Below are 54,854 nucleotides of genomic sequence, written 5' to 3' on the forward strand. Positions count from 1 at the left end.
CCATAGTTGTTTACGGTGCATCCTGACCCAGTTTCGGAGTAGGGATGCATGTCCGTTCAGTCCGCGGCCGCAGATGTCGACGTTGACCTCAGGCAGCTCTTCGCCAGCCTGGCGAGGAACTGGCTGCGCATATTGCTCTTCGTTCTGGTGGTGACCGGTCTGGCGTTTGCGTTCGCTTCGTTCGCGACCAAGCACTACAAGGCCCAGACGCAGGTGGAAATCGCCCCGCGCGAATCCGTCTACACCCGTCCGGCCGGCAGCAACAATGACGGCGACAAGCCGATCCTGGATGAGCAGGGCGTCGCCACCCAGGTCCAGATCATTTCGTCCAACGAAATCCTCAAGCAGGTGGCGCAGAAGCTCGGTCTGGCGCGGCTGCGTGAGTTCGACGAAACGATCAACATGTCGGCGCTCAGCCGCGTGCTGATCCTGCTTGGGTTGAAGAACGACCCGATGGATGTTCCGGCCGATGAACGCGTGTTGAAGAAGATGCGCGAGAAGCTCAACGTCTTCGGCGTTGAAAAGACCCGCATCATCGCCATCGAGTTCTCCTCAGAGGATCCCAAGCTCGCCGCCGCCATTCCCGATGCCATTGCCGCCGCCTATATTGCGGGGCAGGGCGCGGCCAAGAGCGAATCGAACACCGCCGCCGCCGACTTTCTGGCGCCCGAAATCGCCGACCTTTCGAAGCAGGTCAGGGATGCCGAGGCCAAGGTCGCGGCCTACCGCGCGCAGTCCGACCTGCTGATGGGCGGCAACAATGCCACTCTTGCCACCCAGCAGCTGGCCGAACTGTCGACCGAATTGTCGCGGGTGAGGGCCAATCGCGCCGCGGCGGAGGGTACCGCCGACAACGTGCGTAAGGCGCTGCAGAATGGCGGCTCGCTGGATTCACTGCCGGAAGTCCTGTCGTCCGACCTGATCCAGCGGTTGCGGGAGCGGCAGGCCGAGCTGCGCGCCACCATCGCCGACCTGTCGACGACGATGCTCGACAACCATCCGCGTGTCCGCGCCGCCAAATCACAGCTCGCCGATCTCGATGCGCAGATCCGCAGCGAAGCCCAGAAGATCATGAAGGGCCTGGTGATGCAGGCCGATGCCGCCAAGGCGCGCGAAAGCCAGCTCGTCTCCGACGTCAATCAGCTGAAAGCGGCTTCGGCGCAGGCCGGCGAACAGCAGGTCGATCTCGACGCGCTGCAGCGCGACGCTGCCGCCAAGCGCCAGCAGCTCGAGCTCTATCTGACCAACTACCGCGAGGCAGCTTCGCGTCAGGACCGCAACTATGCGCCGGTCGACGCCCGTGTCGCCTCGCCGGCTTCGGTGCCCTCCGAGCCATATTTCCCCAAGGTTGGGCCGATCGTTGGCGCGGCTGCGGCGGCTTCGCTTCTGCTGGCGGCCATATTCACCTTGTTGCGGGAACTCTTCTCGGGTCGCGCCATGCGCCCGGCTCCAGGCGCCCGTTTTGCGCCGATCGACGAAGTGGCCATGCCGGCAACTGCTCGCCAGCAGCCGGACGCCCTTGAGCCATCTGCCCTCCTTGAGCCGGCTGTCGCTAGCACGTTCGCCGATCGTGGCCCCGAGACGCAATGGCCCGAAGCGGTCACGGAACCGGAGATGGTGATGCAGCCGCGGCCCGTTGCCGAGCCTGAGCCTGCCGCCAAGGTTGAGCCAGTCGCCGAGGCCGAATCGGTCGCCGAGGCGGAGCCCGTCGTGGAAGCACAGCGGCCGCGCTCGGTGCTTGGTGAGATCGACATCGAGAAGGCCGCGGAAAGGCTGATCGCCAGCGGGGCCGCCCGCGCCATATTCGTTTCGCCCGAAGGCGACGAGGCAGCCGCGTCGGCGATCCTGGTGGCGCGCGAAGTGTCCGACGCCGGCCTGCGCGTCCTGCTGCTCGACCTCACCGCCTCGGGTGCTGCTTCGCGGCCGATGCTGGACAGCGGCCTTTTCCCGGGGATCACCGATCTGCTCGCCTCGCAGGCGCAGTTCAGCGACGTCATCCATGCCGATCTCTATTCCGATTGCCACGTCATTCCCGTCGGCACCGCCGATCCGGTCCGCGCCATGCGCGCGGCCGACCGGCTGCCGATCATCATGCAGTCGCTGACCACCGCCTACGATCTGGTGGTGGTCGAATGCGGGCCTGCCGACGCGCAAGGCATCAGCCGTCTGGGCGGCGAGGCCACTGAGGTGTTCCTGTCGATGCTCGAACCGGACGACGAGGTCACCAGGGCCGCGGTCAAGCTGATCGAAAGCGGTTATCCCGACCTGACGCTGGTGACGCCGCTGGGCCATGAGCCACCGGGCACACCGGGACGGCGCTCCGCGGCCTGAAAGCCGCCGCCCGGCCTATCCCAGCTCCAGCGTCGTCACGCCGAATACCCTCTTGGCATCGAGTTTCGGTGGCGTGCCTTGGTACATGCGGGTGGTGCTGAAGGTCGGTGAGAAACCGGCCGCCTCGAGCGCAGCGATGAAATCCACCTGGGTGGCCGGCACATCGACGTTCAATTCGCCACCACACGTGCCAGACAGTTCCCCGAACAGTTCGAGTGCGGTCTGCGCGTCGTCGGCAAAGAGCGGGCCGATCTTGAAGCCGCTGCGGCAGGCTCGCGCCACCGCATAGCCGGCCATCCCCCGCGAAGTGATCGCCGCCACGGCATGGTGTGGCGGCTGCAGCCATCGCTGCAGGAAAGACCGCCGGGGCGCGGGAAAGCAGAGCGCATCATAGGCGATGATGTCGGGCACCGGTTGCGCACTCACGATGCGAGACCGCGCGGCGCCGACGGGCAGGGCCGCGGGGCGCCCGCTGTAGCGAATGGTTTCGTAGACCGGCCTGAACCCCTTGCTGCGGTAGTTGGCCTGCTGCTCTTCGACGCCATCGAGGCCGATGGTGCGCCCGGCCAGCCTGTCCATGCCCGCGGCCCACACCGCCTTGCCGTTGCCCTTGCCGCGCATGTCCGGGCGGCTGATGTAGAGGCCGATGAAACCGAAATCCTGTCCGTAGGCCACCGCCGAGATCGCGGCGACCATTTCGTCCCCGACAAAGGCACCGATGAAACCCTCCGGGTCCGCTGCCTGGAACATTGCCGCGTCTTCAAGGCCGGGATTCCAGCCCTCGTCAGCCGCCCAGTCGATGAGATCAGTCAATTCCCCAAGCGACAGCGTGCGGATGATCGGTTTCATGGTGCTCACTCCGCGGCGACAGCTCCGGGCGAGAACGATTTCAGCATACCATTATAGGGCTTGGCCAGCGGGCTGGCATAGGCGCCGCGCTTCGATGTCGAAAGGCCCAGCGCAATCAGTGCTTCGGCCTGCTTGATCGCGGCGCCGACGCCGTCGATGACAGGCAGTCCGAAATCCGCCTGCAACTGGTGCGCAAGGTCTGCCATGCCGGCGCAGCCAAGCACGATGGCTTCGGCACGATCCTCCTCCACGGCCCGGGCGATCTCGTCGCGCAGCTTGCCAACCGCTCCCGATGCCGGATCCTCGAGCGCCAGCACCGGAATGTCGGCGGCCCGCACACGCGCCCGTCCCGCCATGCCGTAGCGCTGCACCAGCCCCTCCACCGGCACGCGCGAGCGTTCGGTGGTGGTCACGACGGTGAAGCGCTGGGCGATGAAGGAGGCGATGCCGAGTGCCGCCTCGCAGATGCCGATGACGGGAATGGCGGCCATGGCGCGCGCGGCGTCGAGGCCGGTGTCGTCGAAACAGGCGATGATCGCCGCCTGCGCACCGCCGCGCTCGCCGGCGGCGATCTCCATCAAAAGGCCCGGCACGGCCAGAGCCTCGTCATAATAGCCTTCGATCGAGGCCGGTCCCGTGGACGAGGTGACGGCGACGATTTCGGTCCCGGCGCCGGCAACGCCGCGCGCGGCCGCCGCGATGGTCTCCGTCATGCTCGCCGTCGTGTTGGGGTTCACCACCAGGATCTGCACGGTCATGCTCTCGCCCGGTGGCGGCCGACATAGAGGATAGCGCCCAGCGTCGCCAGGATCACCAGGAAGGAAAACACCGTCGTCACCGTGCCCAGCGCGTAGAGCACCGGCGTGGTGACATTGGTGGTCATGCCATAAATCTCGAGCGGCAGCGTGTTGAAGGTTCCCGATGTCATGAGCGTGCGGGCGAACTCGTCATAGGAGAGCGTGAAGCCGAACAAGCCGACGCCGATCAGGCTCGGTGCGATCATCGGCAGCACGACATGGACGAAGGTCTGCCAGGAGGTGGCGCCGAGATCGCGCGCGGCCTCCTCGTAAGCCGGCGAGAAGCGGTTGAAGACGGCGAACATGATCAGCACGCCGAACGGCAAGGTCCAGGTCAGATGCGCGCCGAAGGCCGACGTATACCAGGCCGGGCGCAGGCCGACCTGCTGGAAGACCACGCCGATGCCCAGCGAGATGATGATGGAGGGCACGACGAGACTGGCGACCGCCAGATAGAACAGGGCGGTGGCGCCGCGAAACTTCCGGCGGAAGGCAAGGCCCGCCAGCAGCGACACGATGACGGTGACGACCATCACCATCAGGCCCAGCACCAGCGAGCGCTTGAAGCTGCCGCCGAAATCGCCGACCGCCTGGCGTTCGAACAGATTGGCGAACCAGTGCAGCGACACGCCGTTGAGCGGGAAGGTGAGGCCCCCGGTCTCGCCCTGGAAGGACAGGATCAGGATCGCCGACAGCGGGCCGTAGAGGAACAGCACGAACAGCGCGAAGAAGGCCGCCAGCACGTAGAATTCGAGGGTGCGTTTTTCGTGGCTCACGTCAAAGCTCCCGGCGGATATCGACGATGCGCAGGATGCCGGCGACCATCAAGAGCACCAGCACCAGCAGCACCACGGCGTTGGCGGCGGCGGCCGGATATTGCAGCAGCGACATCTGGTTCTTCATCATCAGCGCCACGGAAGCGCTCTGGCCGCCCGACATCACCTGCACGGTGGAAAAATCCGCCATCACCAGCGTGACGACGAAGATGGTGCCGATCGCCATGCCGGGCTTGGCCAGCGGAAGGATGACGTTCCAAAGCACCTGCCAGCCGGAGGCGCCGGCGTCGCGAGCGGCCTCGACCAGCGAGCGGTCGATGCGCATCAGCGTGTTGAAGATCGGCGTCACCATGAACAGCGTGTAGAGGTGCACCATGGCAAGCACGACCGCGAATTCGGAATAGAGCAGCCACTCGATGGGTTTTGGCACCAGGCCCATATGCACCAGCGTCGAGTTGATCAGCCCGTTGCGGCCGAGCACCGGGATCCACGAGATCATGCGGATGATGTTGGAGGTCAGGAACGGCACGGTGCAGACCAGGAACAGCACCATCTGCATGGCCGTGGTGCGGATGTGGAAGGCGAGGAAATAGGCGACCCAGAAGCCGATGAACAAGGTCAGCACCCAGACGATGGCCGCGAACTTGATTGTGTTGAGATAGGTCTTCCAGGTGACCCAGGAGCCCAGCACGTCGGAATAGTTGGTTGTCAGGAAATCCGGATACATGGCGGCGAAGTCGTAATCCCAGAAGGACACGACGACGATCATGATGATGGGCAAAAGCAGGAACGCGCCGAGGATCAGCGCCAGCGGAGCCGACTGCAGATAGGGCGCGACGGCACCGAGAGAAAAGCGGCGGCGTCTCACGGGCTTAGTGGCGGCGATTGCAGGGCGTTCGAGCGCGACTGTCATCAAGGCTCTCGGGTTTGGCGATGCGGCCTGAACCGCGTGCCCTTCTCCCGCTAGCGGGAGAAGGGAAGAGGAGGGGCGCAGCCTTACGCCGCGATGAACTCGTTCCAGCGCTTCACCATGTAGCGGTCCTCGTCCATCACCGAATTCCAGCAAGCGACCTTGCCCATGCGCTCCTCGAACGAGCCGCCATCGCGCACGGCGCCGGCCTTTTCCATGACGGTGCCGTCGGGCGCCTTGATCTCGCCCTTGGCCGGCTTGCCCTCGATCCAGTAGCCCCACTCGTCCTCGGTCATGAACTTCTTGGCCGAGACCATGTTGGCGGAGTAGTAGCCCTGGCGGTTGAGGTAGCCGCCGACCCAGCCCGACGTGTACCAGTTGATGTATTCGTAGGCAGCGTCGAGCTCCGCGCCCTTGAGGTGGGCGGCAAGGCCGAGACCGCCGCCCCATGAGCGATAGCCTTCCTTGAGCGGCTGGAAGCGGCAGGGAATGCCCTTGGAGCGCACCGCGGCTACCGCGGGCGACCACATGGACTGGATGACCACTTCGCCCGACGCCATCAGGTTCACGCTCTCGTCGAAGGACTTCCAGAAGGCACGGAACTGGCCGCCCTGCTTGGCCTTGATCAGGAAGTCGATCGTCTTGTCGATCTCGTCCTTGGTCATGTTGCCCTTGTCGGCATATTTTATGTTGCCCATGGCTTCCATGATCATGGCGGCATCCATGATGCCGATGGAGGGAATGTTGAGGATGGCGGTCTTGCCCTTGAAGGCCGGGTCCATGATGTCGGCCCAGCTGGTGATGTCGCGGCCGACGAGGTCAGGGCGGATGCCCAGCGTGTCGGCATTGTAGATGGTGGGCACCATGGTGAACCAGTTGGTCGGTGCCTTGGCGAAGGTCTTGGAGTCCTGCGCCTCGACATAGCCCACCGTGTGCGGCGCCGTGCCCTGGGCGATCACGCTGTCGGGGGTGAGCTTGCCGGTTTTGAACAGCGGCACCAGCTCGTCGTAATATTTCAGCTTGCTGACATCCATCGGCTGCAGCACGCCGGTGGGGAACACCTTCTTGCAGATCCAGTATTCGATATCGGCGATGTCGTAGCTGTCGGGCTGGGTCACGGCGCGCTGGGCGGCGGCGTCGGAATCGGTCGCCGTCATCTCCAGTGTGATGCCGAGGTCGGCCTTGCACTTGTCGGCGATGGCGTTGAGGTTCGACACGCCGGTGCCGAACTGGCGCAGCGTGATGTTGGACTGCGCCCAGATGGTCGGGAAGCCCGTGATGACGCCCGAGCCGGCGGCGAGGCCGACGGCGGCCGCACCCGTCTTGAGCAGCGAGCGGCGGGAGATGCCAGTCTTGGTTTGTACTGTGTCTGTCATGTCTATTCCCCTGTCTTGTTTTGCTTGGTTGATTTCATGAATGAAGGCGGCCGAGGACGATCGCATCCTCGGCATCCCAGGCGAGCGGTACGGCGTCGCCAATGGCGACGGGTTTGGAGAAGAAGTCGGAATCGTCGATGATGACGGTGAAGTCGTCGATACCTGCACCGGTGGCGGAGAGCTTCACCGTGGCGCCGCGATATTCGATGTTGGCGACGATGCCGGTGAAGCCGAGCCCGGGCGCGGGCGCTTCGCCGATGCGCACATGGTCGGTGCGGATGGCGATGTCGATCGGCGCTCCCGCCTGCTGCGGCTTGCCGCTGGCGGCGAGCGAGCCGCCGCCATTGACGTCGAAGACGACCATGCCGTCCCGGCTGCCGGTAACCCGGCCGGCGATGACATTGTGGTCGCCCATGAAGCGTGCGACGAAGGCCGTGGCCGGCCGCTCGAACACGTCGCGCGGCGGCGCCGCCTGTTCGATGCGGCCGTCATTCATCACCACGATCAGGTCGGCAAGCGCCATCGCCTCCTCCTGGCTGTGAGTGACATGGACGAAGGTGATGCCGAGCGACGTCTGCAATTTCTTCAGCTCGGCGCGCATGCGGATCTTCAGGAACGGATCGAGCGCCGAAAGCGGCTCGTCGAGCAGCAGCGCCTCGGGATCGGTGATCAAGGCGCGCGCGAGCGCGACGCGCTGCTGCTGGCCGCCGGAAAGCTGCGCCGGGCGACGCGTCGCATAGGCCTCCATCTGCATCAGCTTCAGCATGTCGAGCGCCTTGGCGCGGCGCTTGTCTTTGTCGAGGCCCTTCATCTTCAGGCTGAAGGCGACATTGTCGATGAGGTCGAGATGCGGGAACAGCGCATAGGACTGGAACATCATCGCCGTGCCGCGCTTGGCCGGCGGCAGGTCGGTGACGACGGTGTTGCCGAGCCGGATGTCGCCGGACGAGATGCTTTCGTGGCCGGCGATCATACGTAGCGTCGAGGTCTTGCCGCAGCCGGAGGGTCCGAGCAGGCAGCAATAGGTGCCCGCCGGTATCTTCAGGCTGATATCCTCGACGGCAGTCGTCGTTCCATAGACTTTCGAAACGGACACGATGTCGATCTCGGCGGCTTTGGACATTCAGGCTTCCCCGTTTGGTCGCATTAACCAATGCATCATGCGTGCCAATATCGGGGTCACTGGCCAAGCATTTGAATTGTCTAAAAAATCAGGATTCTTGTCTGCTGCCTGCCTGGCAGGCTGCCTTGTGCATTGCACAAATTATGGGCGATTGTTCGCGATCTGCACAAAAATCGTATGCAATCTTTTTTGGCTTTGTGTTCACTTTGCCTCTCGTGCGCAAACGGCGAGTCGCGCTAGAAGGGGGCGGGAACATCATCGCCATGAATATCGCCGATCAGATTTATTCCACCGACAGCGCCAATCAGGATCGCGCGCAGGCGATCCGCGACAATCTGCGCGACGCCATTGTCGACCGCCGGCTGGCGCCGGGCACCAAGCTTTCGGAGGGCGAGGTCGGCACGCTGTTTGATGTGTCGCGCACCGTGGCGCGCGCGGCGCTGCAGATGTTGTCCTTCGAAGGCCTGGTGCGCACGGAGCGTAATCGCGGCGCTTTCGTCGCCAACCCATCGCCCGAGGAAGCGCGCCAGGTGTTCGCCTCGCGCCGGCTGATCGAGCCCGGCATTGCCATTGCCGCCTGCGGGCGCGTCACATCAGCCGACATCACTGCCTTCAGGGCGCAACTCGACGAGGAGGGCCGCTTCATCGCCGAGCGCGGCCCGACCGCGCGGCGTTCCGAGATCAAGGCGTCCGGCGATTTCCATCTGCTGCTTGCTTCGGTCGCCGGCAACGCCATCCTGCAGCGCTTCATGGAGGAACTGGTCGCGCGCTCTTCGCTTGTCATCGCGCTTTACGGGCGGTCTGGCGTGTCAGCCTGCGGGCACAGCGAGCACACGGAAATTGTCGGTGCGCTGGAGAGCAGCGATTGCGAACGGGCCAGCCAGCTGATGCTGCATCACATCGACCATATCGAGGCCGATCTCGATCTGCGCGTCAGGGCGGGACCGGCGCTCAAGGAAGCCCTCAATTTCTGAGAATTAGCTCTCGTCCTCACCAGCCGCGGGCGCTGGCTGTCCAGATGCCTTGCGGCGCAGCATCTTGGTCAGCTTCCAGATCGCCGGGCTGTTCTTGACGAAGGCCTTCAGCCGCGCGCCATGGCGAAGCATCTGCGCCAGCGCGCGGCCCTTCAGCGTCAGCGGGACCAGCACCTCGAAATGCCGGGTTTCGATATCGCACCACTGCCGCTTGTAGGGCTCGTCGCCGACGGAGAAATCGTAGATGGCGAAACCGCTCTCGCAGGCTTCCTGGATGTTGTCGAAGAACAGGAAATCGCCGGGACTGCTGTAGGCGAGATCGTCCTCGGCGATCGCTCCGAACTCGCAGATCAGGCGTTTCCCGGAGCGGCTCGACCCGGTGATGGCGCGCAGCTTGCCGGCGACTTCCAGGCCATGCAGCACGAACGAGGGCGTGTCCTCGGCCAGGGCCTGCGTGAACAGCGCCCGGAAGAAGGCGCGCGTCTGGTCGTCGCCGAAGACATTGGCGATGCCCATCTTGCGGAAGCGGAGCTCCTTCATCTCGAAGAAGGCGTCGAGCAGCCTTTCCACCTTATCCGGGCTGCGCGCCTCGATGCGCCGATGGCTGCCGACGGCCTCGAATTTGCGCGTCTGCGACCGATGTTTCTTGCGTTTGCGCTTGCCGCTGGCGCGCAGCAGCAGTGCATCGAAGCCACCGGCAAGGTTGACAGCCAGCGAAAGATTGGGGCTGGCGAAATGATCGAGCGATGCGAGCGGATTGGCGATGCCGTCGAGATCGGGCAGCAATCGTTCCAGCGCGATGAGATCGATGTCGGGCCGGGCCTTGGCAATGGCCCCGAACACTGAGCCGACGGCCGCGCTCTCCGCCCTGGCAAGCCATTGCGGGTCGGCGGCGGCGAAATTGCCATTCGCATGGCGGCCGCCCATGAAACGGGCGACCCGGAACGGCCCTTGGCTGACAACCTCCAGCGCCAGGGCAAAGACCGGCTTGCCTCCGAGGGTGAGTGTGGCCACGAGCAGATCCGGCTTGACCTGCGCGGCCCAGTTCAGGATCCATGTCGAACCCTGTGCCGGTGCATGGAGCGCCGAGCGGCAGAACCCTGCATAGGCCGCGAGTCCATCGGCTGCGGCAACGGAAACCGATGGCCCGGCGGCATCCTTCGGCAGGGCGCGTGGCGAAGCCTCGGTCGCCGCGAGCCGATTGCCGTCAAATGACGCCATTGCGTCAACCATACCTCAATCCTTAAGGCGTATTGATCCCGATTTGGGGGGCGCTCAGGCGTATTCCGTGCTTGGATCAGCCTAGGCGCAAAAGGTGAATGAATGATCGACGGTGGGGAGGCAATCCGGAAACTGGCGCTCAACGTCGCCCGCTATACCGGCCTCGCACCGCTGGCCAGGCCGTTTGTCGGCGGCATCGGCGCCATCCTGATGTTGCACCGCGTGACGGCGACACCGGAAAAGCCCGACAGCGTCAACCGGCACCTCAACATCGCGCCCAGTTTCCTTGACGCCGTGATCGCCGACATGAAGGCGGACGGCTATGCCTTCGTCTCGATGGACGAAGCGGTCGAACGCATCAAGGCCGGCGGCAAGGGCGGCCGGTTCGCCACCATCACCGCGGATGATGCCTATCGCGACAACATGACCGAGGCCCTGCCGGTGCTGGAAAAGCACGGCGCGCCGATCACCATCTATGTCGCGCCGGGGCTGATCGACGGCACCGCCGATCTGTGGTGGGACGTGGCCGAGGATATCGTCAACGCGTGCGACCGCCTGACTTTGTCGACCTCGAATGGTCCGACGGTGATCGACTGCGCTACCCCCGCCAGGAAAAGCCAGGCCATAACCCGGTTGCACGCCTACCTCGCCACCGAGGTCCGCGAAGAAGATCTGCGCACCGTGCTGCGCGATCTCGCCAGTTCGAATGGCGTCGACGCGGATGCCTCGCGCCTGCGGACGCTGATGAACTGGGATGAGGTCCGCACCGTCGCCGCGCATCCGCTGGTGACCATCGGCGCCCACACGATCAACCACAGCAATCTGAAGCGGCTTTCCGAAACCGACGCTCGGCGCGAGATCGGCGCCGTGAAGGACATGTTGCGAGCAGAGCTTGGCAGGGAGCCACGCCATTTCGCCTATCCCTACGGCTATGCAAGCGCCGTCGGCTGCCGCGAAGTCGGCTTTGCCCGCGACGCCGGCTATGTCTCCGCCGTGACGACCCGCCATGGCGTGCTGCGCGCCGAACATGCCGGCTTCCTGCATGCCTTGCCGCGCATTTCGATCAATGGCCGCTACCAGAGCCTCGCCCATATCCGCACCATGCTGTCGGGCGTGACGACGCCGCTCGCCAATGCCGGTCAGATGGTCGTCACCATCTGACCGGGGTCTGCCGTCAATCCGTCATGCGTGTTGATCCAGCCGCGTATGCCTCTGCGAACCGAGGCAGCCCGTTTCAGCCTTTCGAGCGCGGCTCCAGCATCAACCACTTGATGATGCCCATCGCCGGCAGCACCCAGAGCAGGCCGCTGAACAGGAAGAACAGGAAGTGCACCAGCGCGCCCGATTCCGAAAGACGGGCGACTGCGAAGATCGATGCGACCAGCGCGTAGATGATGACCAGTGCCACCAGCAGGAACATTCCGATCAGCTTTTTCAGGCGAATGGGCATGGCTTGGCCTCGTTGATCGCTATCGCTTAGGCCGAACGTAGGACACGCGCAACCCGCGACATCGGGCGCGACGGCGTGCCGCGCTGCACGGGCTTGCAAGCACGGATGCGATGGTCCACCAATCCGCCACCTCAACCGGACGGGACAAGATCATGGCTGCCCTATCAGCCGCCGCGCCATACGTCGCCCGCAACCGCGACCTGCACAACCGCGCGCTGGTGCGCGGCTGGCTTTATGCCGTGCTTCTGGTGCTGTTTGCGCTGGTGCTGGTCGGCGGCGCCACCCGGCTTACGGAGTCCGGCCTGTCCATCACCGAATGGCAGCCGATCCATGGCGTCATCCCGCCGCTCAACGACGCCGAGTGGCAGGAGGAATTCCAGCGCTACCAGCAGATCCCGCAATACACCGAGCTCAACAAGGGCATGAGCATCGAGGCGTTCAAGTCGATCTTCTGGTGGGAGTGGGCGCATCGTCTCTTGGCGCGCAGCGTCGGCCTGGTCTTTGCCTTGCCGCTGCTTTTCTTCTGGGTGAGCCGCCGCATCGAGCGCGGCCTCGGGCCAAAGCTGGTCGGCATCCTTCTCCTCGGCGCCCTGCAGGGCGCCATCGGTTGGTGGATGGTGGCCTCAGGCCTTGTCGACCGCGTGTCGGTGAGCCAGTACAGGCTGGCGACCCATCTGACGCTGGCGGCGCTGATCTTCACCGCCACCATGGTCGTCGCGCGTGGCCTGGCGCCGCATTCCGAGCCGGCCGCCGATCGCTCGACACAGCGTGTGGCCGGCTTCATCGTGCTCCTGGCGCTGGTCCAGATCTATCTCGGCGGCCTGGTCGCCGGGCTCGACGCCGGCCTGAGCTACAACACCTGGCCGCTGATGGACGGCAAGATCATCCCCGGCGATCTGCTGATCCTCGAACCGGCATGGCGCAACTTCTTCGAGAGCCCGAAGACGGTGCAGTTCATTCATCGACTCGGCGCCTATACGGTCTTCGCCGTCGCACTCTGGCACATGATCTCCACGCGCCGGCGGCTGCCCGGCTCGACCCATGCCCGCCGCGCGACGCTGTTGTTTGTGCTGGTGCTGGTGCAGGCCTCGATCGGCATCGGCACGCTGCTGATGCAGGTACCGCTGCATATGGCACTCACCCACCAGGGCTTTGCGCTGATCGTATTGGGTTTCGCCGCCGCGCACTGGCGCGGCACCAAGGGCGCTTATCGCTTGTCGCAGGATGTCGTGCTCAGGAGTTAATGCGGAGCCTCTCGGCCCGTCCCTGAGGTCAGAAATTCGCTCGCACGGCGCGGATTGCCCCGGCGATCGACAGTTCGCGGTTCTCATCGACCGCATTGTCGTCCTCGTGGTGCCAGGCCGCCGACAGACAGCCATAGGCGATGGCATGGTCCAGTATCGCTGCCGGTGACTGCCCAAGCGTCTTGGCAAAGACTTCGGCCATGTGCGCGATCCGCTGCGGATCGAGGCAGAGCGCGTCGCGGTCGAGCGGGTTGTAGAACATGTTGGCTGCGTCGAAGCCGGGGTCGCCGAGCACGCCCTTCGGATCGATCACCAGCCAGCCGCGCGGCCCGTGCAGGATGTTGTCATGGTGCAGGTCGCCATGCAGCGGCCTGATGTCGTGCGGGTTGGACAGCAGCCGCTCGGCGATGGCGGCTGCCTCGACATAGAGGCTGTCATCACCGGTAGCGCGATCGGTCGCGGCTTTCCCGAACAGGCTGGCGTACCGCTCCCTGAGCGGCTGAAGCTCGGGCGGGTAGGGGTGTTGTGACGGCGAAAACAATTTCGCCATCAGCTCGGCCGCGATTGCGGTTGCGGCGTTGTCTCCCTGCTGGTCGAGAATTCCTGAGAGCAGGGTTTCGCCGGCATATTCGAGCAGCATGCTGTGGCCATCGCGGCCAAGCAGGCGCACCGCGCCTTCGCCGCGCCGCCAGGCGAGGAAATGCTCGCCACGCAATTCGTCGGCGACATCGTCGAAAGGTTTGAGCGCCTTGACGACGGCCGGCGAGCCGTCGTCGCGAACAACCTTCCAGATGCGGCTCGAAAAAGTCTCAGCGATGAGTTCGGGCGCGCTGACTTTCCAGCGCGCCGGGAAGGCTGGTGCGTCCATCAAAGCCCGAGCATCAGGTCCATGTTCTGGACGGCGGCACCCGAGGCGCCCTTGCCGAGATTGTCATAGACCGCCAGCAGCAGCGCCTGCGCGCGCTTGTCGTTGGCAAAGACATAGACCTTCATGCGGTTGGTGCCGTTGTAGATCTCGGGGTCGATCTCCGGCATGCGCTCCAGATGCGCATAGGGCGCCACCTCGACCACGCCGCCCTTGATGGCGGCGAAATGGTCGGCAATGGCGGCATGAAGTTCTGCGCCTGTCGGCACATGCTCGAGGCCGCCGAGTTGCAGCGGCACCACGGTGATCATGCCCTGGGCGAAATTGCCAACCGCCGGCTGCATGATCGGGTCATGCGACAGCTTTGCATAAGCCCGCAGTTCCGGCACATGCTTGTGCTGCAGGGTCAGGCCATAGGGCAGGAACTCCGAGGCGTCCTCGCCCTTGGCGACATAGTCCTCGATCATCGGGCGTCCGCCGCCCGAATAGCCGGAAATGCCGTTGACGGTGATCGGGAAATTGGCCGGCAGCAGGCCCGATGTGACCAGGGGCCTCAGCGTTGCGATCGGTCCCTGCGGCCAGCAGCCAGGATTGGCGACGCGCTTGGCCGAGGCGATCGTCTTGGCTTGCTCCTTGTCCATCTCGGCGAAGCCATAGGCCCAGCCTTCGGCGACACGATGCGCGGTCGACGCATCGATCACCTTCGTGGTGTCGTTGGCGATCAGCGAGACGCTTTCCTTCGCCGCATCGTCCGGCAGGCACAGGATCGCGATATCGGCGGCATTGAGGAATTCGGCGCGCGCCGCCGTTTCCTTGCGCCGCTCCGTCGGGATGGAAATGATCTCCAGGTCGCCGCGCTCGGCAAGCAGCGCCCGGATCTGCAGGCCGGTGGTGCCGTGCTCGCCGTCGATGAAGATTTTCGGTTTCATGACCTGATCAAATTCCCTGATATTCCGAGACTATATGCCGTTACCGTGATTCACCGCGGCACCGTTGTGATTGCCGTTGTTCATCTCTTCCTGCCGTGCCTTTCGTTCAGCCAGCAGGCCGAGATACTGCATGGCGACCATCGAGCCGGCGATCGCCGTTATATCGGCGTGATCATAGGCCGGCGCAACCTCCACGACATCGGCGCCGACAATATCGACCTGGTTGAGCTGGCGCAGCGTCGACAGGATCTTCGCCGAGGACGGCCCGCCAGCCACCGGCGTGCCGGTTCCGGGCGCATAGGCAGGGTCAAGGCAGTCGATGTCGAAGGTGAGGTACGTCTTCTTGCCGCCGGTGCGGTCGACGATGGCGTAGGCGATGTCGGAGGCCCGCATCTCCTCGATTTCGTGGCCGTAGAGGATCTTGATGCCGAACGTGTCGGGGGCGTGCGTCCGGATGCCGATCTGGATCGACCGGTCGGGATCGATGATGCCTTCCTTGACCGCGCGGCCGACGAAGGATCCGTGGTCGATGCGCTTGCCGTCGTCCTCCCACGTGTCCTGATGCGCGTCGAACTGCACCAGGGCAAGCGGTCCGTGGATGGCGGCATGCGCCTTGAGCAGCGGCCAGGTGACGAAATGGTCGCCGCCCAGCGTCAAAAGGAAGGCGCCTGATTTCAGGATCTTCGCCGCTTCGCGTTCGATCGTGCCTGGCGTCTTCTGGTGGTTGCCGGAATCCAGCAGGCAGTCGCCGTAGTCGACCACCGCGAGATGTTCGAACAGATCGCGCGAGAACGGGTACTGCGGGTCATTGTCGAGGATCGCCGAGGCGCGGCGTATAGCCTGCGGCCCGAATCGGGCGCCGGGCCGGTTGGTGACGGCGGCGTCGAAGGGGATGCCCCACACCACCGCGTCCGCGCCTTTCACATCCTTGGTGTATTTGCGCCGCATGAACGACAGCGCGCCGGAGTAGGTCGGCTCAAGGGCGCCGCCCGTTTTGGAGCGGGCGGTGAAGGCATGGTCGATGTTCTTGGTCGCCATTACTGGTCCTCGTTTTCATCGGGGTGCAACAACTACAGAACCGGCATGGAAGATGCCAGTCACAGCTTGGGGAGACGAAACGGCGCCGCCCGGGTGCCACGGCAAGACAGGATCTGTCCCATCATGACGCAGGCCGCGTTTCTTAATCCGTCCGATGCCGTGGTGTCGACCCATGCCGGCACGATAGCGGGCGAGCGCTTTCAGGTTCTCGATTCGTGGCGCGGCATCTGCGCGCTGCTTGTGGCGTTGTTTCATTTCCCGACCGCTTCCGCGATCTCGCAGAGCAGCTTCATCGGTTCGTCCTATCTTTTCGTCGATTTCTTCTTCGTCCTTTCCGGCTTCGTCATCGCCAGCAGCTATGCCGATCGGCTGAATCAGCCGGCAGAGGTCGCTCGATTCGCGCTGGTACGGTTCGGCCGCATCTATCCGCTGCATCTCATAATGCTCGCGGCCTTTGCGGGCTTCGAACTGCTGCGGCTGATGCTGCCGCAACTGCATGGCACCGGCGCTGCCCCTTTCACCGGCGGTTTCGATTTGAAGAGCCTGCTTGCCAATCTGCTCCTGCTGCAAGGGATGGGCTTCGAGGATCATCTGACCTGGAATGCGCCAAGCTGGAGCATTTCGGCGGAGTTCTTCGCCTATCTCCTGTTCGCCGGCGTGGTCTTCATCGCCGGCGCGCGTGCCTGGATATGGCTTGTCGCCGCCGCCGTCACCGCGCCGCTGTTCCTGCTCGGCTTCTCCACGCATCATATGGACGTATCCTACGACTTCGGCTTCATCCGCTGCCTCTACGGCTTCTCGCTCGGCGCCCTGCTGGCCTGGTTTCAGCATGATTCCATTGCAGGAGCGCGACAGCTCTTCGCCACAAGCGGCCCGCGGCTGAGCTGGACCCTTGCCGAAATCGTCATGGTGGCGGTCATCGTCGCTTTCGTCTCTCTGGCGGGCGGCAATGATTTCGGCATCGCCGCGCCCCTGGTGTTTGTGCTGGCGCTGTTTCTTTTCGCCCATGAAGGCGGCTGGATTTCCGCCTCGCTGCGGGCGCCGTTCATGCTGACGCTCGGCGCGCTGTCCTATTCCATCTACATGGTCCACATCTTTGTCCAGGCGCGCCTGATCAACGTTGCCGGGCTCGTCGAGCACAAGCTGGGCCTGGGTCTGGTCGGCGACATCGTATTGCGTGGCTCGCCAGCGACGGGCTTCGGTACCGGCTGGGCTGGAACGACGGCAATCGTCGTCATGCTCGTCGCCACCATCGCCGCATCGTGGATCACCTGGCGTTTCATTGAAATGCCGGCGATGGCATGGTTCCGCCGGCTCTCGAAACGCATCTGACAAACCTTTCGCGAGAAACCGCTAGCCGGCTTCGTTCACCCAGATGTCACGGGCATCGCCTATCCCGGCTTCGATCCGGCAAGGAGCGATTCTCGATGCGGACGATCTGGCTGAGCCTTTTGCTTTGCGCGACCCTTGCTGCCACCTCCGGTCAGGCTTCGGCCGGCGAAAGCCGCGCCAGACAGATTCTCGACCGCTTCGAGCATGCCAACCAGTGGCGCGACCATGTGATGGTGGCCGCCCACCGCGCCGGCAGCATGCAGGCCGGCAAGACGCTCTATGCGGAAAATTCGCTCGCGGCTGTCGAAGGCTCGATCGCCATGGGCGCCGAGATCGTCGAGATCGACATCAGGCGCTCGAAGGACGGTGAGTTCGTCGTCATGCATGACAGCTGGCTCGACCGCACCACGACCTGCAAGGGCGAGGTGGTGAAGTACACGCTGGCCGAACTCAGGGCATGTCGGCTGGTGGTCGAGGGTACCCGCACCGTCTCCAATGAAACGGTCTCGACGCTGCGCGAAATGTTGCTGGCGACCAGGGATCGGATCCTCATCAATCTCGACAACAAGCTCGAAGTCGGCGACCTCCCGGGCATGATCGCGGTGGCACGCGATCTCGGCATGGCCGACCAGGTCATCGTCAAGGAGAACCTCTGGAACCAGAACCGGATTGCCTCGGTGAAGGCGGCGATGGCCGCGATCGACGGCGTCCAGTTCATGCCGATCATCGCCGATGACGCCGTGCATGATGCCGGTTTCGCCGAGACCGTCGACCACGCCTTCTCGCCACGCGCGATCGAGCTGATCAACTGGCGGGCGGGCGCCGAGACGCTGACCGAGACCGGCGGACCGCTGTGCAGCACACGCATGCGAGCGGCGGCGGTGCGGGGCAACTGGCACATCTGGGCCGACACCTACGCCATCGTCAACAAGCCGGGCGGCTTCCTCGCCGGCGGCCGCGGTGACGAACTGGCGGTGCAGGCCAGCCTGCCGCGCGAAGCCTGGGGTTTCTGGGCCGATCGCGGCGCCACCATCATCCAGACCGACGAGCCGAAGGCGGCCATCGACTGGCTGGCGGCCAACGGCTATCGCGTGCCTTATGCCGGGACTGGCGAACGCCTCGAGCCTGCCGCGACCGCCAGCATCAATTGATTTGCGGCCCCTGAAATCTCGGCACATTGTCGCGGGGCGGCGTCTCCCGACGGAACGGTGTCAGTGTGAAACCGTTACGGGTGGGCATGTCCAACACCCTGGTTTTCAACCGCCCCGCCAATATCGGCTATGCCGCCACCGTCGCCGCGACCAGTCTCGGTTTCGTGGTGGTGCAGCTTGATGTTTCGATCGTCAACGTCGCTCTCAATAAGATTGGCTCGGCCCTGTCGATGGGCATTGGCGGCCTGCAATGGGTCGTCGACGCCTACACGCTTGCCTTTGCCTCGCTGCTGCTCGCCGGAGGGGCGCTCGGCGACAGGATCGGCGCCCGCCGCGTGTTCGTCGGCGGCATGGCATTGTTCAGCATCGCATCGCTGGTCTGTGGCCTGGCGTAGAGCCCTTGGATCCTGATCGCCGCCCGCGCTGTGCAGGGCGCTGGTGCCGCCCTGTTGATGCCATGCTCGCTGGCGCTCCTCAACCGCGCCTATGCCTCCGACAAGCCACGCCGGGCGCGCCGTTGGCCTGTGGACTGCGGCGGGCGGCATGGCGCTGTCGGCCGGGCCGGTGCTCGGCGGCTTCATGGTCGCGTCGCTTGGCTGGGCAAGCATCTTCCTGGTCAATCTGCCGATCGGTGCTCTCGCCATCTGGATGGCCTACCGGTTTCTGCAGGAGACGCCGACCAACGCCGATAATCCGCCGATCGACTGGGCCGGCCAGGGCCTTGTCGTGCTGACGCTGTTTTCGCTGACCGGCGCCTTCATCGAAGCCGGCTCGTCCGGCTGGACTTCATTGCCGGTCATCGGCGGACTGGCGGTGGCGGCGGTGGCCGGAAGCCTGTTCCTGCTGGTCGTGAGCCGGACCAAGGCTCCGATGTTTCCTCTCGGCCTCTTTGCCAGCCGTGTGCCGGCGGCGACCAGCCTCGTCGGGCTGGCGGTAAATTTGACGCTTTACGGCACAATCTTCATGCTCAGCCTCTATTTCCAGCAGGAAAGGCATTTTTCGCCCGAAATGACCGGGCTCGCCTTCCTGCCGTTCATGGCGGTGGTCACCGTATCCAATATCGCCGCGGGACGCATCGCTGCCACCTACGGCCCACGATTACCAATGGCGATCGGCCTGCTTATCGGCGCGGCCGGTTTCGGCCTGATGGCGCTGATCCAGGCCGACACCTCTTATCTGTCGCTGCTGTGGCGCCTGCTGTTCCTGCCGGTCGGCATCGGTCTTGCGGTACCCGCCATGACCACGGCGCTGCTGTCCTCCGTGCCGACGGCGATGTCGGGAACAGCCTCGGGCGTGCTCAACACAGTGCGCCAGGCAGGCGTGGCGCTTTCCGGCTCCGCATTGGCGCTGGGCACGATCCAGGGCATGCAGCTTGCTTTCCTTGCCTCGGCGCGCTCGCCGTGGCCGCGATGCCGATCATTTCGCGGGATAGGGAGCGCAACGCAAAAAGGCCGCCCGGAGGCGGCCTTTTCGATTGTCCAAACTGCGGAGCGCTTAGCGCTTCGAGAACTGGAAGGAGCGGCGGGCTTTTGCCTTGCCGTACTTCTTGCGCTCGACGACGCGGCTGTCGCGGGTCAGGAAGCCGCCCTTCTTGAGCACGGCGCGCAGTGCCGGCTCGTAGTAGGTCAGCGCCTTGGAGATGCCGTGACGCACCGCACCGGCCTGGCCGGAGAGGCCGCCGCCGACGACGGTGGCGACGATGTCGTACTGGCCCGAACGGTTGGAGGCGATGATCGGCTGGTTGAGGATCATCTGCAGGACCGGACGCGCGAAATAGGTCGCGAATTCCTTGTCGTTGACGACGATCTTGCCGGAACCCGGCTTCACCCAGACGCGCGCGATGGCGTTCTTGCGCTTGCCGGTGGCATAGGCGCGGCCCGACTTGTCGAGCTTCTGGACGTGGACGGGTGCCGCTGCCTGCGTATTCGTGTTGCCGGTGGCGGCGCCCAGTTCTGCGAGCGAGGAAAGCTCAGCCATCTTATGCGACCTTCTTGTTCTTGGAATTCAGCTTGGCCACGTCGAGGACTTCTGGCTGCTGGGCGACATGCGGATGCTCGGCGCCTGCATAGACGCGCAGGTTCTTCATCTGGCGACGGCCGAGCGGGCCACGCGGGACCATGCGCTCAACGGCCTTCTCGACGACACGCTCGGGGAAACGGCCCTCGAGCAGCTGGCGCGCGGTGCGCTCCTTGATGCCGCCGGGGTGGCCGGTGTGCCAGTAGTAGACCTTGTCGGTGAACTTCTTGCCGGTGAACACCACCTTGTCGGCATTGATGACGATGACGTTGTCGCCGTCGTCGACATGTGGGGTGAAGGTCGGCTTGTGCTTGCCGCGAAGATGATTGGCGATGACAGTGGCAAGACGGCCGACGACGAGACCCTCGGCGTCGATCAGGATCCACTTCTTCACCACATCCGCAGGCTTCTGCGAAAAGGTTGTCATGTTTTCTGCTCTCGGTTTTGACCTTCACGGGGAAGGCGTTTCTTGTTGCTTGGATTGCCGATGAGCACTTGCCCACCGCCAATAACAAAACGGCGGCCTTTGCGGGCCGCTGCTTCGTGAGGGCTTATAGGCGAGGGGAGGGATCGCGTCAAGGCAAGTGGTAAAGCAAATTTCGAAGAAAGATAAGTAAAAACAGACACTTGCTTAAAAGGTATTATTTTACCACATCTGCCGGCGCCCATGTTCCTGGTCCGCCTCAGTGTTTTGCCTCGATTTCCTTGCGAGCTGCGCTGGAAAGGAATGCGGATCGTGTAAGGCCGCGCTCGCGCGCGGCTGCGTCGATCGCCCGCAGGACGCCACGCTCGAAAGTCACATTCGCCCTCACGACCGCGCTGTCATTGTCGATGAGCGGCACCGAGATCAGATAGCCGCCTTCGGCAAGCGCGCTGCGTATATCGGGAAGAGCGACAATCGCTTCGTGGCTGGACGGCTCTGGAACCGGCATGTCCTCCGCCCACAATTGCAAGGCTTCAACCGCATTGGGTACGATGTCCTCGGCCACATCGGCGGCCGAAAAGCAGCCGGGAATGTCGGGAAAGCGAATACCGAACGCGCTGTCGGGGTCTTTGTCGACCAAGGCGAAATAGCTCTTCATGAAGGTCTCCGGCGCAACATTGCCTATCCGATCCAACCAGCCTGCTTGGCGATCGCGCGAGCAGTGCCGGCAGGCAGGTCTTTTTCGGGATGCGGAACAATCAGCACGATCTCGCCCTTCCGGAATTTGTGGTGCGAGCCGCGTATCGAAAATCAGCTCGAACCCATCCTCCTTGAGGTGCTTTATGATCTTACGGCTGTCACGCTCAAGCAAAAGTCACCCTTGCGCATATATATACACATTGCTCGGAAATTCGATCATCACGGCCGCTTCGGCGGGATAGAATAGGTGCCCGTGGCGTGCGCGATGGTGTGTCCTTCGGGCCCGGCGACGATGTCGATGTCGAAGACCATCAGGCTCTTTCCGAGCTTCAGGATGCGGCAATGGCCATCGATCGGCCCGGCCTCGGCCTTGCGCACGAAGTTGATGTCGAGGTTGACCGTCACGGACAGCGCGTCCGGTCCGGCATGGGAGAGCACGCAGACATAGCCGCCAATGTCGGCAAGCGTGAACAGCGACGGACCGGATACCGTGCCGCCCGGGCGCAAATGACGTTCGCCGGCATTGAGCCGCACGGTGCAGCCGCCTGGGAAAACGTCGACAGCCTCGTAATATTTGAACTGCTCGTTGAGTTGCGGATAGACGGTTTCCATCAGTACATTGACTTGTGCTGCGGTCAGCACTGGCTTGAGATTGGTCTGGGCGGGCATGTCGGTCTCTCGCTTTGCTCCCGGCCTGTATGGGCGCAGCCGGGCGTTCCTGGCAACACCCTCAGCCTTCTGGCGCAAGCGATGGGTGTTGGACGAAACCCGATCCGATATTAGATAGTCTGCCAACGCCGAGCGGAATCGTGGAGACTTAGCCATGGCCGAAATCCTTGCCATCAAGCCTGCCGTTGCCGAGGGCCCGGTCACGGCCAGGCTGGACAAGGGCGTGCTGCGGCTCACGCTCGCCAATCCGCCCGCCAACGCTTTGTCGCTTGGAGTAATGGCGACATTGACGGCGGAGCTCGACCGCGCCAAGGCCGACAAGGCGGTTCGCGTCATCATCTTGTCGGCGGCGGGGAAAGTGTTCTGCGCGGGCCATGATCTCAAGGAAATGACGGCGCGCCGCACCGACGCCGATCGCGGCAAGGCCTTCTTCGAAGAGACGTTTGCCGCTTGCGCCCAGTTGATGCAGACAATCGTGCGCCATCCCTTGCCCGTCATCGCCGAAGTCGACGGCCTGGCGACTGCCGCCGGCCTGCAGCTGGTCGCCAGTTGCGACCTGGCGATCGCCTCGCATGAGGCGACCTTCTGCACGCCGGGCGTCAATATCGGCCTGTTCTGCTCGACGCCGATGGTGGCGCTGTCGCGCAACGTCTCACGCAAGCAGGCGATGGAAATGCTTCTGACCGGCGAGACGATCGACGCGGCAACCGCCAAGGAGTTCGGCCTGGTCAACCGTGTCGTGCCGCGCGAATACCTGAATCAGATCGTCACCAAATACGCGCAAACCATTGCTTCCAAATCATCTTTGGTGGTCAAGACCGGCAAGGAGGCCTTTTATGCCCAGGCCGAAATGGGGTTGGCGGACGCCTATGCCTATACCGGGCGCGTCATGGTCGAGAACATGCTGGCGCGCGACGCGGAAGAAGGCATCGGCGCCTTCATCGGCAAGCGCAAGCCGGAATGGACGGACGAGTAGCCGTGGAACCACGCATCTCCATCGTCACGATTGCAACGGATGATCTCGACCGCGCCGTGCGCTTCTACGAAGCCATGGGGCTGAAACGGCATGCCGCGATCACTGACGGCGTCGCCTTCTTCCAGATGGGCGGCGCCATTCTGGGCCTCTTTCCGCGCGCCAGTGCCGAGGAGGATTCCGGCATCACGTTCGCCAAGGGGCCTTCCGCCGTCTATCTCGCCTACAACACCCGCTCCGACGCCGAAGTCGACGAGGTACTCGCCATGGCGGAAAAGGCCGGCGGCCGCATCGTCAAGCCGGCCGGCCGCGCCTTCTGGGGCGGCTGGTACGGCTATTTCGCCGATGCGGACGGCCATGTCTGGGAAGTGGCGCACAATCCGGCCTTTCCGATCGCCGAAGACGGCACGATTTCGTTGCCTGCTTGATGGCCTACCGCAAACAGCTGACGCGGCTCAAGGCACCGTACCTCAAGCGCATCCTGCTCGACCCCGGGCGCGTGGCGGATTGGGAAAAATACCCCTGGAACCTGCCGTTGTTTCGCGGCCACGAATTTGAACTCGAATTCACGACGCCGATCACCATCATCGTCGGCGAGAACGGCACCGGCAAATCCACGCTTCTCGAGGCGATTGGCGCGCTGGCCGGCTATGACGAGGCCGGCGGCGGCAAGGGCTACAGGCCAGTCGACCATTCCATCGCCATCGACAAGAGTGGCGCCGCGCTGGCAGACACGTTCCGTGGCCACTGGCTGCCGAAGGTAACCGCCGGCTGGTTCTTTCGCGCCGAATCCTTCTATTCCGTCGCTCGTTATCTCGACCAGGCGGCACTCGAAGATCCCTTTGGGCCGCCGCCGCCGGACTTTCTGTCCTGGTCGCATGGCGAGGGCTTTATCCGCTTCTTCGAGGAGCGCTGCCGCAGGCAAGGCATTTATATCCTCGACGAGCCGGAAAGCGCTCTGTCGCCGTCGCGCCAGATCGAACTGCTGAAGATGCTGCGGCGCATGGACCAGTCGGGCACCGCGCAGGTGATCATGGCGACGCACTCGCCATTGTTGATGGCCTGTCCTGGCGCGCGGCTGTTCCGCATCAGCCGATTCGGGCTCGAGCCCGCCGACTTTCGTGACACGGACCACTTCCGCATGTTGCGCGATTTCAGCAACGACCCGGATGGTTTTCTCGCCGGGGCGTTGTATGAGGACGAGGCATGAATCACGATAGCTACGACAACACCTACATCGCCGGCATCCTCAATTCGGTGAGGACCATCGCCTTGGTCGGCGCGTCGGCCAATGACGTCAGGCCGAGCTATTTTGTCCTGAAATACCTGCTGGCCAAGGGCTTTTCGGTGTTTCCGGTCAATCCTGGCCAGGCCGGCAAGGAAATCCTCGGCCGCATGACCTATGCCAGGCTGGCCGATATTCCGGAGCCGATCGATATGGTCGACATCTTCCGCGCCGCGACCGCGGTGCCAGGCATTGTCGACGAGGTCTTGCGGCTCGATCCCTTGCCGAAAGTCATCTGGATGCAGCTCGGCGTGCGTCATGACGAGGCGGCCGCGCGCGCCGAGGCGGCCGGCATCAAGGTGGTGATGAACCGCTGCCCCAAGATCGAATACGGCAAGCTCTCCGGCGAGATCGGCTGGACCGGTGTCAATTCCGGGGTGCTGTCGTCCAAGAAGCCGCTGATGCGCCAGGGTTTCCAGAGTTTCGGCGTGCGCCAGAAATAGGCCGCGAGCGAGAAGCGCAAAAATATTCCGGCTAGCGCTGTATTATCCTGCGGTTTGATCGAAGATCCTACGCCGAAGGGTATTTTCTTCTTTGCATTCCGAGCCGGGCTTCGCCAAGAATGCCCGGCGATTTTCAGAAGGTTCTCGAGGGAGGTTTTAAGTGACCCGTACGCCCGGTTTCAACACGCTCGCCGTCCATGCCGGCGCCAAGCCCGATCCAGCCACCGGCGCGCGCGCCACGCCGATCTACCAGACGACCTCCTTCGTCTTCGACGATGCCGACCACGCCGCGTCCCTGTTCGGGCTGAAGGCCTTCGGCAACATCTACACCCGCATCATGAACCCGACGCAGGCCGTGCTTGAAGAGCGCGTTGCGGCACTCGAGGGCGGCACGGCCGCCCTTGCGGTCGCGTCCGGCCACGCCGCGCAGGTCATCGTGTTCCACAATCTGATGCAGCCGGGTGACAATTTCGTCGCCGCGACAAGGCTATATGGCGGCTCGATCAACCAGTTCGGCCATGCCTTCAAGAATTACGGCTGGGAAGTCCGTTGGGCCGACACCAACGACGTCTCGACCTTCGAGAGCCAGATCGACGACAGGACCAAGGCGATCTTCATCGAAAGCCTGGCCAATCCAGGCGGTACTTTCGTCGACATCGAAAAGATCGGCGACATCGCCCGCAAGCACGGCCTGCCGCTGATCGTCGACAACACGCTGGCATCGCCCTATCTGATCCGGCCGATCGAGCACGGCGCCGACATCGTCGTCCACTCGCTGACCAAGTTCATCGGCGGCCACGGCAATTCGATCGGCGGCGTCATCGTCGACGGCGGCACCTTCGACTGGTCGAAATCGGGCAAATATCCGATGCTGTCGGAACCGCGCCCCGAATATGGCGGCCTCGTCCTGCACGAAACCTTCGGCAATTTCGCCTTCGCCATCGCCGCGCGCGTGCTCGGCCTGCGCGACCTCGGCCCGGCGATCTCGCCCTTCAACGCCTTCCTTATCCTGACTGGCCTGGAAACCTTGCCGCTGCGCATGCAGCGTCATTGCGACAATGCGGTCACGGTCGCCGGCTGGCTGTCCAACCACCCCAAGGTCGCCTGGGTGAACTACCCCGGCCTTCCCAGCGACAAGAACAACGCGCTGCAGAAGAAATACTCGCCGCTGGGCGCGGGCGCCGTGTTCACCTTCGGCCTCAAGGGCGGCTACGAGGCCGGCGTCAAATTCGTCGAGGCGCTGGAACTGTTTTCGCATCTGGCCAATGTGGGCGACACCAAGTCGCTGGTCATCCATCCGGCGTCGACCACGCACCGCCAGCTTTCCGACGAGCAGAAGGTCAAGGCCGGCGCCGGCCCGGACACAGTGCGGCTTTCGATCGGCATCGAGGATGTCACCGATATCGTCGCCGACCTCGAACAGGCACTCGCCAAGGTCTGATTGCCGATGGCCGCTTTCCTTTCCGTCGACACCAAGAGCGTCGAACCTGAATCCGGCGCGCCCGCGCCGGATCGCCTGATCTCGGGCGATCCGAAATTCCGCACCTGGAATGTCGAGGAGCGGGAAGGCGGCCTCTATGCCGGCATCTGGGAATCCACCCCGGGCAAATGGCGCATCGTCTATGACGAATGGGAATTCTGCCACATCATGTCCGGCATTTCGGTGATCGCGGAGGACGGTGGGCAAGCGCACACCGTCAAGGCCGGTGACAGTTTCGTGCTGAGGCCGGGCTTCAAGGGCAGCTGGGAAGTGCTTGAAACGACCCGCAAGGAGTATGTGATCAAGCTGTAGCCGGCCGATCGGACGACACGGCCAAATACCGCAACCGGAAAGTCCGCACCGCGTCATCATCTGGCGGCGCTCGCATCGCTCGGCAGTTCATAAAGGCTGGCATGATTCGCGCGCCCGCAGGGTGCGGACCACACGTCCTTTCTTGTGATGGTTTTGAGAGGGCCTGGCTCAACGGCGGCAAATATTCGGCACGCACGCAAAGTTGACTGCAGTTTAGTGCGCTCTTATAGAAAATTCGACACGCGAGAATGACTGCCGGTGAACTTCTGCCCTAGGCGGAGACACGAAGTAGAGATCGCTGACAGCTTGCACGCCTTTGGGGGTCACAGTGAAGTGTTTGGTGATCAATCTTGACCGGTCCGCCGACCGGCTCGCTGGCGTAACGGCGGAATTCTCCCGCATTGGAATTCCTTTCGAACGCGTCGCGGGGGTGGATGCGGCCATCGGCGCACCTATCGTCGCGCCCCCGCTAACCGAGGCGGAAGTCTGCTGCTTCTTCAGCCACCGTCTGTGCTGGCAAATCATCGCGGACGGCCCTGATCGATATGGCGCTGTCTTCGAGGATGACGTTGTTTTCAGTCATGACGCCGGGTCCTTGCTGGCTGATGGGAGTTGGATCCCACCAGACGCCGACATCATCAAACTCGAAACATTCTTCAACCGGGTGAGGCTCGGTAGCCAGCACGTTGCCGTTGCGGCGGGCTACTCAGCAAGGCGGCTCCTCGGACAACATCTGGGATCGTGCGGCTACGTAGTTTCAAAAAGTGCGGCAAAGTGGCTGCTCAGCAAGACCAAGCTCCCCAAGGCAGCGGTCGACGTCGCTCTCTTTGCCCCAAATCAGACGACGGCAGCGCGCAACACGACCTACCAGCTGATGCCCGCGCTCTGCGCCCAGGTCCAGTTCGTTTCGGAGAACCGCGGCCCTGCGACCTTGATCCAGTTCGCGCCGCAGCCGCCCAGAAACAAGCGCATTATTGACAGAATCCAGGCAGAGGCTACTCGCGCCCTAGCCCAGCTTCGAAACAGAAACTCTTTCGCCACGGAGAAGGTCGACGCCGTGCCGCTGCGTTTTCCGCTGGCGATGGAGGCCAACACAGACCCCAATCCGGTCCAGGCATTGCCATAAGGGCCTCTAAGGTTCTCGTCAAACGAGCATCGATTGCGCTTCGGTCACTGATTGCGGCGACCTATTTCGCCGGAAACTGGCTGAGGCAGGCTTCGGAAGACTTGTCGTGCGCCGTCAGCAGATCGGCGTCCTGGGCTTCGATATCGGCGTCCGATATCTCGTCGCGATAATACTGCGCCAGGAGGTCGAGCCCCTGCTGGCTGACGCCATAGGTCGGGACCTCCCGAGCCAGGCAGCCGCAAAGCGCGAGCGCGCGATCGGGCGAGCCGGTCTTGTGGTTGGTCAGGATGAAATCCTGCGCCGGGCAGGCGTCGAGAAAGCCGTTGAAGTTCAGCTTCTGCTGCGGTCGATCGCCATGATCGAAATAGGCTGGCGGCCATTGGCTTTTGCCGCTCGCGACATCGCAGCCCGTGGCGACGTCCTGGGCGCCTTTCGACAGGTTGAGCCAGGCATCCTCCTTGTCGCCCAGGGGGTAGTCGAAATCTTCGCCGACAAGCGAGGCCGTATACGCGTCAAGGTCGGCCTGGGTGAGGCCGACCGTCTGAAATCGGTTGAACTGGCATTGGCAAGCGGCACGCATTTGCTCTGTTTCGCTTTGTGAAGCCTCTTGGCTCAGCTTGTTTTTCTGGCAGGCCGCCACGAAAGCTTCGCCATCAAGCGTCGAAGCCGGAAAGGTCGAGGCGTCGACATAGCGCTTTCCGTCCCAGCCGATTGTCATCGTGTCGGACTGGATGTCGAAGAAGCCGTTCCGTTTGAAAGGGCTGAGCGCGATCTTGTCCTGCGGCACCAGTCGTGCGCCCGGAATGTCGCCGAGAACCTCCTGGTAGCCGTCTCCTTCCAGGACGAACAGGAAGTTGCCGCAATTGACGCCGTCGCAGCCCGGCGCATAGCGGTAGGCGAAGATCTCAGGCAAACCGTCGAGATTGAGATCGACCTCGATGGCGAAGGATGCCAGCGGCAGGCCCTTCGATCCGGTCTGCCGCTCCAGAAGGCCCATCGCCATCTTCTGGGCGATGGCCTTGCTGTTCTCCCAGGGGATGTTCTCCGGCTGCTGCTGGGCGCGCGCCGCGGTTCCCAGGCAGGCGGATAGCAACGCCAATACGAACGCCGCCGCCGGTCTCCAAAACAGTCTCATCGCGCAGCCCCAGGCCCGCGATCGTTCAGAAGCCGACAGCGAGCGTTTCCAGCCCATGGAAGTGGTAAGTGTCGCGGAAGCGCGGGGTTTCGGCAAGATGCTGCCGCGGGCGCCGCTCGAACAAAGTCTTCAGCGACACCTGCAGTTCGAGCCGGGCCAGCGGCGCGCCGATGCAGAAATGGATCCCGGCGCCGAAGGACACGTTCTTCTGGTCGGTGCGATCCGGCCGGAAGGCCCGCGGTTCGGCAAAGGCGCGCGGATCGTGATTGGCCATGCCGAGCAAGAGCCCGATGGTCTGGCCGGGCTGCACGACGATGCCGGGCGCGATCTCGATTTCCTGGTAGGCATAGCGCGTGAACATGTGCAGGGGCGCGTCGAAGCGCAGGCATTCCTCGACGGTTGCGGCGGTTGCTTCCGCCGACGTGAAGAAGCGGCTGGGATCGCCGCCTTGCGCCAGGATCGAGCGCACCGCGTTGCCGGTCTGATGCACGGTCGCTTCATGGCCGGCATTGAGCAGCAGGATGGCCGAGGACACCATTTCGTCCTCGGACAATCTCTGGCCGTCTTCCTGCGCCGATATCAGCAGCGACAAGAGGTCGTCGCCGGGATTCTTGCGCCGCTCGGCGACGTAGCCGCGCAGGAAATCGGCAAATTCGCTAGCGGCGCGGTTGGCCGTCTCCTCGGTCTCGCGCGTGCGCCCATGAATGTACATGGCGACCATCTGATGAGACCAGTCGAGCAGTTGCGGCCCCATCTCGACCGGCACGCCGAGCATTTCGGCGATGATGGTGATCGGCAGGGGAGAAGCGAAGGCAGGCAAAAGGTCGACCGGCCCGGTCGGATCAAAGCGGTCGATCAGTTCGTTGGCGAGCGCCTCGACCCGTGGCCGCAGCCGCTCGACCTGGCGCGAGACGAAGGCGCGGTTGACCAGCGTTCTCAGCCGCGTGTGCACCGGCGGTTCCAGCTCGAGCATGGAGTTGGCTTCAATGCCGTCGAACGCCCTGAGATGGCTTCGGTCCTGGCCGACGCCACGGCTGTCGGGAATGCCGGCCGGGTTCTGGCGGCCGAAGCGGCGGTCGCGCAGCAGCCGGTTGACATCGTCGAAGCCGCCAAAGCACCAGAAGCCGAATTCCTCCCAGAAGAAGGCATTGGAGACGCCATGCAGGAAGGCGTAAGCCTCATACGGGTTCAGGAAGAAAGCCGGCTCGTGCGGGTCGAGCCGCAGCCGGCGAGCGGCTGGATCAAAGCCAAGATAGGGGAGCGTCGAATTGGTCATGCCAGACCCATAGCGCGGCTTGCCAGCCTCATTCCAGACCGTATGTTGGCGTCCGCACTCCAATGAATTGAGCCAGCCGGCGCGGCTGCGGAAGGCCTGAACGGATGAACGTGATCGTTGTCGGCGCGGGGATTGCCGGTCTCTCCACGGCGTGGTCGCTGGTCAAGGCCGGCCACAGCGTGTCGATCGTCGAGCAGGGGCCGATCCCCAACCCGCTGGCCGCGTCCGGCGACCATCACCGCATCATCCGTCGCGCCTACCGTGCCGGAACCGGCTACGGCCGGCTGATCACCGAGGCCTATGAGGCCTGGGACGAGATGTGGACCGATCTCGGCGAAAGCCATCTCGATGCGCGTGGTTTCGTCTGCATTTCGCGCGAAGCGGGCGACGAGGCCGAGGAATATCGCGAGGGCCTGGAGGAGGGCAATTTCCCTTTTGAATTGCTGGAACCGGACGCAGCCGTCGAACGCTGGCCGTTTTTGCAAGCCGGCACGTTCCGCTATGCCTATTATTCACCGGAAGGCGGCGCGCTCCACTGCCGCAAGATCGCTTCCGGCCTTGCCGCCTGGCTGCGCGCCAACGGCGCCAATGTCTACGAACACAGCAGGGTGACCGCGATCGACTCCGAAACCGGCCGCGTCATGCTCGAAAGCGGCGAAACCATGCAGGCCGACCGCATCGTCGTCACGGCTGGCGCCTGGGTGCTGAAGCTGTTTCCGGACCTGGACGGCGAGCTGAAGACCTATCGGACAGCCCTTGCCTATGTCGAACCGCCGGCCGACCTGAAGGCGGCCTGGGAGGCGGCACCGGTCGTCCTCGACGTCGGCGGCGCTGTTGATGGCTACGTAATCCCGCCCTCCGGCGGCGCCGGCATGAAATTTGGCTCAGGTCTGCACCGGGTGCCGACCAGCGACGCCGACTGGAACCGTCAGCCGGTGCCAGGCGAGGGCGAGGCGATCCGCAACCTGTTTTCGCCACCGGTTGCCCGTATTCAGGAATACAACGTGACTGAGGTGGTCACCTGCGCCTACACCTTCACCGCCGACGAAAAGTTCATGGCGCACGAGAGGGGCCGGTGCCTGATCGTCTCGGCCTGCTCCGGCCACGGCTACAAGTTCGGTGCGGCAGTCGGCCGGCGCGTTGCTGCGGCTATCGGCGATAGCGATGTCGCCGACTTGAAGCGTTGGCTGCGGGCGGAGGAGGCCTAATCCTGGCAGTGCCTCGGAATCTGCACGCGCCGCCAGCCCGACGACCCTTCGCGGACCAGAACGCGCCGCGCGACCGTCTGGTAGGAGGCGGGAACGTCGATGATGCGCCTTTGCTCCGGCTGCACCAGCACTTCCTCGGCGATCTGGTCGTATTGCGCCGGGATGACGACGCGCCGCGTGCGTTCAGGCTGGATCACCACGGTCTCGGCGACGCGTTCGTAGCGCGCCTTGTGCCAGACTTTGCATAGGACCCTGCGGCCATGGATGACGCGCCATTCCCAGGAATAGCCGCCGCCATCGACCCTCACCGTGTGGTAGACGGTGCGGGTGATGGCAGGCACGACCTCGTAGGTCACCTGTGCGGGAACGGTCATCACCACGCGTTCGCGGGTGCCGTAGATGGGCGGGGTGTAGTCGACCTGCTGGCCGGGCGGACTGACCATCACGTCTTCATAGACCGTGTCGTAGACGTCAGGCGTGTGGACCGGTTCGTAGCATTCCACGGCGCGGCCGCCGGCCGCCGTCTGCGACGTCGTGCCGAGCATGGCCAGCGCGGCAATGGCGAAGGATGCGCTTCTCCTGAACATGATACTCCCCCTGTTTGAACTGTAGGCACGAGTTCAACGTTGAATTGTACGGGAAGCCGCCGCTTAGAAAAGCGGTTTTGCCGCATTTCCTTAAGTGACGCGGTTAAGAAACTGCTACGTTGCGGACCGGTACCGCCTGCTCCGGACCGGCGCAGGCGTCAGCGATGCGAATCCTTGGCCGTAAAGCTTGATTCGACTTACCCAGATGGCTAGGACGGGTCGGCCTTGCACAAGGATGAGCCGGCATCCTATCTACGGAACAACGATCCAGAACCGATTCTGCCCGATCTGCCAGCATTCCCGGCGCCGGAATCCCACCGCGAGATAAGAGATAACTGATGAAGAACCCCGTCGAAACCTACATGAACCTCGTTCCGATGGTGGTCGAACAGACCAATCGCGGCGAGCGGGCCTACGACATCTTCTCGCGCCTCCTCAAGGAGCGCATCATTTTCATCACCGGTCCGGTCGAGGACGGCATGGCGACGCTGGTCTGCGCGCAGCTGCTGTTCCTGGAAGCCGAGAATCCGAAGAAGGAAATCAACCTCTACATCAATTCGCCGGGCGGCGTGGTCACTTCGGGCATGGCGATCTACGACACCATGCAGTTCATCAAGCCGGCCGTATCGACGCTCTGCATCGGCCAGGCGGCCTCCATGGGCTCGCTGCTCCTGACCGCCGGCCACAAGGACATGCGTTTCGCCACGCCGAACGCCCGCATCATGGTTCACCAGCCTTCCGGCGGCTTCCAGGGCCAGGCCTCCGACATCGAGCGCCACGCCATGGACATCGTCAAGCTGAAGCGCCGTCTCAACGAGGTCTATGTCAAGCATACCGGCAAGAGCTACGAGGAGATCGAACGCACGCTCGACCGCGACCATTTCATGACCGCCGACGAGGCCAAGGATTTCGGCCTCATCGACAAGGTCATTTCGTCGCGCGAGCCGGCTGAAGGCTCCGTGGCATAAGGGCCTGGTGGCAGTTGGATGGCACCATCACGCGCTTTTGGCGCGTCTTGCGGCATTTCGGCCACAATTGGCTGTTCCCTCGACGGTCGGGATTGCCTACGTTAAGGCTATGTTGATTTTCGACGGCTTAGCTTTGTGTGGGGTTGCTGCGAATCATTGCCACGTTTTCTGATTTGTGTTTCGTACGGAATACGTTGCGGGAGCCGGGACACTGGCGGCGGCGGATTCCCGCGATAAATAGAGTATGCGCCCTTTCAGCCAGACCATCGGCGGGCGGCGATGAAAGGACAGGAAAATGAGCAAGGTCGGCAACAACAGCGGTGACTCGAAGAACACGCTTTATTGCTCGTTTTGCGGCAAGAGCCAGCATGAGGTGCGCAAGCTGATCGCCGGTCCGACGGTCTTCATCTGCGACGAATGCGTCGAACTGTGCATGGACATCATCCGCGAGGAGAACAAAACCTCGATGGTGAAGTCGCGCGAGGGCGTGCCGACACCGCAGGAAATCCTCAAGGTTCTCGACGACTATGTCATCGGCCAGCCCTACGCCAAGCGCGTGCTGTCGGTGGCGGTCCACAACCACTACAAGCGCCTCGCGCATGCCGGTAAGAACAACGATGTCGAGTTGGCCAAGTCCAACATCCTGCTGATCGGCCCGACCGGTTGCGGCAAGACGCTGCTCGCGCAGACGCTCGCCCGCATCATCGACGTGCCCTTCACCATGGCTGACGCCACGACGCTGACCGAAGCCGGTTATGTCGGCGAGGACGTCGAGAACATCATCCTCAAGCTGCTGCAGTCGGCCGACTACAATGTCGAGCGGGCCCAGCGCGGCATCGTCTACATCGACGAGATCGACAAGATTTCGCGCAAGTCCGACAATCCCTCGATCACCCGCGACGTGTCGGGCGAGGGCGTGCAGCAGGCGCTGCTGAAGATCATGGAAGGCACGGTCGCCTCCGTGCCGCCGCAGGGCGGCCGCAAGCATCCGCAGCAGGAATTCCTGCAGGTCGACACCGCCAACATCCTGTTCATCTGCGGCGGCGCCTTTGCCGGGCTGGACAAGATCATCTCGGATCGCGGCAGAAAAACCTCGATCGGTTTCGGCGCCACGGTCGCCTCGCCGGAGGATCGCCGCACCGGCGACATCTTCCGCCAGGTCGAGCCCGAGGATCTGCTGAAGTTCGGCCTCATCCCGGAATTCGTCGGTCGTCTGCCCGTCCTGGCGACGCTGGAGGACCTCGACGAGCCGGCGCTGATCCAGATCCTGACCGAGCCGAAGAACGCGCTGGTCAAGCAGTACCAGCGGCTGTTCGAGATGGAAAATGTCGACCTGACCTTCCACGAGAACGCCCTGTCGGCCATCGCCAAGCGCGCCATCGAGCGCAAGACCGGCGCGCGCGGCCTGCGCTCGATCATGGAAGCGATCCTGCTCGACACCATGTTCGAACTGCCCGCGCTCGAAGGCGTGCGCGAAGTGGTGATTTCGGAGGAAGTGGTGACCGGCAGTGCCCGGCCGCTCTACATCTATTCCGAACAGAAGGAAAAGAAGGGCAACGTCAGCGCCTGACATGGCAACTGAACCCATATTTTTGTGGAACGGCGCCCTCGCGGCGCCGTTTTGCTGTGAAGGGCACGCGACCTTGGCGATGGAATGGATTGCGGACGATGTTAACTCTTGATCTTTGCCCCGCTTGCATCCACCTAACACGAGAAGGCCGAGGTGCCCGATTTCTGTGCTGTAAAACTCCCGTCACAAACGGTGGTAGGCGGAACGATCCCCGGTCGTTAATATGAGATTCGCGGTTGGCCTGATGGCGACCGCGACATGAAAGGTTGGACAATGGCCAAAATATCCAAGGCTCCCAGCGACGGCGTCTTCGCAGTCCTCCCACTGCGCGACATCGTGGTGTTCCCGCACATGATCGTTCCGCTCTTTGTCGGGCGCGAAAAGTCGATCAAGGCGCTGGAAGAGGTGATGGGTCAGGAAAAGCAGATCCTGCTTGCCACCCAGATGAATGCCGCCGATGACGATCCCGAGCCCGATGCGATCTTCGACATCGGCACGCTCGCCAATGTGCTGCAACTGCTGAAGCTGCCCGACGGCACCGTCAAGGTCCTGGTGGAGGGCGCTTCGCGTGCCAAGATCGTTTCGTTCACCGACCGTCCCGATTTCCACGAAGCCCGCGCCACGGCGCTGGTCGAGCCGGAAGAGGAAGAGGTCGAGGTCGAGGCGCTGGCCCGCTCGGTCGTCACCGACTTCGAGAACTACGTCAAGCTGAACAAGAAGATCTCGCCTGAAGTGGTGGGTGCCGCCAGCCAGATCGACGACTATTCCAAGCTCGCCGACACGGTTGCCTCGCATCTCGCCATCAAGATCCCTGAAAAGCAGGAAATGCTGGCCACGCTATCGGTCAAGGAGCGGCTGGAAAAGGCGATGGGCTTCATGGAAGCCGAAATCTCCGTCCTGCAGGTGGAGAAGCGCATCCGCTCGCGCGTCAAGCGCCAGATGGAGAAGACGCAGCGCGAATACTACCTCAACGAGCAGATGAAGGCGATCCAGAAGGAGCTCGGCGAGGGCGAGGACGGCCGCGACGAGGCCGCCGAGATCGAGGCGCGCATCAAGAAGACCAAGCTGTCCAAGGAGGCCCGCGAAAAGGCGGAAGCCGAATTGAAGAAGCTGAGGACGATGTCGCCGATGTCGGCTGAATCGACCGTCGTGCGCAACTACCTCGATTGGCTGCTGTCGATCCCGTGGGGCAAGAACTCCAAGGTCAAGCAGGACCTGGCCTACGCCCAGAACGTGCTCGACACCGATCACTTCGGCCTCGACAAGGTCAAGGACCGCATCGTCGAGTATCTGGCCGTGCAGAGCCGTCAGAAGAAGCTGAAGGGGCCGATCCTGTGCCTCGTCGGCCCTCCCGGCGTCGGCAAGACCTCGCTCGGCAAGTCGATCGCCAAGGCGACCGGTCGCGAATTCATCCGCATGGCGCTCGGCGGCGTGCGTGACGAAGCCGAGATCCGTGGCCATCGGCGCACCTATATCGGCTCGATGCCCGGCAAGGTCATCCAGTCGATGAAGAAGGCGAAGAAGTCCAACCCGCTCTTCCTGCTCGACGAGATCGACAAGATGGGCCAGGACTTCCGCGGCGATCCGTCGTCGGCCCTGCTCGAGGTGCTCGATCCCGAGCAGAATTCGACGTTCATGGACCATTACCTCGAGGTCGAATACGACCTGTCGAGCGTGATGTTCGTGACGACCGCCAATACGCTGAACATCCCTGCGCCCTTGATGGACCGCATGGAGATCATCCGTATCGCCGGCTACACCGAGGACGAAAAGATCGAAATCGCCAAGCGGCACCTGATGCCGAAGGTGATCCGCGATCACGCGTTGCAGCCGAAGGAGTTCTCCGTCGGCGAGGATGCGATCCGCGCCATCATCCAGACCTACACCCGTGAAGCGGGCGTCAGAAGCCTGGAGCGCGAGCTGATGAAGCTCGGGCGCAAGGCCGTGACCGAGATCCTGAAGACGAAGAAGAAGACGGTGAGCATCACGGCGGCGAACCTCGCCGATTACCTCGGTGTCCAGCGCTATCGCTTCGGCCAGGTCGAGGCCGACGATCAGGTCGGTGTCGTCACCGGTCTTGCCTGGACGGAAGTCGGCGGCGAGCTGCTGACGGTCGAAGGTGTCATGATGCCCGGCAAGGGTCGTATGACGGTGACCGGCAACCTGCGCGACGTGATGAAGGAATCGATCTCGGCGGCGGCTTCCTATGTCCGCTCGCGCGCTCTCGATTTCGGCATCGAGCCGCCGCTGTTCGACAAGCGCGACATCCACGTGCACTTGCCGGAAGGCGCGACGCCGAAGGATGGTCCGTCCGCTGGTGCGGCCATGGCCACTGCCATTGTGTCGGTGCTGACGGGCATTCCGGTCCGGGCCGATGTGGCGATGACTGGCGAGATAACGCTTCGCGGCCGCATCTTGCCGATCGGCGGCCTCAAGGAGAAGCTGCTCGCCGCGCTGCGCGGCGGCATCAAGAAGGTGCTGATCCCGGAAGACAACGCCAAGGATCTGGCGGAGATTCCGGACAATGTGAAGAATGGCATGGAAATCATTCCGGTCTCACGTGTCGGCGAGGTGTTGCGCCACGCGCTGGTGCGTATGCCGGAGCCGATCGAATGGGTCGAACCGGTCAATCCGCCGGCCTCGACCGACAGTGCCGACGATGCTGGAAAGTCGCTCGCACATTAGATTTTTTCTAAGGTTGCAGTGCACAAACGGAAAGCCGGGCCTCGAGCCCGGCTTTTTCATGTGAAAAACCCCGGATTTCCGGGCTTTTTTCCACTTTTTCCGGGCTTTTCGACTTGGTTGCGGCAACGCTTCTTTCTAAAGTCCGTTTCCTGCCGGATGAGTCGTTAGTTCCGGTGTTCTCATGGAAGGGAATTTTTATGAACAAGAACGAACTGGTGTCCGCTGTCGCCGACGCCGCGAGCATTTCGAAGGGTGACGCGCAGTCGGCGGTCGATGCGGTATTTTCCGTCATCACCGGCGAACTGAAGAAGGGCGGCGATGTCCGGCTTGTCGGCTTTGGCAATTTCACCGTGTCAAAGCGTGCGGCCTCGACCGGCCGCAACCCGCAGACCGGCGCCGAAGTGAAGATCCCGGCGCGCACCGTGCCGAAGTTCTCGGCCGGCAAAGGCCTGAAGGACGCAGTCAACTAAGCGTTTTTTCTTTTCAGAGACCAGAAAAGCCGGGCTTGCCCGGCTTTTCATTTTTGTGTCCGACGCCGGTACACGCGACCAGAAAAGCCGGGCTTGCCCGGCTTTTCATTTTTTGGGCCAGAATTGGAGGCGGCAGCGCTCTTATGCGGTCGGCGCGTCGTCGCGCATCAAACCTTCCTTCTTGAGGTCGGCCCACAGCGCTGCCGGTAGTTTCGCGTCGAGCAGCGCCCGGTTGCTTTCGACTTCGCTCGGCCGCTGGCCTCCGGGGATCACCGAGACGACCGAGGGATGCAGCAGCGGAAACTGCAGCGCCGCCTCGATCAGCTTGACACCATGGCGTTTGCAGACGGCCTCGATGCCGGCGACCCGCTCGAGAATGTCCTTCGGCGCCTCGGAATAGTTGTAGTAGGCGCCGGGCTTCGGTCCTGTCGCCAGGATGCCGGAATTGTAGGGGCCGCCAAGGACGATACCGATGCCGCGCTTCTGGCAGAGCGGCAGGAAGGATGCCAGCGCCTCCTGTTCCAGCAGCGTGTAGCGCCCGGCAAGCAGGAACAGGTCGAAATCGCCGCGCTCGGCCAGCGTCTGGGCAACCTGCCATTCGTTGATGCCGCCGCCGAACGCCTTGATCGCGCCCTGGTCGCGAAGCGACAGCAGCCCGTAGTAGCCCGAGCGCATGAATTCCTCGATGCGCCGGTCGGACGCCTCCTTGCTGCCATGGGTGAAGATGTCGACATCGTGCACGAACAGTATGTCGATCCGGTCGACGCCAAGCCGCTCGAGCGAGGCCTCGAACGAACGCATGACGCCGTCATAGCTGTAATCGTAGACCTCTTGGCGCGACGGCGTGTCGAAGAACTTGCCGATGCCGGTGCGCTGCTCCGGCGGGCAGGCACGCATGAGGCGGCCGACCTTGCTCGACAGCACATAGTCATCGCGCTTCTTGCCGCGCAGGAAGGGGTTGAGGCGTGTTTCCGACAGGCCAAGCCCGTAGAGCGGCGCGGTGTCGTAGTAGCGGCAGCCGGTCGCCCAGGCGGCGTCGAGCGTGGCCTTGGCGTCCTCGTCCGAAACGGCGCGGTAGAGATTGCCAAGCGGTGCCGTGCCGAAGCCGAGCTCCGTAAAGGTGAGGCCGCCATTGCCGATGCGGTCGAAATGCCGTGTCTTCATGTCTTGCAGTTTTCCCGGGGTTGATCTGTCTGAGCTGATTTGTCTGACATGACACTATCATGCCTGTGACGAGGCAAAAGCACCGCGCGGCGTTGGACACGCATTTTCGCGGTTGCTAGCATGAATGAAATCAGGCTGTTCGTGAAAGATCCGAGGACGATTTCGAGGGTGGGTTTGTCGTGAGCGACCGGAGCGAAAATCTGTTCAAGACCGCGCTCGACGAACTCGGCGGCGCGCTGGCGCGCATGGATGACAGCCAGATCGACGCCGCCTGCAAGATGCTGGCGGAAGCCAGGCAGATCGTCGTCTATGGCTGCGGCCGCGAGGCTTTGCAGGTCAAGGGTTTCGCCATGCGGCTCTATCATCTCGGCCTGCCGGTCTCGGTGGTCGGCGACATGACGACGCCGCCCTTGGGGCCGGGTGACGTCTTCCTGGCCAGTTCCGGACCGGGAGAGACCTCGACCGTGCTGACCTTGATGCGCGTCGCGCGCGATGCCGGAGCGACCAATCTGCTGCTGACCGCCCAGGCTGGCGGCAGCGCGGCGGGGTTGGCCGATGCCACGCTGCTCATTCCGGCCCAGACCATGGCCAATGACCAGGGGCCGCAGAGGACTTCGGTCCTGCCGATGGGCTCGGTGTTCGAAGGCGCACTGTTCCTGCTGTTCGAGGTGATGGTGCTGAAGCTCCAATCCCTGATCGGTGCTTCGCCCGAAGCCATGCGCGCCCGCCACACCAATATGGAATAGATCATGCGTTATGAACTGATGCTGCCGCACCAGATACGCAAGGCCATCGCCGAGAATTGGCCGGTCGCCCTGCCGCTCGGCGTGCTTGAATATCACGGCGAGCACATGGCCGTCGGCATGGATACGCTGGCCGTCATCAAGACATTGGAATTGTTCGAGAAGGAGAGGGACGTCGTCATCCTGCCGCCCTTCTACTACGGAGCCGCGAGTTACGCGGTGGCGCCGCCGGAAGGTTCGGGATCGGTGCAGGTCGGCGGCAATCAGCTGGCGCCGTTCGGCGAGGAGCTGTTCTACAGCCTACTGCGCATCGGTTTCCGCAACATCCACGCCATCATCCACCACCAGACCGAGAATTTCGCCGCCGGCATGCCGACCGATCTCGCCTTCAAGACCGCCGGCCGCCAGGCGATCTTCCGTTTCCTCGAGAAGCAGCGCGGCGAGGGCTGGTGGGGCTCGAAGGACATGGCCGACTATTATGCCGGACACGCCGCCGGTGAAAACTTCTTCAACTGGGTGCAGGTGCATCCGCTGATGCCGGCCGCCATGAACGGCCAGTATCCGTTCGACCATGCCGGCATCGGCGAGACATCACTGATGCTGGCGCTATGCCCGGAGGCGGTCGATGCCGCCCGCTTCGCCGACAATACCGGCTGGTATACGGCGAGCGCCAAGGATGCATCGGCGGAACTTGGCAACAAGGGCGTCGCCATGATCATGGACCACCTGCGCACTACCCTGAAGGCCTAAAGGTTGTTTTTCAGCCGCTCCGCCCGGTAGTCGGCAATCGACTTGTCCGGGTCGCTCTTCGTGGCAACGGCCCAGATGAACGTGCCGGCGCCGGCTATCGCCAGGATGACATAGAGGGCTACGCCAAGCGCGAGGTGGTTGGCGTAGAAGCCCACCAGGGCCATGAGCAGGCCGCCGCACAGCATGGCCAGCACGAAGCCGGCGATGACGGCTCGACCTTGCCAGGCGATCGGCATGACGCCCTTGCCATAGCGGTCGTAGCCCTTGTAGCCGACACGGATGTTGCGTGCGAACCAGTATTGGTTCGTCACTTCACGGCCCCCGCCGTCATGCCCATGATGAGATAGCGTTCCAGCGCGATGCCGATCACCGCCAGCGGCGCGATCGCGGCGGTGGCAAGGGCTGCCATCGACCACCAATTGATGCCTTGCGAGCCGGTCTGGCTCGCCACCATGACAGGAATGGTCTTGGCATCGGTCGAGGTCAGAAGGGCGGCGAAGAAATACTCGTTCCAGCACAGCACCATCGCCAGGATGAAGGCGGCAACCATGCCCGGCAACGCGATCGGCATGACGATGCGGAAAAACGCGCCCCAGATCGACAGGCCATCGACGAGGGCTGCTTCTTCCAGCTCGACCGGGATCGAGTTGAACTGGTCGCGCATAATCCAGATGACGATCGGCAGCACCATCAGCGTATAGAGCAGGATCAGTCCGATGCGTGTGTCGAGCAGGCCGACTTCGCGGTAGAGCACCAGGAAGGGCAAAGCGAGCACCACGGGTGGCAGGATCAGCTGCGACAGGAAGAAGAAGGAGATATCCTCGTTCTTGAACCAGGCGAACTTGTAGCGGTAACGCGTGAGGCCGTAGGCGGCGAGGCTGCCGATGATGATGGCGAGGCTCGACGCGCCGACCGAGGTGATGACCGAGTTCATGAAGCGCTTGAAGAACTCGTCACGCACCGTGGAGGTCTGGAAGATCGAATCCGGCGAGAGCCCGAGCGAACGCCAGCCCTTCCAGTCCGGCTGGAAGTCGACGAAGGGGATCAGATGGCCTTGGGTGACGTCGACCGCCGATTTGAACGAGGTCGTTATCGTCCAGTAGATCGGAAACAGGCAGATCAAGGCCCAGAACACCAGTGCGCCATAGATGAAGACGCGGCTGGTGATGAAGCTCGCCGGAGAGCGGATTTCGGAGACGGTGTATTCGGTGGTCTGAACGCTCATGATCCGGCCACTCAATTGACGTTGCGCACGAAGCGGTTGGCAAGCTTCAACAGCCAGGTAACGAACACGACGATGATGACCAGATAGGCCATCGCCAGCATGGTGCCGTAGCCGACATTGGAGCGGTCGCGGTATTCGCGGTAGATGAAGCTCGACACGGAATCGGTGGCGCCGCCAGGCCCGCCCGAGGTCACCGTGATGATGATGTCGGCCAGCTTCAGCTTGAAGATGATGCGCAGGATCACCGCCGTCACCGAAACCGGCAACATCAGCGGGAAGGTGACCTGCCAGAAGGTCTGCCAGGTGGTCGCGCCGTCGACCCGCGCGGCCTCCAGCACCTCGCGCGACATCGCCTGCAGGCCGGCGAGCAGCATGATCATCATGAACGGGATGAAGGTCCAGGCATCCAGTATCATGATCGAGATGCGGGCGATGATTGGATCGGAGAAGAAGGCGGGATTGTCCCAGCCGAGATGGCGCGCCAGCGTTGCCGCCGGTCCGAACCGGTACTCCATCAGCGATTTGCCGATCATCCAGGACACCGCGACCGGGGACAGCATCAGCGGCATCAGGAAGACGACGCGGAAGAATTTGCGCGCCCGGATCTGCGCGTTGAGCAGCAGCGCCAACCCGAAGGCGATGACATATTCGACCAGCACGGCGAGCACGTAGAGCACCATGTTGAACAGCGCATTGCGATAGTAGGGATCGCTCAGCATCTGCCAGAAATTGTCGAGCCCGTTGAACCTGCGGCCGCTGAAGGAGGAGAGGTTCCAGTCGGTGAGCGCGATGTAGAAGCCGAACAGCGTCGGGAAGATCACCATGGCGATGGTGAACAGCAGCGCCGGCAGCAGGAACAGCGCGCGCTGGCCATCCTCGCCGCGTGTCAGCACCTGGCCGATGCCGAGTGCCACGCCCCACAGCACATAGGCGTAGACCACGGGACGCCATGTCTCGAAGCCGATCGTGTCGACCTCGCTCTTGTAGAGGATCTGGACAAGGATCGTTGCCAGCAGGCCAAGCGTTGCAGCGGCCATCACCGTCCAACCCAGGCGTTTGCGGCCTGGCGGTATCAGGTCGGATGGGACGGCGTTTGCCGGCCAATCATTGGTGGGCAAAATCTGGTCAGCCACGCGCCTTATCCGGTTGCAGTACGCACTTCGCGACCGGCGGTGCCGGCCAAGACAGGATCCGGCGGCTTTCGTCGCCGGACCCCAGGTTCAGGCTGCGATCAGGCCAGGCCGAGCGAGGCCTTGTAGAGCTTGATCTGCTTTTCGCGACCGATCTGGTCGGTGAGCTTTTCCCAGGCGGCGGCGATGGCATCGGCGCCTTCCTGTGCCTTCATCTTGCCGGCGAAGGTGTTGGCCAGAATGTCCTCGGCGGCGCTGTAGTACTGGAAGATGCCGGGGATGCGTGGCTCGATCGCCGCGTTCGGATGGTTGTAGCTGTCGCCTTCCGACTTCAGATACGAGGTGATGAAGGCCTCGTCGTAGCCGGCCGCCACCCATTCCGGAATGTCGAAGTGGGAATTGCGGTAGGGCTGGAAGCCGGACGGATACATCGCCGTCCAGATCGACAGGTCCTTGCCGCCGAGATGAGCGGCGGCGGACCATGCCGCCTTTTTCTTCTTCTCGTCCTTGTCGACGCGGGCCATGACGTAGACGCCCCAGCCCAGATAGGCGCAGTTCGGCGAATAGTTCGGCCCGCTGGCGAGCTTCTCCCATTTGCCGGTCTTGGAATTGTAGACGTCGTCCGAACCCGGCAGGATGGAGAAGCCGGTGACATCGCCGATGACCGACGAATCGTTGGTCTTGACGTTGGAGCCGATGTCGCCCCACCAGGGGATCATCGAACCGGTGCCGGCCAGGAACTGCTGGAAGCCGGTGGTGTTCGGGTCGGCGTTGATCTGGTCCGCCGGTTCCGACGGCAGCGCGTCGATCACGTCCTGGATGGCGCGCACCCAGGCCGGATTGTTGATGCGCGGCTTCATCGTGTCGGCGTCGAACAGCCAGGCCTTGTCGTCGGGATGCTTGGCATAGGCGGTGGCGCGGCTGCCGAGGAAATAGAAGCCGAAACCGCCCCATGGCTTGGGCGCGTCGAGATAGCCGTAAACGTCTTGGCCCTTGAATTTCTTGCCCTTGAGGAACTTGGTGACGGCCTGCACCTGCTGCCAGGTCTTCGGCACGCCCCATTCGCCTTCGCCGCCGCCGTCCTTCCACTGCTTGGCAAGCTCGGCATCGGCGAACACGTCGGTGCGGTAGTTGAAATTGTGCGTGTCGCCGTCGATGGTGACGCGATACTGCTTGCCGTCCCAGGTGCCGACCGGTGGCTTCAGATAGTTGACCAGATCGTCGAAATCGATCTGCTTCTTGACCCAGTCGGGCATCTCCGAGGTCAGGCCCTTGCCGCAGACATCGCCTTCGAAGGGCGCGCCCATCTCGATGATGTCGAAGTCGACGGTGCCGGTGGCGATCGACTGCTGCAGGCGGGCATTGTAGTCGGCTTGCGCCAGGTCGATCCAGCTGATCTTGGCGCCGGTATAGGCCTCCCACGGCTTCAGGAAGCCGCGGAACAGCACATTGTGCAGGTTCTGGTTGTTGAGGCCCATGAATGTCAGCTCGACGCCGGCGAATTCGCCTTCCTTGACGTTGGCCTTGGTTGCCTCGAGGCAGAGTTCGCCGACCTTCTGGAAATCGGCATCGGTCGGCTGACCTTTGCCAACGCCGGGAATCTGCAGGATCTTCGAGCGCAGTTCGCTTGCGGCGGAGGCCGGACGCGTCAAGGCGCCGAGCCCGGCGCCGGATGCCGCCGCGATCGCGGCCATGCTGGCCGCACCCTTCAAGACGTCGCGCCGCGTGGCGCCGGCACGGACCAGCCTATCGTAAAGACCTGTTCTCATCGACTATTCCTCCCAGAATCAGTGTGAATGGCTGTGGCCACCTGTCGGACGCTGAAGCACGACGTGCTACCGGCTCGGATACGATTTAGGCAGGACCCCACCCTGCGTGGATTGAAGTTCCGATTGCGGTTCGGTGCCGACATTTGGACCAGCGCCCGCCACTATTCTCGCAACCAAACGCCGTGTCAACGAGGACGGTTTTTATCTATAAGAGACCGACTTGCCCTGACAGGGCGCGTTGGTTAGCTTCTGCGCCTACGGCCAGTTGGAGCCGGTGGGGGAGAGATGGCTCAAGTCGCAATCAGCAAGGTGGCCAAGGCGTTTGGAACCGTCAAGGTTCTGCACGAAGTCAGCGTCGACATCGCTGACGGACAGTTCGTGGTGCTGGTCGGCCCCTCGGGTTGCGGCAAGTCCACGCTGCTCAGGATGGTGGCCGGGCTGGAGACCGTTTCCGGCGGCACGATCGCCATCGGCGACCGCGTCGTCAACCATTTGCCGCCGGCAAAACGCGACATCGCCATGGTGTTCCAGAATTACGCGCTCTATCCGCACAAGACGGTCGAGCAGAACATGGCCTTTGCCCTCAAGCTGCGGAAGACCGATCCGGCCGTGGTCGCCGAGCGGGTCAAGCGCGCCGCCGACATCCTCGACCTCAACCCCTATCTGAAACGCTATCCCCGGCAGCTCTCCGGCGGCCAGCGCCAACGTGTGGCGATGGGCCGCGCCATCGTACGCAATCCACAGGTATTCCTGTTCGACGAGCCGCTCTCGAACCTCGACGCCAAGCTGCGCGTCCAGATGCGCACCGAGATCAAGGAACTGCACCAGCGGCTGAAGACCACCACGATCTACGTCACCCACGACCAGATCGAGGCCATGACCATGGCCGACAAGATCGTCGTCATGCGCGATGGCCGCATCGAGCAGGTCGGCGCGCCGCTGGAGCTGTTCGACCGGCCAGCCAATCTGTTCGTCGCCGGTTTCATCGGCTCGCCGTCGATGAACCTGCTCAAGGGTGTTGTGCGCAAGGGCGACAAGCCCGGCGTCGACATATCAGGCACATTGTTTCCGATTGCCGACAATGCCGCGCAGGACGGGCAGGCCGTTGTCTATGGCGTGCGCCCGGAGCATCTGGAAATCCATCCCGATGGCGTGCCGGCGAAGATTTCGGTGGTCGAACCGACTGGCTCGGAAACGCTGGTGTTCCTGCGCTTTGGCGACCGCGAGATGGTGGCGCTGTTTCGCGAGCGCCACGACTTCAAGCCCGGCGATACGCTGACCCTGAAGCCCAGGCTCGACCAGATTCATCTTTTCGATGCCGAGACCGGCAAACGTCTCTGATCTCAAACGGACTTCACGAGGACTATCATGCTCAAAGGCATTAATCCGCTGCTCAATGCCGACGTGCTGCAGGCATTGCGGGCGATGGGCCATGGCGATGACCTGATCATCGCCGACACCAACTTCCCCTCCGATTCGGTGGCGCGCCAGACGGCGCTTGGCCGGCTGCTGCGCATCGATGCATCGGCCGCCGAGGTGGTCAAGGCAGTGCTGTCGCTCTATCCGCTGGATACGTTCGTCGACGACGCGGCCGCGCGCATGGAAATCGTCGGCAAGCCGGACGAGATCCCGCCCGTCCAGAAGGAAGTGCAAAAGGAAATCGACGCCGCCGAGGGCAAGTCGTGGCCGATGCTGCCGGTCGAGCGCTACGCCTTCTACGAGCGCGCCAAGCAGGCCTATTGCGTCATCCAGACGGGCGAACGCCGTTTTTACGGCTGCTTCGCCTTCCGCAAGGGCGTCATACCGCCGGATGCGGAGTAGGGACATGGCAGCCGCAAAGCCTGTCGTCATATTGGGCGTCTTCGTCGCCGATACCGCCTATCGCGCCGATCGCCAGCCGCGCATGGGCGAGACGATCCTCGGCAATTCGTTCAAGCTGGGCCCGGGCGGCAAAGGGTCGAACCAGGCGGTGGCCGCCGGCAAGCTCGGCGCCGACACCACCTTCCTGACCCGGCTTGGCGTCGATGCCTTCGCCGACATGGCCAAGCGGACCTGGCAGGACGCCGGCGTGAAAAGCGCCGTCATCGACACGCCGGACAGCTATACGGGCGCCGCCTACATCTTCGTAGAGGAGGGCAGCGGCAACAACGCCATCATCGTCAGCCCGGGTGCGGCCATGCTGATCTCGCCGGCAGATATAGAGGCCAATGCCGCCCTGATTCGTGGCGCCGGCGTCTTCGTAACCCAGCTCGAACAGCCAATCGACGCGGCGCTCAGGGCGCTGGAGATCGCGCGCGAGGCAGGGGTCACGACCATCCTCAATCCCGCCCCCGCGGCAAAGCTTCCCGACCGTATCTATACGCTCTGCGACTATCTCACGCCGAACGAGACCGAGACGGAGGAATTGACCGGACTGAAGGTCTCTTCGGTCGATGAGGCGCGCACCGCCGCCGGCAAGTTGCTCGAAAAGGGCGTCGGCACGGTTATCGTCACGCTCGGCGACAAGGGCGCGCTGCTGCACTCGAAGGGACGCTCCGAGCATGTCCCGGCCATCAGCGCCGGGCCGGTGGTCGAAACCACCGGCGCGGGCGATGCCTTCAACGGCGGCTTCGCCGCAGCGCTGTCGCGAGGCGTTGAGCCGCTGCAAGCGGTGCGCTTCGCCTGTGCCGTCGCCGGCATTTCGGTGACACGGCCCGGCACCGCGCCGTCGATGCCGACGCTGCAAGAGGTCGAGGCACTGCTGGCGAAGGGTTGAGACAATTGAGGCTCGCGGGGCTGCGGGCCTTAAGGGAAAGCGCATAGCGCTTTCCCTTGGGAGTTGCGCCAAAGCAAAGAATTAGGCAGTTCGCCGTTCCGTTGACCGGCGAACTGCCCTGGACGTCTGTCGGCGACGGCCCGATCGGCTACTGCCTGACGTAGCAGCGCTTCCCGGTGTTGGGGGCGGGATCATCCTCAAACGAATCGTTGTCGCATTGGACGCCGTTGCGGAACACGTCCTGCGTGAACTGGCCGCGTGCCCCGTATCTTACCACCTTGCGGCCATAGAAATCGCAGAACTCGCCTTCTTCGGCACAGGCTACCCATCTCTCGCGGCGGGGTTCGTCGTAATTGTCATTCGACTGGTCCCGGCCCCGCATCACGATGAAACACGACTTTGCCTGGCCGGGCGCCGGATCGCCAAAAACGCGATTTGAACAGGGCACCGCGTCTCGGTCGATAAAGCGCGAGGTCGTGCGGCCCCGGGCGCCGTAGACCACTTCGGCGGGATACGGCAGACGGCAGATGCCGCCCTCGCGCGCGCATTGCTGCAGCCGGTCGGCCGACGCGGTCGCCGGGAAGAGAGCGGTGGCGACCGTCGTCGCGCCGCCCAGGTAGATGAGCGTGAATAATGTGCGCATAGGAATGTTTGGTGCGATTGACACGATAAGTCCTCCATGCCGTTCAGGCAGCCTAATAATGCAGCTCCGCTACCTGCGAAATGAATCCAGCGCTTTGTGGGCAAATCCGCAAGTGGGATTCGCAACGTCAAACGCGGCTCAAGCCCGAGTCGTTCCAGGAACTCCTTCTCAGCCTATTGGAGTGGCGTCCCGTTTGCCAGATTGCCGCGCGGGCGTGGCTGTACTTTTGAAGCCGACTGCGAAAGCAGTCGGCTTCACGATTCGCGCGGCGGCGAATGATCATCAACAGAAATAGGGCGCAAGAGCACGCGCCTTGGCACTTCATTCTGAAAGTGAATTCTGACAATTCATGTCGGCATTTCCCTGTTCCAAGGACTGGGATCCTTGAGGGAAATGGCGCGAGTGACGGGGCTCGAACCCGCGACCTCCGGCGTGACAGGCCGGCACTCTAACCAACTGAGCTACACCCGCGCATTGACGAGCACGTGTCAGCCGTGTTCGTCGTTGGGGCGCTGGATAAGGGGTTCGCCACCGGGTGTCAAGCGCACCAAACCATCATAACAACAAACTGGAGAAGGTTTTTTGACAGCCGGCGTTTTGTTCGCAAATCGGGCCCGCGGACAGGGCGTCACCTGTTCATTTGGCCTTGCGAAGCCGGTCCCGACCGCTTAAAGGTCCGCGCCGGAGCGGGCGATTAGCTCAGTTGGTAGAGCGCTTCGTTTACACCGAAGATGTCGGCGGTTCGAGCCCGTCATCGCCCACCATTCCAGCGTCGTCTTGAAAATACGATTTGGGCCTTCCGGGAGGCAGGACGATGAACGCCTGTTGCTTCCGAGCACGGGAACCTAGATCCGTTTGAAATCGGCAAGCCCCAAGCGTATCCGCTGGCCCTCCGCGAAGGCGAGAGCGAAAGACTCCAGGTCGAATGATCGGGTTAGTTCCTCGTCGCCGTCGACCACGCGGACGAACCATTCTCCGCAGGCTTCGATCACTTCAACGCAAGGGCAAACCTTGCCGTCTGGCATCACGCTATCCATCGCAAGCTCCATAGAAAGCAATGACGAAACACAGATTCTAGGACTCGTCCGGATGCGTTTTCAATATCAAATGTATGTCGGTACGATCACAGCCCTCCCAAGCCTGCCATCTCTCGCAAACAAGCCTTTCGCACTTTCCGACTTTGCCGATGGGAACGTTAGCAGGGCTTCGAAGTTTCTTGACCGCTAATGCGACCTTGCGCGGAGGGTGGCAAATGAAGACGACAGTTGGACCGGATACCATCGACGTGGCCAAGGCGGTCGAAACGTTGCTCACGGAGCATGACGGTCCTGCCTCTCTGTCGATGGCCGAATTTATCGAAGTGCTTCGTCAAAGAACGGGAACGGACCGTTCTGACGCGGATTTGAAAGCCCTCGTCGCGAAGAAGGCGGCTGTGCTTGGTATCGTTATGGCTTGAGGACGGCCAAGTTCGGCTGCGCAGCTTGCACCCGGATGCTGTTGGCATATCGGCGCCTGCAAATGAGCCATTTCGGCGCCTTGTTTGCGCGGTGCAACCCAAGGCTGCCCGCAAGACTGAACAAGGCCGGCGCTACATCTTGTTCCGCCGCTTTTCGATAGCATAGGATGTCCAGCGGCAGCACATACCCGCGATCGATGTTGCGGCGCCACCAAACAGGCATACGGCAAGCACCGGGTCATGCGAGGCGCTTTTCCAGCTGACCACCGCCAGCAATAGGACGCTTACCGTCGAGACCACATAGCCGATACCTTTGAGCGTATGCGGCGAAACCTTGGCCATCACACCCTCCCTTCACTCCAACGTTGAACATTTGTATCCGCGCCGGGTTCCGTTCGACGGTTGGCCATGCGGGAATCTTTTGCCTGTTCGCGCGCGATGGCTTTCGGCGCAATCGCAAGTGATGACCGTTGTCTTCCGCGATCACACCATAGGCTAACAGGGTCACGCGGTTCACAATACAATTGCAAGCGGTCGATTCCTCCGGGATGTAGCCACTCCAAAAGCCCGCCGCGGGTCGCTCCCGTGGCGGGTTTTTCGTTGGTCAGGAGGTGCTGGCCACAAGGTGCGAGCTTCCCTCAGCGATCAAGGCGGCACCATCCGGAAATCCTTGCCCTCGGGCAGCAATTGCCCGCCATCGACGACAATGGTCGTACCGGTGATGTAGCTGGCGTCGTCCGAGGCGAGGAACAGGAAAGCATTGGCGACATCGCGCGGGCTGCCGAGCCGGCCGAGCGGGATGGAATCCTCCATGTTCCTGATATAGGCGGCGCCGCGATGCTCCTGGATGGCTTCGGTCAGGATGTTGCCGGGCTCGACGCCGTTGACGGTGATGCCGTAGCCGGAGAATTCCAGCGCTGCTGCCCGGATGAAGCCGTTGATGCCTGCCTTTGTCGCCGAATAATGGCCGTGGCCGGGGCTTGTGACATGCGGTCCGGTGATGGAGGAGGTGTAGAGCATCCGTCCGGAACGCTGCGCCTTCATCGGCACCAGGGCTGCGCGGGTGGCATTGAAGGTGCCGCGCAGGTTGACGGCCATGACGCGATCCCAGTCGTCGGTGCTGGTGTTCTCGATCAATTGCCAGGGATAGATGCCGGCATTCTGCACCACGATGTCGAGGCGGCCGTGATGCTTCAGCGCCAATGCCACCGCGGCCTCGGCGTCGCGCATTTGCGAAATGTCGGTGGCGATGAACGGGACGCCGAGTTCAGCCGCGGTCGCTTGCCCGGCCTCGATCTCGCTGTCGGCGAGCACGAGCCGTGCTCCTTCCTCGGCAAAGCGCAGTGCGATGCCCTTGCCGATGCCGCGCGCGCTGCCGATGATTAGCGCTACCTTGTCTTTCAGTCGTGCGGTCATGCGAGCCGTCCTGTCATGCCAGTCTTTGGCGAATGGTTTGCTTGAATGCGTCGAGGAGCACGGCCGCAAGCACCAGCAGTCCGTGGATGACCTGGGTGAAATTGGCCGGCAGCCCCATCAGGTTGATCGCCGTGTTGATGGCCGAGAGCAGAAGCACGCCGGCATAGACGCCGGGCAGGGTGCCGACACCGCCCTTCAGACTGACACCGCCGATGACGACCGCGGCAAAGGCGTTGAACAGCAGGCCGACGCCGAGATTTGCGGTGGCGCCCGAGGTGCGGATCGCCAGCAGCCAGCCGGCAAGGCCGGCAATGGCGCCGGCAAGCACGAAGGCGATGATCAGGTTGCGGTTGACCCGGATGCCGGCACGGAAGGTCGCCGTTTCGTTGCCGCCGATCATCACCAGGTGCCGGCCAAACGGTGTCTTGGCCATGATCAGCGAGAAGACGACGAAACAGGCGATGGCGATCCAGGCGGTGAGCGGCAGGCCGATCAGCCGCTGGATGCCGAACCAGCGGATCGCCGGCGCGAGATCCTGCGCCGAGCGGCCGCCCGAAATCACCAGCACCAGGCCGCGCACCCAGATGTAGGACGCCAGCGTGATGATGAAGGCGCTCATCCTGACCTTGACGACCAGAAACCCGTTGAAGGCGCCAATCAGGCCGCCCACGGCCAGCGCCAGCAGCAGCGACACCGGAACCATCAGCCATTCCGGATGCAGTTGAACGCCAAGGCCGATGCCCGATGAGCAGAACAGGATGCCGACCGCCATGGCGCTAAGTGCGGCCACCGATTCGACCGACAGATCCATATGGCCGGCGATGATGACCAGCGCCAGGCCGATCGACATGACGCCGAGCACGCTGGATGCCTCGATGATGTTGGCGAAGATGCCGAGCTGGAAATAGTTCGGGATGAAGATGGAAAAGACCACCAGCACGAAGACCAGCATGAACCAGACGAGGTTGTCGAGGACGAACTCCAGGGCTTGGCGGGTGCGGGGGTTCATGGACTGATCCGGCTGGCGCATGACCCTGAGAACGGTTCTCGCAAGGCTCATGCGCGGATTGGAATTGCGGAGGATTGGCTCCGGGCCGAGGAGGCCCGGAGCGGTTCAGGCGGCGTGCCCTATTCGACGGATTTGACGGTATCCGTCGGCGCCTTCTGGTTGCCCCAGAAGGCCGGATTGTCGACGTTTTCCTTGGTGATGGCGGCACCCGGGATCTTGATGTTCGGGCCCCAGGCTTCCTTGGTGACGGTCGACTTCAGGCCGAGCACGTCATAGTCGCCGGGCTTGATCTCCTGCTTCTTGACGATCTTGTCCATGAACATGGCGACGGCGGCGGCCTGCGCGTAGAGCGGCTGCTCGACTTCGACATTGAGCCAGCCCTTGCGGATCAGGTCGAGGCCGACCGGAGCGCCGTTCGAGCTCATCAGCATGACGTCGCCCGGCTTCTTGCCGGCGGCCTCGAGCGAGGCGACGGCGGCGACCGAGAGATGCGCGGCATGGCTGAAGATCAGGTCGATGTCGGGGTTTGCCAGCATCTGGTCGGCGACGATGGTGCCGGCATTGCTGGCTTCCCATTGCATGGCTGGAAGCGAGATGATCTTGACGTCCGGGAACGCCTTCATCTTCTCCTCGAAACCCTTCTGGATGTCGAGCGTGTAGGGATCGCCGGGATCGCCGAGCACCTGCAGTACCTTGCCCTTCACAGAGCCGTTCTTGGCTTTCAGGAGTTTTTCGGCCTGGTCGGCTGCGATATGGCCGATCTCGACGGTACCCGCCACCGAGGTGAAGTCGGAAGGCGTCGAGGTGATCTGGCGGTCGAACTCGACGACGGGGATACCAGCTGCTCGCGCGGCCTCGATCGATGGCTTCAGCGCGTTGAAATCGACCGCCGCCAGGATGATCGCCGCCGGCTTCAGTGCGATGACGTCGTTCATCTGCGACTGCTGCGCGTCAGTCTTGTTGTCGGCGTTCAGCGTCTTTATGTCGTAACCGACCTGCTTCAGGAACAGCTCCAGCGCGGTGACCGAGCCGGTCTGGAACTCATCGAGCAATGTCGGCACCATGTAGTAGACGGTCCCCTTGGACTGGGCGAATGCCGGCGTGAGCGTGGCAAAGGCCAGTGCCAGGATACCGAAGACAGCAAGAAGTATTCGCTTCATGTCGTTCGCTCCTCTAGCGCCGGACCCCTCTTTTGCCCCTCAGCCCGCCGGTCCGGCACCGGAAAGCGTCTCCCCGGTGATCATTTTGATCACCGCATCGGGACTTGTTTTGTTGCGCGCGACATCGCCCGCCACGACGCCTTGCCGGATCACCACGATCCGGTCGGCGACCTGAAAAGCCTGCTGCATGATGTGGGTGATGATGACGACACCGATCCCCTGGCTCGCCACCTGGCGGATCATGTCGAGACCGCGCCGCGTCTGTTCGACGCCAAGGGCGGCGAACGGCTCATCGAGCAGCACCAGCTTGCCGCCCCAGTGAACGAAGCGGTTGAGTTCGATGGCTTGCCGCTGGCCGCCCGAGAGATGCTCGACATTGGTGCGCAGCGACGGAATGCGGGTGCCGGCGCTGGCGAGCGCCTTGCCGACGACGGCTTCCATGGCGCGCTCGTCGAGCACGGGAATGCCGAGCACCTTCCTGGTGATCTCGCGGCCCATGAAGAAATTCGCCACCACGTCGACATTGGTGCAGAGCGACAGGTCCTGGTAGACGGTTTCGATGCCCGCCGCCTTGGCCTCGGCCGGCGACCTCGCCAGGAACTCCTTGCCCTCGAACAGCATGCGGCCCGAGGTCGGCTCCAACCCACCAGCAATGATCTTGACCAGCGTCGATTTGCCGGCGCCGTTGTCGCCCAGCAACGCCACGACCTCGCCCTTGCCGATGGAGAAGCTGATCCCCTTCAGCGCTTCGATCGCGCCATAATTCTTGGTGACGTTGTCGAGGACCAGCAGCGGCTCGCTCATGCCGCGATCTCCTTGGCCGTCAGAGGATCTCGGCCGCGTTCGCGCTCGGCGGCGAACATCTGGCCGAAGCGCGGCGACAGTACCCCGGAAACCGCGAGGGCGGCGGCGCCGCGCAGCACCGAATGTTGCCCGCCGCGCGCGACCATCAGCCGGGGCGCGATGCGGTCCTTGCGCGCCGAGACTGAGTTGTGCAGGCCGCCGGTCGAACCGGCCAGCCGTTCGAGCAGGTCGATGGACGCCAGCCCGCCGAGGATGACCGTTTCGGGGTCGAACAGGTTTTCGATGACGGCGACGGCATTGTGAAAGATTGGCGAGACTTCCGTGACCCAATCGGCCTCTGTGCCATTCCAGCGCCGGAGCGCCTCGAGCGAGAGGTATCTTTCGAGGCAACCCCGGTTGCCGCAGGGACAGGCCTCGCCGCCCGGAACGACAGGGATGTGGCCGACCTCGCCGGCATTCCCCCACGCGCCGCGCTGCACGCTGCCGTCATGAACCATGACGCCGCCAAGGCCGACGCCGAAATAGAGGTAGTAGTAGTCGGAGAATTGAGCGCCGAGGCCGTAGAGCCGCTCGCCCATGGCCGCCGCCACCATATCGGTTTCGAAGAAGGCCGGCAGTCCGGTCGAGGCCGCCAGCCGCTCGCGCAGCGCCACATCCTTCCAGCCGGCCATGGTCGTCGGGCCGACGAAACTCATGGATTCGACGCCGAACGGTCCGGGCAGGGCAAGGCCGACCCCAAGCACCCGTCCGCCGGCCCGCAATCCGGTCAATTCAATCACCATCGCGCCGATCAGCTCGAAGGCATGGTCGGGCGTCGCGTTAGGGGCCTCGCGGTAAGTGCTCTCGATCACGTCGCCGCTCAGATTGATCAAGGCGGCATCGATGCCGAGCGGGGTGATGTGGATGCCGACGGCATAGCCGCCCTCGGGATTGATGCGCAGCGTCGCTGGCGGCAGGCCGCGCCCCTTGGGCTCCTCGCGCATGGAGAGGACGTAGCCCTGTTCTTCCAGTTCGCGAACGATGGTCGAGACGGTCTGGACGGTCAGCCCAACGCGGCTGGCGATCTCGCCGCGGGCGATCGGCCCATGCAGGCGGATGGACTCAAGCACGATGCGCCGGTTGTACGGCCGCCCGAACT

57 protein-coding genes, 2 tRNA genes and 2 pseudogenes (1 of these 61 only partly in view) are annotated in these 54,854 nt (G+C 63.2%); 27 read left to right on the top strand and 34 right to left on the bottom strand.

Going from position 1 to position 54,854, the window contains the following annotated elements; genetic code table 11:
- Positions 1–48 precede the first annotated feature (48 nt).
- Positions 49–2,331, top strand: a complete 2,283-nt coding sequence (locus QQK95_RS32760) for a GumC family protein (RefSeq protein ID WP_284278700.1) — start codon at positions 49–51, stop codon at positions 2,329–2,331.
- A 15-nt stretch (positions 2,332–2,346) separates the two neighbouring features.
- Here the strand turns inward: QQK95_RS32760 and QQK95_RS32765 are convergent, their stop codons facing one another.
- The 6 genes from QQK95_RS32765 to QQK95_RS32790 form a co-directional block, all read right to left on the bottom strand.
- Positions 2,347–3,180 (bottom strand): GNAT family N-acetyltransferase, encoded by an 834-nt coding sequence (locus tag QQK95_RS32765; RefSeq protein WP_284278701.1) that lies wholly within the window; start codon positions 3,178–3,180, stop codon positions 2,347–2,349.
- A 5-nt stretch (positions 3,181–3,185) separates the two neighbouring features.
- Positions 3,186–3,938 carry an aspartate/glutamate racemase family protein gene (locus QQK95_RS32770; protein WP_284278702.1) on the bottom strand — a complete coding sequence of 251 codons (753 nt, stop codon included), beginning with the start codon at positions 3,936–3,938 and terminating at the stop codon, positions 3,186–3,188.
- Positions 3,935–4,753, bottom strand: a complete 819-nt coding sequence (locus QQK95_RS32775; protein ID WP_284278703.1) for an ABC transporter permease — start codon at positions 4,751–4,753, stop codon at positions 3,935–3,937. The genes QQK95_RS32770 and QQK95_RS32775 overlap by 4 nt, the downstream gene beginning before the upstream one ends.
- A 1-nt stretch (position 4,754) precedes the next feature.
- Positions 4,755–5,666 carry an ABC transporter permease gene (locus QQK95_RS32780; protein ID WP_284278704.1) on the bottom strand — a complete coding sequence of 304 codons (912 nt, stop codon included), beginning with the start codon at positions 5,664–5,666 and terminating at the stop codon, positions 4,755–4,757.
- Positions 5,667–5,749: 83 nt separating this feature from the next.
- Positions 5,750–7,039 (bottom strand): ABC transporter substrate-binding protein, encoded by a 1,290-nt coding sequence (locus tag QQK95_RS32785; RefSeq protein ID WP_284278705.1) that lies wholly within the window; start codon positions 7,037–7,039, stop codon positions 5,750–5,752.
- 34 nt (positions 7,040–7,073) lie between these two features.
- Positions 7,074–8,162 (bottom strand): ABC transporter ATP-binding protein, encoded by a 1,089-nt coding sequence (locus tag QQK95_RS32790; protein ID WP_284278706.1) that lies wholly within the window; start codon positions 8,160–8,162, stop codon positions 7,074–7,076.
- A gap of 263 nt (positions 8,163–8,425) precedes the next feature.
- Between QQK95_RS32790 and QQK95_RS32795 the strand changes: the two genes are divergently transcribed.
- On the top strand, positions 8,426–9,136 hold the full coding sequence (locus QQK95_RS32795) for a GntR family transcriptional regulator (protein ID WP_284278707.1): 711 nt from the start codon (positions 8,426–8,428) through the stop codon (positions 9,134–9,136).
- Positions 9,137–9,139: 3 nt separating this feature from the next.
- Here the strand turns inward: QQK95_RS32795 and QQK95_RS32800 are convergent, their stop codons facing one another.
- On the bottom strand, positions 9,140–10,369 hold the full coding sequence (locus QQK95_RS32800) for a GNAT family N-acetyltransferase (protein WP_284278709.1): 1,230 nt from the start codon (positions 10,367–10,369) through the stop codon (positions 9,140–9,142).
- Between the two features lie 90 nt (positions 10,370–10,459).
- On the opposite strand from QQK95_RS32800, the gene QQK95_RS32805 reads away from it, so the two are divergent.
- Positions 10,460–11,518: a polysaccharide deacetylase family protein gene (locus tag QQK95_RS32805; RefSeq protein WP_284278710.1), complete on the top strand. Its 1,059-nt coding sequence runs from the start codon at positions 10,460–10,462 to the stop codon at positions 11,516–11,518.
- A 73-nt stretch (positions 11,519–11,591) separates the two neighbouring features.
- Here QQK95_RS32805 and QQK95_RS32810 read toward each other — a convergent pair whose 3' ends face one another.
- Complete coding sequence (locus QQK95_RS32810; protein ID WP_115139454.1) at positions 11,592–11,807, bottom strand: DUF2842 domain-containing protein; 216 nt, start codon at positions 11,805–11,807, stop codon at positions 11,592–11,594.
- 152 nt (positions 11,808–11,959) lie between these two features.
- Here QQK95_RS32810 and QQK95_RS32815 point away from each other — a divergent pair, with 152 nt between their 5' ends.
- A complete protein-coding gene (locus QQK95_RS32815; RefSeq protein WP_284278714.1) occupies positions 11,960–13,051 on the top strand; it encodes a COX15/CtaA family protein in 1,092 nt (363 codons plus the stop codon).
- A gap of 28 nt (positions 13,052–13,079) precedes the next feature.
- Here the strand turns inward: QQK95_RS32815 and QQK95_RS32820 are convergent, their stop codons facing one another.
- Genes QQK95_RS32820 through speB form a run of 3 tightly spaced genes read right to left on the bottom strand, consistent with a single transcriptional unit; the run spans position 13,080 to position 15,883 of the window.
- Positions 13,080–13,919: an aminoglycoside phosphotransferase family protein gene (locus QQK95_RS32820; protein WP_409371725.1), complete on the bottom strand. Its 840-nt coding sequence runs from the start codon at positions 13,917–13,919 to the stop codon at positions 13,080–13,082.
- Positions 13,919–14,845 carry an N-acetyl-gamma-glutamyl-phosphate reductase gene (argC, locus tag QQK95_RS32825; protein ID WP_284278717.1) on the bottom strand — a complete coding sequence of 309 codons (927 nt, stop codon included), beginning with the start codon at positions 14,843–14,845 and terminating at the stop codon, positions 13,919–13,921. The genes QQK95_RS32820 and argC overlap by 1 nt, the downstream gene beginning before the upstream one ends.
- Positions 14,846–14,875: 30 nt before the next feature.
- On the bottom strand, positions 14,876–15,883 hold the full coding sequence (gene speB, locus QQK95_RS32830; RefSeq protein ID WP_010915634.1) for an agmatinase: 1,008 nt from the start codon (positions 15,881–15,883) through the stop codon (positions 14,876–14,878).
- 123 nt (positions 15,884–16,006) lie between these two features.
- Between speB and QQK95_RS32835 the strand changes: the two genes are divergently transcribed.
- The 4 genes and pseudogenes from QQK95_RS32835 to QQK95_RS33570 all read left to right on the top strand — a co-directional run.
- Positions 16,007–17,215, top strand: a complete 1,209-nt coding sequence (locus tag QQK95_RS32835; RefSeq protein WP_284278719.1) for an acyltransferase family protein — start codon at positions 16,007–16,009, stop codon at positions 17,213–17,215.
- A gap of 95 nt (positions 17,216–17,310) precedes the next feature.
- A complete protein-coding gene (locus QQK95_RS32840) occupies positions 17,311–18,366 on the top strand; it encodes a glycerophosphodiester phosphodiesterase family protein (protein ID WP_284278721.1) in 1,056 nt (351 codons plus the stop codon).
- Positions 18,367–18,452: 86 nt separating this feature from the next.
- Complete coding sequence (locus tag QQK95_RS32845; protein WP_284278722.1) at positions 18,453–18,761, top strand: MFS transporter; 309 nt, start codon at positions 18,453–18,455, stop codon at positions 18,759–18,761.
- A gap of 148 nt (positions 18,762–18,909) precedes the next feature.
- A pseudogene (locus QQK95_RS33570) lies at positions 18,910–19,638 on the top strand (MFS transporter); the annotation flags it as partial.
- 222 nt (positions 19,639–19,860) lie between these two features.
- Here QQK95_RS33570 and rpsI read toward each other — a convergent pair.
- The 6 genes and pseudogenes from rpsI to QQK95_RS32885 all read right to left on the bottom strand — a co-directional run bounded on the left by rpsI (position 19,861) and on the right by QQK95_RS32885 (position 22,174).
- On the bottom strand, positions 19,861–20,343 hold the full coding sequence (gene rpsI / locus QQK95_RS32860; RefSeq protein WP_010915637.1) for a 30S ribosomal protein S9: 483 nt from the start codon (positions 20,341–20,343) through the stop codon (positions 19,861–19,863).
- A gap of 1 nt (position 20,344) precedes the next feature.
- Positions 20,345–20,809, bottom strand: a complete 465-nt coding sequence (gene rplM / locus QQK95_RS32865) for a 50S ribosomal protein L13 (protein WP_010915638.1) — start codon at positions 20,807–20,809, stop codon at positions 20,345–20,347.
- Positions 20,806–21,051, bottom strand: a complete 246-nt coding sequence (locus tag QQK95_RS32870; RefSeq protein WP_284278728.1) for a hypothetical protein — start codon at positions 21,049–21,051, stop codon at positions 20,806–20,808. Before QQK95_RS32870 ends, rplM begins: the two co-directional genes overlap by 4 nt.
- Positions 21,052–21,065: 14 nt before the next feature.
- Positions 21,066–21,464 (bottom strand): type II toxin-antitoxin system HicB family antitoxin, encoded by a 399-nt coding sequence (locus QQK95_RS32875; protein WP_284278729.1) that lies wholly within the window; start codon positions 21,462–21,464, stop codon positions 21,066–21,068.
- 23 nt (positions 21,465–21,487) lie between these two features.
- Positions 21,488–21,677, bottom strand: a pseudogene (locus QQK95_RS32880) (type II toxin-antitoxin system HicA family toxin).
- 47 nt (positions 21,678–21,724) lie between these two features.
- Entirely contained in the window at positions 21,725–22,174 is a 450-nt protein-coding gene (locus QQK95_RS32885; protein ID WP_284278730.1) for a PaaI family thioesterase, read from the bottom strand.
- A 154-nt stretch (positions 22,175–22,328) separates the two neighbouring features.
- On the opposite strand from QQK95_RS32885, the gene QQK95_RS32890 reads away from it, so the two are divergent.
- From QQK95_RS32890 to QQK95_RS32920, 7 genes are all read left to right on the top strand, one after another.
- The gene (locus QQK95_RS32890; RefSeq protein ID WP_284278731.1) at positions 22,329–23,150 is read left to right on the top strand and encodes an enoyl-CoA hydratase; all 822 of its coding nucleotides are present in this window, start codon (positions 22,329–22,331) and stop codon (positions 23,148–23,150) included.
- Between the two features lie 2 nt (positions 23,151–23,152).
- On the top strand, positions 23,153–23,575 hold the full coding sequence (locus tag QQK95_RS32895) for a VOC family protein (RefSeq protein ID WP_284278732.1): 423 nt from the start codon (positions 23,153–23,155) through the stop codon (positions 23,573–23,575).
- Complete coding sequence (locus QQK95_RS32900) at positions 23,575–24,357, top strand: AAA family ATPase (protein ID WP_284278733.1); 783 nt, start codon at positions 23,575–23,577, stop codon at positions 24,355–24,357. Before QQK95_RS32895 ends, QQK95_RS32900 begins: the two co-directional genes overlap by 1 nt.
- Complete coding sequence (locus QQK95_RS32905; RefSeq protein WP_284278734.1) at positions 24,354–24,875, top strand: CoA-binding protein; 522 nt, start codon at positions 24,354–24,356, stop codon at positions 24,873–24,875. The genes QQK95_RS32900 and QQK95_RS32905 overlap by 4 nt, the downstream gene beginning before the upstream one ends.
- A gap of 160 nt (positions 24,876–25,035) precedes the next feature.
- The gene (locus QQK95_RS32910; protein WP_284278736.1) at positions 25,036–26,316 is read left to right on the top strand and encodes an O-acetylhomoserine aminocarboxypropyltransferase; all 1,281 of its coding nucleotides are present in this window, start codon (positions 25,036–25,038) and stop codon (positions 26,314–26,316) included.
- 6 nt (positions 26,317–26,322) lie between these two features.
- Positions 26,323–26,667 carry a cupin domain-containing protein gene (locus tag QQK95_RS32915; RefSeq protein ID WP_284278737.1) on the top strand — a complete coding sequence of 115 codons (345 nt, stop codon included), beginning with the start codon at positions 26,323–26,325 and terminating at the stop codon, positions 26,665–26,667.
- Positions 26,668–27,007: 340 nt separating this feature from the next.
- Positions 27,008–27,793: a glycosyltransferase family 25 protein gene (locus QQK95_RS32920; protein ID WP_284278738.1), complete on the top strand. Its 786-nt coding sequence runs from the start codon at positions 27,008–27,010 to the stop codon at positions 27,791–27,793.
- Positions 27,794–27,854: 61 nt separating this feature from the next.
- Here the strand turns inward: QQK95_RS32920 and QQK95_RS32925 are convergent, their stop codons facing one another.
- Entirely contained in the window at positions 27,855–28,928 is a 1,074-nt protein-coding gene (locus QQK95_RS32925) for a hypothetical protein (protein WP_284278739.1), read from the bottom strand.
- A gap of 25 nt (positions 28,929–28,953) precedes the next feature.
- A complete protein-coding gene (locus QQK95_RS32930) occupies positions 28,954–30,204 on the bottom strand; it encodes a cytochrome P450 (protein ID WP_284278740.1) in 1,251 nt (416 codons plus the stop codon).
- A 104-nt stretch (positions 30,205–30,308) separates the two neighbouring features.
- Between QQK95_RS32930 and QQK95_RS32935 the strand changes: the two genes are divergently transcribed.
- Complete coding sequence (locus tag QQK95_RS32935) at positions 30,309–31,412, top strand: NAD(P)/FAD-dependent oxidoreductase (protein WP_284278741.1); 1,104 nt, start codon at positions 30,309–30,311, stop codon at positions 31,410–31,412.
- On the opposite strand, the gene QQK95_RS32940 is transcribed toward QQK95_RS32935, so the two are convergent.
- Positions 31,409–31,999 (bottom strand): hypothetical protein, encoded by a 591-nt coding sequence (locus QQK95_RS32940; protein WP_284278742.1) that lies wholly within the window; start codon positions 31,997–31,999, stop codon positions 31,409–31,411. The genes QQK95_RS32935 and QQK95_RS32940 overlap by 4 nt on opposite strands.
- A 338-nt stretch (positions 32,000–32,337) precedes the next feature.
- Between QQK95_RS32940 and clpP the strand changes: the two genes are divergently transcribed.
- The 4 genes from clpP to QQK95_RS32960 all read left to right on the top strand — a co-directional run bounded on the left by clpP (position 32,338) and on the right by QQK95_RS32960 (position 37,692).
- On the top strand, positions 32,338–32,967 hold the full coding sequence (clpP, locus tag QQK95_RS32945) for an ATP-dependent Clp endopeptidase proteolytic subunit ClpP (protein WP_284278743.1): 630 nt from the start codon (positions 32,338–32,340) through the stop codon (positions 32,965–32,967).
- Positions 32,968–33,262: 295 nt separating this feature from the next.
- Positions 33,263–34,537 carry an ATP-dependent Clp protease ATP-binding subunit ClpX gene (clpX, locus tag QQK95_RS32950; RefSeq protein ID WP_010915651.1) on the top strand — a complete coding sequence of 425 codons (1,275 nt, stop codon included), beginning with the start codon at positions 33,263–33,265 and terminating at the stop codon, positions 34,535–34,537.
- Between the two features lie 273 nt (positions 34,538–34,810).
- Positions 34,811–37,222 (top strand): endopeptidase La, encoded by a 2,412-nt coding sequence (gene lon / locus QQK95_RS32955; protein WP_284278811.1) that lies wholly within the window; start codon positions 34,811–34,813, stop codon positions 37,220–37,222.
- 197 nt (positions 37,223–37,419) lie between these two features.
- Positions 37,420–37,692, top strand: coding sequence for an HU family DNA-binding protein (locus tag QQK95_RS32960; protein WP_006201846.1), 273 nt, complete (start codon positions 37,420–37,422; stop codon positions 37,690–37,692).
- A gap of 141 nt (positions 37,693–37,833) precedes the next feature.
- On the opposite strand, the gene QQK95_RS32965 is transcribed toward QQK95_RS32960, so the two are convergent.
- The gene (locus QQK95_RS32965) at positions 37,834–38,856 is read right to left on the bottom strand and encodes an aldo/keto reductase (RefSeq protein WP_284278744.1); all 1,023 of its coding nucleotides are present in this window, start codon (positions 38,854–38,856) and stop codon (positions 37,834–37,836) included.
- A gap of 179 nt (positions 38,857–39,035) precedes the next feature.
- On the opposite strand from QQK95_RS32965, the gene QQK95_RS32970 reads away from it, so the two are divergent.
- Both QQK95_RS32970 and QQK95_RS32975 read left to right on the top strand, forming a co-directional pair.
- Positions 39,036–39,602, top strand: coding sequence for an SIS domain-containing protein (locus tag QQK95_RS32970; RefSeq protein ID WP_284278745.1), 567 nt, complete (start codon positions 39,036–39,038; stop codon positions 39,600–39,602).
- Between the two features lie 3 nt (positions 39,603–39,605).
- A complete protein-coding gene (locus tag QQK95_RS32975; RefSeq protein WP_284278746.1) occupies positions 39,606–40,349 on the top strand; it encodes a creatininase family protein in 744 nt (247 codons plus the stop codon).
- On the opposite strand, the gene QQK95_RS32980 is transcribed toward QQK95_RS32975, so the two are convergent.
- The 4 genes from QQK95_RS32980 to QQK95_RS32995 all read right to left on the bottom strand — a co-directional run bounded on the left by QQK95_RS32980 (position 40,346) and on the right by QQK95_RS32995 (position 44,473).
- Positions 40,346–40,660: a hypothetical protein gene (locus QQK95_RS32980; RefSeq protein ID WP_284278748.1), complete on the bottom strand. Its 315-nt coding sequence runs from the start codon at positions 40,658–40,660 to the stop codon at positions 40,346–40,348. The genes QQK95_RS32975 and QQK95_RS32980 overlap by 4 nt on opposite strands.
- Positions 40,657–41,574 carry a carbohydrate ABC transporter permease gene (locus QQK95_RS32985; RefSeq protein WP_284278749.1) on the bottom strand — a complete coding sequence of 306 codons (918 nt, stop codon included), beginning with the start codon at positions 41,572–41,574 and terminating at the stop codon, positions 40,657–40,659. Before QQK95_RS32985 ends, QQK95_RS32980 begins: the two co-directional genes overlap by 4 nt.
- Before the next feature lie 11 nt (positions 41,575–41,585).
- Positions 41,586–42,707: a carbohydrate ABC transporter permease gene (locus QQK95_RS32990; RefSeq protein WP_284278750.1), complete on the bottom strand. Its 1,122-nt coding sequence runs from the start codon at positions 42,705–42,707 to the stop codon at positions 41,586–41,588.
- Between the two features lie 98 nt (positions 42,708–42,805).
- On the bottom strand, positions 42,806–44,473 hold the full coding sequence (locus QQK95_RS32995) for an ABC transporter substrate-binding protein (protein ID WP_284278752.1): 1,668 nt from the start codon (positions 44,471–44,473) through the stop codon (positions 42,806–42,808).
- 285 nt (positions 44,474–44,758) lie between these two features.
- Between QQK95_RS32995 and QQK95_RS33000 the strand changes: the two genes are divergently transcribed.
- Genes QQK95_RS33000 through rbsK form a run of 3 tightly spaced genes read left to right on the top strand, consistent with a single transcriptional unit; the run spans position 44,759 to position 47,228 of the window.
- Entirely contained in the window at positions 44,759–45,814 is a 1,056-nt protein-coding gene (locus QQK95_RS33000) for an ABC transporter ATP-binding protein (protein ID WP_010915660.1), read from the top strand.
- Between the two features lie 27 nt (positions 45,815–45,841).
- A complete protein-coding gene (locus tag QQK95_RS33005) occupies positions 45,842–46,294 on the top strand; it encodes an RbsD/FucU family protein (RefSeq protein WP_284278753.1) in 453 nt (150 codons plus the stop codon).
- Between the two features lie 4 nt (positions 46,295–46,298).
- Positions 46,299–47,228 carry a ribokinase gene (gene rbsK, locus QQK95_RS33010; RefSeq protein ID WP_284278754.1) on the top strand — a complete coding sequence of 310 codons (930 nt, stop codon included), beginning with the start codon at positions 46,299–46,301 and terminating at the stop codon, positions 47,226–47,228.
- Positions 47,229–47,376: 148 nt separating this feature from the next.
- Here the strand turns inward: rbsK and QQK95_RS33015 are convergent, their stop codons facing one another.
- Together QQK95_RS33015 and QQK95_RS33020 are read right to left on the bottom strand one after the other, a co-directional pair.
- Positions 47,377–47,895: a hypothetical protein gene (locus tag QQK95_RS33015; RefSeq protein WP_284278756.1), complete on the bottom strand. Its 519-nt coding sequence runs from the start codon at positions 47,893–47,895 to the stop codon at positions 47,377–47,379.
- 370 nt (positions 47,896–48,265) lie between these two features.
- Positions 48,266–48,342 (bottom strand) — tRNA-Asp (locus QQK95_RS33020).
- A gap of 217 nt (positions 48,343–48,559) precedes the next feature.
- Between QQK95_RS33020 and QQK95_RS33025 the strand changes: the two genes are divergently transcribed.
- A tRNA-Val gene (locus tag QQK95_RS33025) sits at positions 48,560–48,635 on the top strand.
- An 81-nt stretch (positions 48,636–48,716) separates the two neighbouring features.
- Here QQK95_RS33025 and QQK95_RS33030 read toward each other — a convergent pair.
- Positions 48,717–48,908, bottom strand: coding sequence for a hypothetical protein (locus tag QQK95_RS33030; RefSeq protein WP_284278758.1), 192 nt, complete (start codon positions 48,906–48,908; stop codon positions 48,717–48,719).
- A 215-nt stretch (positions 48,909–49,123) separates the two neighbouring features.
- Between QQK95_RS33030 and QQK95_RS33035 the strand changes: the two genes are divergently transcribed.
- On the top strand, positions 49,124–49,327 hold the full coding sequence (locus QQK95_RS33035) for a hypothetical protein (RefSeq protein WP_284278759.1): 204 nt from the start codon (positions 49,124–49,126) through the stop codon (positions 49,325–49,327).
- Positions 49,328–49,459: 132 nt separating this feature from the next.
- Here the strand turns inward: QQK95_RS33035 and QQK95_RS33040 are convergent, their stop codons facing one another.
- From QQK95_RS33040 to QQK95_RS33065, 6 genes are all read right to left on the bottom strand, one after another.
- On the bottom strand, positions 49,460–49,669 hold the full coding sequence (locus QQK95_RS33040; protein WP_284278760.1) for a hypothetical protein: 210 nt from the start codon (positions 49,667–49,669) through the stop codon (positions 49,460–49,462).
- Positions 49,670–49,972: 303 nt separating this feature from the next.
- Positions 49,973–50,743, bottom strand: a complete 771-nt coding sequence (locus QQK95_RS33045; RefSeq protein WP_284278761.1) for an SDR family NAD(P)-dependent oxidoreductase — start codon at positions 50,741–50,743, stop codon at positions 49,973–49,975.
- A gap of 13 nt (positions 50,744–50,756) precedes the next feature.
- Positions 50,757–51,752: an ABC transporter permease gene (locus QQK95_RS33050; protein WP_284278762.1), complete on the bottom strand. Its 996-nt coding sequence runs from the start codon at positions 51,750–51,752 to the stop codon at positions 50,757–50,759.
- A 119-nt stretch (positions 51,753–51,871) separates the two neighbouring features.
- The gene (locus QQK95_RS33055; RefSeq protein ID WP_027051589.1) at positions 51,872–52,912 is read right to left on the bottom strand and encodes a sugar ABC transporter substrate-binding protein; all 1,041 of its coding nucleotides are present in this window, start codon (positions 52,910–52,912) and stop codon (positions 51,872–51,874) included.
- Positions 52,913–52,951: 39 nt separating this feature from the next.
- Positions 52,952–53,716: an ATP-binding cassette domain-containing protein gene (locus QQK95_RS33060; RefSeq protein ID WP_284278764.1), complete on the bottom strand. Its 765-nt coding sequence runs from the start codon at positions 53,714–53,716 to the stop codon at positions 52,952–52,954.
- On the bottom strand, positions 53,713–54,854 hold the 3' portion of the coding sequence (locus QQK95_RS33065) for an ROK family transcriptional regulator (protein WP_284278766.1). The gene runs 25 nt beyond the window's last position; the window shows 1,142 of its 1,167 coding nt (coding positions 26–1,167); its start codon lies beyond the right edge, outside the window; it ends in the stop codon at positions 53,713–53,715. The genes QQK95_RS33060 and QQK95_RS33065 overlap by 4 nt, the downstream gene beginning before the upstream one ends.

Origin of the sequence: Mesorhizobium huakuii (assembly GCF_030160235.1) — a bacterium.
In the GTDB taxonomy this organism is placed as follows: domain Bacteria; phylum Pseudomonadota; class Alphaproteobacteria; order Rhizobiales; family Rhizobiaceae; genus Mesorhizobium; species Mesorhizobium huakuii.

Bases quoted from the DNA above. Each gene is read 5' to 3' on its own strand.
- QQK95_RS32845 (WP_284278722.1), top strand. From the start codon at position 18,453: ATGTCCAACACCCTGGTTTTCAACCGCCCCGCCAATATCGGCTATGCC.
- QQK95_RS32940 (WP_284278742.1), bottom strand. From the start codon at position 31,999: ATGTTCAGGAGAAGCGCATCCTTCGCCATTGCCGCGCTGGCCATGCTC.
- QQK95_RS33055 (WP_027051589.1), bottom strand. From the start codon at position 52,912: ATGAAGCGAATACTTCTTGCTGTCTTCGGTATCCTGGCACTGGCCTTT.
- argC (WP_284278717.1), bottom strand. From the start codon at position 14,845: ATGAAACCGAAAATCTTCATCGACGGCGAGCACGGCACCACCGGCCTG.
- QQK95_RS32900 (WP_284278733.1), top strand. From the start codon at position 23,575: ATGGCCTACCGCAAACAGCTGACGCGGCTCAAGGCACCGTACCTCAAG.
- QQK95_RS32760 (WP_284278700.1), top strand. From the start codon at position 49: ATGTCCGTTCAGTCCGCGGCCGCAGATGTCGACGTTGACCTCAGGCAG.
- QQK95_RS32885 (WP_284278730.1), bottom strand. From the start codon at position 22,174: ATGCCCGCCCAGACCAATCTCAAGCCAGTGCTGACCGCAGCACAAGTC.
- QQK95_RS33035 (WP_284278759.1), top strand. From the start codon at position 49,124: ATGAAGACGACAGTTGGACCGGATACCATCGACGTGGCCAAGGCGGTC.
- QQK95_RS32770 (WP_284278702.1), bottom strand. From the start codon at position 3,938: ATGACCGTGCAGATCCTGGTGGTGAACCCCAACACGACGGCGAGCATG.
- QQK95_RS32815 (WP_284278714.1), top strand. From the start codon at position 11,960: ATGGCTGCCCTATCAGCCGCCGCGCCATACGTCGCCCGCAACCGCGAC.
- QQK95_RS33005 (WP_284278753.1), top strand. From the start codon at position 45,842: ATGCTCAAAGGCATTAATCCGCTGCTCAATGCCGACGTGCTGCAGGCA.
- QQK95_RS32765 (WP_284278701.1), bottom strand. From the start codon at position 3,180: ATGAAACCGATCATCCGCACGCTGTCGCTTGGGGAATTGACTGATCTC.
- QQK95_RS32930 (WP_284278740.1), bottom strand. From the start codon at position 30,204: ATGACCAATTCGACGCTCCCCTATCTTGGCTTTGATCCAGCCGCTCGC.
- QQK95_RS33000 (WP_010915660.1), top strand. From the start codon at position 44,759: ATGGCTCAAGTCGCAATCAGCAAGGTGGCCAAGGCGTTTGGAACCGTC.
- speB (WP_010915634.1), bottom strand. From the start codon at position 15,883: ATGGCGACCAAGAACATCGACCATGCCTTCACCGCCCGCTCCAAAACG.
- QQK95_RS32790 (WP_284278706.1), bottom strand. From the start codon at position 8,162: ATGTCCAAAGCCGCCGAGATCGACATCGTGTCCGTTTCGAAAGTCTAT.
- rpsI (WP_010915637.1), bottom strand. From the start codon at position 20,343: ATGGCTGAGCTTTCCTCGCTCGCAGAACTGGGCGCCGCCACCGGCAAC.
- QQK95_RS32995 (WP_284278752.1), bottom strand. From the start codon at position 44,473: ATGAGAACAGGTCTTTACGATAGGCTGGTCCGTGCCGGCGCCACGCGG.
- clpX (WP_010915651.1), top strand. From the start codon at position 33,263: ATGAGCAAGGTCGGCAACAACAGCGGTGACTCGAAGAACACGCTTTAT.
- rbsK (WP_284278754.1), top strand. From the start codon at position 46,299: ATGGCAGCCGCAAAGCCTGTCGTCATATTGGGCGTCTTCGTCGCCGAT.
- QQK95_RS33040 (WP_284278760.1), bottom strand. From the start codon at position 49,669: ATGGCCAAGGTTTCGCCGCATACGCTCAAAGGTATCGGCTATGTGGTC.
- QQK95_RS32795 (WP_284278707.1), top strand. From the start codon at position 8,426: ATGAATATCGCCGATCAGATTTATTCCACCGACAGCGCCAATCAGGAT.
- QQK95_RS32810 (WP_115139454.1), bottom strand. From the start codon at position 11,807: ATGCCCATTCGCCTGAAAAAGCTGATCGGAATGTTCCTGCTGGTGGCA.
- QQK95_RS32800 (WP_284278709.1), bottom strand. From the start codon at position 10,369: ATGGTTGACGCAATGGCGTCATTTGACGGCAATCGGCTCGCGGCGACC.
- QQK95_RS33060 (WP_284278764.1), bottom strand. From the start codon at position 53,716: ATGAGCGAGCCGCTGCTGGTCCTCGACAACGTCACCAAGAATTATGGC.
- QQK95_RS32820 (WP_409371725.1), bottom strand. From the start codon at position 13,919: ATGGACGCACCAGCCTTCCCGGCGCGCTGGAAAGTCAGCGCGCCCGAA.
- QQK95_RS32905 (WP_284278734.1), top strand. From the start codon at position 24,354: ATGAATCACGATAGCTACGACAACACCTACATCGCCGGCATCCTCAAT.
- lon (WP_284278811.1), top strand. From the start codon at position 34,811: ATGGCCAAAATATCCAAGGCTCCCAGCGACGGCGTCTTCGCAGTCCTC.
- QQK95_RS33030 (WP_284278758.1), bottom strand. From the start codon at position 48,908: ATGGATAGCGTGATGCCAGACGGCAAGGTTTGCCCTTGCGTTGAAGTG.
- QQK95_RS32875 (WP_284278729.1), bottom strand. From the start codon at position 21,464: ATGAAGAGCTATTTCGCCTTGGTCGACAAAGACCCCGACAGCGCGTTC.
- rplM (WP_010915638.1), bottom strand. From the start codon at position 20,809: ATGACAACCTTTTCGCAGAAGCCTGCGGATGTGGTGAAGAAGTGGATC.
- QQK95_RS32890 (WP_284278731.1), top strand. From the start codon at position 22,329: ATGGCCGAAATCCTTGCCATCAAGCCTGCCGTTGCCGAGGGCCCGGTC.
- QQK95_RS32935 (WP_284278741.1), top strand. From the start codon at position 30,309: ATGAACGTGATCGTTGTCGGCGCGGGGATTGCCGGTCTCTCCACGGCG.
- QQK95_RS32960 (WP_006201846.1), top strand. From the start codon at position 37,420: ATGAACAAGAACGAACTGGTGTCCGCTGTCGCCGACGCCGCGAGCATT.
- QQK95_RS32965 (WP_284278744.1), bottom strand. From the start codon at position 38,856: ATGAAGACACGGCATTTCGACCGCATCGGCAATGGCGGCCTCACCTTT.
- QQK95_RS32835 (WP_284278719.1), top strand. From the start codon at position 16,007: ATGACGCAGGCCGCGTTTCTTAATCCGTCCGATGCCGTGGTGTCGACC.
- QQK95_RS32870 (WP_284278728.1), bottom strand. From the start codon at position 21,051: ATGGGCGCCGGCAGATGTGGTAAAATAATACCTTTTAAGCAAGTGTCT.
- QQK95_RS32915 (WP_284278737.1), top strand. From the start codon at position 26,323: ATGGCCGCTTTCCTTTCCGTCGACACCAAGAGCGTCGAACCTGAATCC.
- QQK95_RS32785 (WP_284278705.1), bottom strand. From the start codon at position 7,039: ATGACAGACACAGTACAAACCAAGACTGGCATCTCCCGCCGCTCGCTG.
- QQK95_RS32840 (WP_284278721.1), top strand. From the start codon at position 17,311: ATGCGGACGATCTGGCTGAGCCTTTTGCTTTGCGCGACCCTTGCTGCC.
- QQK95_RS32975 (WP_284278746.1), top strand. From the start codon at position 39,606: ATGCGTTATGAACTGATGCTGCCGCACCAGATACGCAAGGCCATCGCC.
- QQK95_RS32805 (WP_284278710.1), top strand. From the start codon at position 10,460: ATGATCGACGGTGGGGAGGCAATCCGGAAACTGGCGCTCAACGTCGCC.
- QQK95_RS33045 (WP_284278761.1), bottom strand. From the start codon at position 50,743: ATGACCGCACGACTGAAAGACAAGGTAGCGCTAATCATCGGCAGCGCG.
- clpP (WP_284278743.1), top strand. From the start codon at position 32,338: ATGAAGAACCCCGTCGAAACCTACATGAACCTCGTTCCGATGGTGGTC.
- QQK95_RS32985 (WP_284278749.1), bottom strand. From the start codon at position 41,574: ATGAGCGTTCAGACCACCGAATACACCGTCTCCGAAATCCGCTCTCCG.
- QQK95_RS33050 (WP_284278762.1), bottom strand. From the start codon at position 51,752: ATGAACCCCCGCACCCGCCAAGCCCTGGAGTTCGTCCTCGACAACCTC.
- QQK95_RS32780 (WP_284278704.1), bottom strand. From the start codon at position 5,666: ATGACAGTCGCGCTCGAACGCCCTGCAATCGCCGCCACTAAGCCCGTG.
- QQK95_RS32925 (WP_284278739.1), bottom strand. From the start codon at position 28,928: ATGAGACTGTTTTGGAGACCGGCGGCGGCGTTCGTATTGGCGTTGCTA.